Below are 57,671 nucleotides of genomic sequence, written 5' to 3'. Positions count from 1 at the left end.
TTTTTTATTTAATGTTTCGTCTTCTCCTTCTATTTGAGATATGTTCATTTCTTTACTATTCTTTAAGTATTCATATAGCCCACTCTTTAATACTTCCATTGATTTTTTTTTGAATTGTTCTATTTCCATGTTAATTTTATTCTTATCTAAATTGCTCTGTAGTAATTTTATTTCTATATCTATCTCATCAATTTTTAAGTTGTTATAAGCTTCACTTAATACTTTTTCCAATATTTCAGGTTTAATATTATAAAAACCAAAATCTAAAATATTATATTTGAATATAAACATTATTTTTCTCAAAAAGCTTATATGTCCTTGCTTTTTAATAATTGAACTATATTCTTCCTTAAAGGCTAAAAGCTTCTCTGTGCTAAAGCTTAACACAGAAGCTGGTATTTTAACTTCATTTGATTCAATAGCTTTTTCAAGTTCAGCATTGTCAAAAATTAGATAGGATTTTTGAACTTCTAAACTTTCAATTTTAGTTTGATTTTCCAATTTTTTAACTAACTCATTTTGAATACTAACCAAAGCTGCTTTTTTCTCAGATAGATTTTCATGCTCAAACTTACCGCTAGGATTTCTAAGCCACTGTTCACAATTATTTTGAAAACTGTTTGTTTCATTCTCTTTTAAATGATTCACAGTAAAATCAATATCTGATTGTTTAAGTATTTCTAGATATTTTAAGGCTGAAAAATCATCCTTAGTAACTATTACTACATTTTTCCCCTCTAAAACAGCAGTTGCAGCGACATTTAATATAACTTCAGTCCTATCTGCTATTGATGAACTCTCTATAATGTTTATTTTACTATTAAGAGCTTTTTCTACTGCCTCCCTTTGCTTTAAATTAAACCCAAAAGGATATATTGCAAAATCGAAATCATATCCTATTTCAATTGATTTTGGATTTAAATAATTTACAAGTGCACTATTCGGATTTATAACAGAAATTTTTTCAAGTATTTTACTTACACCATCATAATCATTGTATAAATCAAGCTGCTTTGAAATCTCTTTAAAATACATAAAATTATTCTCTACAATAGGTTCCTCAAGGCCATTATCTCTAATAACTAATTTATCTCTTGAGTATAACTTATTGCTTCCATCTTTGAAAATAATTCTTATTTTATCAAATTCCTCAAAAATTATAGCCTTTAAAAGGTTTGTCATTTGCACTTCATTTTCATAAATCACAACATTTCTCAGTTCAATCGGCTCAAATTTTGTACTCCACTTAACTTGACTATCACCATAAATATTACTTTCACCATTATTTAATTTTACTTCAATTTTATCATCTTCTATTTGATAACAGTTTATTACCGCTTCTGTTTTATCTTCATCATTTATAAAAATTATACTATTTTCAATATTCAAAATAATTACCCCTTATGTTCTTATTCTATACGTCTTAATTATCTTTTAATATCTCTTAAATCATAATTTTCAAGTCATTATCCTCTTGAAAATTTTAGTCTAAAGCTAAAGCTTTCTCTGTATATTCTAGCTCTAAATTACTCTTTTGTAAATTATAACAATTTATTAAAGCTATCTCATAATTGGTTTCCAAAAATTCTCTTGTTCTTACTCAGCCTTTTTCAATTTCTCTATTGCTCTTGAAATTTAATAAAACTCCAAGCTACAGATAACTTCTATCACAAAATCTTTAAACATTTGGGCATTTATTTAAAAAGTCACTTATTATTTCAGGCATAAAATGTGTTCCTATGGTAAAGTGATGAAGTTAATCTTATATTACGTCCATTTTTTCAAATAAAGGGACTTCCAGCTCTTCTTCTAATCTAGAAATAGTCTTTCTTAAGACCGGTTGTGTTACAGAAAGTAAATTTGCTGCCTCAGTAAAAGTCTCCCTTTCCGCTATTATCTTAAAATATTCTAGCTACTGCCATTTCATTATTTAATCTTACTAAGTTCATCTAAAAAAGCTGGTCTTTTTCTATATAAAGCAATTAATTCATTTATCATTTGTGTTTGATTTTGCTTTCCAGCAATTTTTTTATATCTTTTAATTATTCCACATATATTTTTATAATTACTTCTATTTGATGCATGACTAGCTTCAAATTTTATATATCTTTTATAAATCTCTATTACTTCATCCTTAAACTTATCCATTAAAATTTCTGCATAATTATCTATACTTGTTGGATTTTTTCTTACATATTCCATTGTTTCATCTAAATCCTTTTCTTCTAATATTATCTGAAGAAAAATTCTTTCAGAATGCCAATGGTCATATTTTTTAAGTTCTTGTTTTAAATTATTATAAAAATTTGTTTTATCTTCTGCCAATTCTTTTAATTCTTTATAATATTCAAAATTACCCTGAAGTAAAAGCTCTTTAGCTAAATTTCTTTGTTCCTCTCTCATAGAAAGTTCTTTATATGCTGAATATCTTATTTTTTTCCATTTTAAAATTAACCCAGCAAATCTTGCATCTTGTTTTTCTCCGTCTAATGACAATTCTAAAACTTTTTCATAATTTTCCTCTTTAAGATATTTGTTTATAAATAATTCCCTAAAAGACGAAAACTTTAAGTTGTCCTTTATAAACTCTTCTGCTTCTTCCTTAGTTCCATACTTATTTATCATATTAAATAATATATGAAGCATACATTCGTTGCTGTATTTCATATACTCATTCTTATAATTTTTATCAATTAAGTAATTTAATTTTATCTTTAGTTTGTTTCTAAGAACTTCCGTAATTGCAACATCAACACATAATCCTAAAATGTCCATTCTATAATCTGTCCAATCATCAAAAATCTTACTTTCACCTTTACTTAACAATCTCTCAAATAGCTCTTCCTTTATATTAATATCTATATCTTCATTGTAACTTATTATTTCACCTATTAAATTAATGGTTTCTGATACTAAGCCACCAACATCACCATCAGAATCATCGGCATATTGAAAAGCCTCTATTCCCTCATCTATTACTAAAAAAGCAATATCGACTGCCAATATTATATCATCTGTTTCTCGTATCTTTTCTAATAACTCTTCCATGTCGCTTACAAAATAACCAGCTTCTCTATAGGAAATAAATCTCTCTCTTCCTAAATGCTTTTTCACAATTGAATCTATTAACTTTTTGCATTTTTTAAGTTCCTGTTCACTATTTCCTTTTGAATATCTTACAATAAGGCTATCTTTTAAAGTTCTATCTTTTTTGGTTATATCCAATATAATATCTATTAGCTTTTCTTTTGAAAGGTTGCTCAAAACTTCTTTTATTTCTGGCTCTTTCATCATTACCTTTTTTGACTTTTTATTAATAACATTATTTCTATTTTCTACTTTATCATTAATAACATTGCTTATATGTTCAGCTAATTCATAATAAGCTGCAACTTCATGCTTACATATTGGTCCAAAATCGTATGGACAATCACATTCAGAATAAATTATTTCACCATTAGTATCAAGCTGTACTACAACCTGATAGTCTTCACTTCCCTGTACTTCAAATATGTAAGTATTATCTCCTTCATTACGAGTGTCAACTATATTCCCATCAATATAATAGTCATAGCCTCTCTCTAAAATTATTTTATCTATATATTCCTTAAAATTATCTATATTCATGGTAACTCCTTTGCACTTTACTTTTTATATAACTAAAAAACTGTTTCTTGTTAAATTTTACTGCCATCATTATAACATACATTCTTATGAAATAATTTAATCTGAAATTTTCTATAAATATGAAAATCTCAGATTATTATACTTTATTTTTAATTTACTTATTAAAATTTTCTCCACAAAAAAATGAGAGCTTACTCTACATAAACTCTCATAAAAATTTATTATTAATTCTTTATAGCTTTAAAAAATTCTGAGAAATGTGCGTCATCTTTAAGCTTAATATATTTCCAGATATCCTTATACTTAATTTCAAATTCTGCATGATCACCAAGTGCATGTATAACTCCTATGCTAATGCCCAATGAATCTTTAGTCATATAACTAAATTCACTCCCCATTTTATCTGATGGATCTGCAGCTAAAAGTCTTTTTTTCCACTCCTCAAGAGTAAGCATATTTATTTCAGACTTATATTCAGCTTCGTATTCACTATTTACAGCCTTAAATCCTCCATTAATAAGCATATTAATAAAATCATCGTTAATATTTACAATATCATTTAATCTTAAATTCTTTCTATTTGTAATATCCAAGTTAGTTGTATAAAAAAGATTGCTTGGATGTGCAGCTCCTGAAACGTTCCCCACTCCAGAATAAATTATGCTGAGAAGTTCTGGCTCCTGACAAACAATTTTATAATTTATATCAATAGTTACCTCACCGTCTACATCTTTATAATAATTGTTGCCCTTCAATGCTTCATTTTTAATAATCTCATTTTATCCCTTCTGTTTTTCAGCATCACTTAAATCTGATATTTGAGGATAACTTATCTTAGTTCCTTTATTATTATCATAAGTTTTACTTACTATTTTATATGATCCCTGAGATGCTGGCTCAAAATTACTTTGAGCACTGTTTTTATTTATCTTATTATTTTCTGTTATGGAACTTTCAGTGGAAATACTGTTATTTGCCATAACTACTTTTGATGAATCACTGCTCTTTCCGCTACAGGACAAAGTTATTGCCATTGTTCCTATAAGGACTAATCCAGCACATAATTTTCTAAACATAATTTCCTCCTCTATGCACTTGTATATATTAGTCATTTCCTTATTACACTAATATTACTCTTAAAATTTGCATATTTACAATATTTATTGATAATTCATCTTTTAATGTATGAAAAGCAATGATAATATAAAATTAATTTCAATAAATGGAGTGCTATTATGAATTATGCTATTAATAGAAGTCCAAGAAAAAATAAAAATACTGCTACTTTAAAAAAACTTATATTGAGTAAAAGTCTCATCTTCCCATCCCGTAGCATAATATATTAATAAAAATCTTTACATAGCCTCAGAATAAACTCATACTTATTATTCTTGTCTCTACTTATGTTACTTATTATTTAAACTCTCTATAATACAACTTCTAATTAACTTACTTCATTTAATTTGTGATTAGTATAATATCTAGTGAAGATTATTTATTAGAATATATATAATTAAGAAGTACTTTTAATTATTTTAATAATATCGTCTTGTTTCATACCATCATTTACTGAAATAGAATATGACATATTATTTACACTCCAGACTGCGACTTTGATAAGATTATTATCTCCTTTTAACTTAACATTGCTACCATTTATATTTACAATATTATTAGTCTTATAGTTATTATAGTCACCACTTATATCCTCAATTCCTTGTCCCATTCTAAATAAAACATCACTTTGTTTACTTATATAGCATATTTGAAATAAATTTCTTGATATAGTATTTATATATTTTATATTATATTTACCTAATAATTCTTTTGGTACTGTAACTTTAAATTTTAGTGCTTTTTGAGCTTCATCTATAGTGTCAAAGCCTTCAATAGGATTTATTATATCCAATACATCTTCAGTTTGAGTCGCCACTGTAGATGCAGGCTTACCATCCCATTTCCCGCTTTGATCCACTTTATAGCCATCTGGAGTTACTGTACTTGTTGCCATTTCTCCATTATTTAATAAATAGTACCAATTTCTATTGGTTTGCACCCAACCTCTTTGCATTATGCCATTGTTATTCATAAAATACCACTTATTATTTATTAATTTCCATCCTTCTATCAATTCTCCATTAAGTGAATAAATCCATTGTCCATCTTTATTTCTTACCAAAAAACTTCCCACTGCTTTTTGATCATTAAATAGAAAATTATACATATTAATTGGAACATATACAATTTTATTCTCTATTATAGGCTCTGCACCTAATTCATGCATCATAGTTAATCCTATAGCATTACTGCTTGAATAATAATAACCATCCATTCCTACATAGACGTTTGTTTTAATTTCACCATTATCTAAACTTACAATTTTATTATCCTTATCTGATTCAACTTTAAAGCCAAGACTTTCTGCTGTAGTTTTAAGGGGAACCATAACCTTTCCTTTATATATTAAAACACCATTTCTCCCAATTTCAATATTTTTTCCGCATATTATCACTTTATTGATATCTACATCCTTAGGCGCAGAGTTTGATATAGGAAGCTCCTCAATAACCTCTAACTTTGATTTTTGAATATCCAAATCTGCTGCAAATGCTTGAGCTGACATTCCCATAATTGTTACTGCTGTTAATAAACCTATCATTAATTTTTTCATAATATTATCTTCTCCTTCTAAGTTACATGTTAATTTTTCCTTTTATATTAGTAATACAATCCAACTTAGAGAAGTGTTGCAAAAATTTTTATAAAAAATATAATGTCTTAGTAATGTAATGACCTCTTCCTCTAATTTTTGATTATTGAAATAATTTCTATTTAAGTATTCAATCAAATTTTGATAAAAATTATCTATGTTTAATAAAATTATACCGTAATTTTACATATTAAAAATAACATCTAGCTTTATAAAAACTTAAGCCAGATGCTAATTGTATTATTTAATTTGATTACGATTGATTTTTTCCCCAGCTTGATAGTTCATATAGTAATGGCAATAAGCTTTTTCCCTTATCAGTAAGTTCATATTCAACTCTAAGTGGCATTTCATTATATTGATTTCTAATAATCAATTGATCTTTTGCCAATTCATTCAAAGAATTAGATAACATGGTATTCGTTATTCCTGATATTTTCTTCTTTAATTCATTAAAACGTACTACATCTTTTTTTAACAATTGAGACAATATACGTAGCTTCCACTTTCCCCCAATGACTCCCAAAGTATATTTTACTGGGCATTCTATGTTATAATTACCTTCTTCATTATTATCATCTTCTTTAAGTTCTTTTAAAAATTGATCTAACTCTGTCTTAGTTGCCATCTATCTCCCTCCCTGGTATTAAAAATAATACCTAATAATAAAATTCTGCGTACTTGTTTACGCAAATTTAAGTAAGTATAATAATTATACCAAGTTTATTAATTTGAGTAAATGTATTACTAAAAGGAGATTTTAAATATGGAATTAATGAAAGCAATTGCAATTCGTAAATCAACTAGAAGCTATAAATCTGAACAAATTAGTGATGAAACTTTAGATACTATTATAAAAGCAGGATGTGCTGCACCAATAGGAATGGGCGCTTATAATTCAATGCATCTAACAGTTATTCAAAATGTTGATTTATTAAATAAAATCACAAATATAACCAGAGAAGTGTTTGGTAATCCAAAAATGAATCCACTTTATGATGCTCCTACCTTGGTGATTGTTTCTAGTAAACCAAATGAGAAAGCACCAGCTATTGGATTGGCTAATGCATCTTGTATAATTGAAAATATGTCCCTTGCTGGAATAGAATTAGGAGTTGGAAGTGTATATTTATTAGGCTTTGTATTTGCAATTTCTAAAAATGAGGATTTAATAAAAGAGCTAAACTTACCTGAAGGTTTTGTACCAGATGCTGGTATAGCACTAGGTTACCCAACTGAACCATTAACTAATGAAGAGGAATTAAAACAAGCTATTGAAACTAACATAATTAAGTAATATTTGTAAATAAATATTTTCGGTGTTATTAAGCAAACCCTAAATAAGGATACTGCTTGTAGTTAAATCTACCAGCAGTATCCTTATTTTTAAACTTTCTATATAACTCCCCCTTTCTTACTTAGCCTAAGACTAAAATCTGTAGCAGATTACAGCTTAGCTCATAAACTATTTATGTGAAACACTATAATGTAAAGGAGCGGTTATGTATAATCGCTATTTCAGGGATAACATGACAACCCAAAGTATTGTTTCTTTTGTACGAGGAGATGTAAATGGTGATAGAATACCTGATAATGTGTATTTAACAGGTATAAAAACATCAGATAGTCCATTTACTCAAAACATTACCCTTGTAATACAGGATGGAAGCACAGGCAGATTTACCAACATACCTCTGAGTAACAATTCAGGATATAACCCAAGTCTTTTTTTAGGAGAATTTACTGGAGATGGTATCGATGATATCTTCATAAGCATTAATTCAGGTGGAAGTGGTGCTATAATGTATCACTACATTTATTCCTTTATAAATAATACACCACAATTGCTGTTTGATTTTAATTCATACAACGAGGAATACAATTATGAAGTTACTTATAAGGATAACTATAGAGTTGAGGTTATAAGTAAAAAAAATGATAGAAACTACATTATAGATATATCCACTAGTAGAGATGATGAGTATCTACATGAAATATATTACGAGAACGGTAACCTGAAAAGTCCCATTAGTGGATTTGTAAATCCTTTAAGTGGCTTATATCCAGTAGATTTTGATTCAAATAATGTATATGAGCTGCTAGCCTATCAAAAAATAGCTGGAAGATATAACGCAGATTCTTTAGGCTATGTTTTAAATACCTTAAAGTGGAAAGATAATATGTTTATTTTAGCTAATCAGTATGTAGCAATTTTTTAAATGCAAAATTTGAATTAGTGATGAATGGTATAAAGGTTTTATAGAAATGGCAATATAAAAACACTATATAATACAATAGGAATTACTCCTATCACTCTGTTTATAAAGATGAATAACATAACCTTTTTCTACAAATAATAAAAAGTAAAGAAGGTGGTGATATTAATGGGTGATTCCGAATACAACAATGATAAGAGCAATAAGAGTAAAACTGCACAGAAAAAGAATAAGAATAAAAATAGTAATAAAAATGATTTCAAATAGTATATTACAATTTTAAGTATATATATTTCATTATTAATGAAAGCTAAAAACTTCAAAAAACTTATGACTGAATAGCTTTAGAAATCTAAGGCTATTTTTTTAATAATGAATCCTTCATCTTTTCCATTATTCATCGATGCCCATTTCCTTAATAAGGGTATTAAAATATCATCTATAGTTTTCTGAAGATAAGATGCATTTATATCAAATCCATTTACTTTAAAATTGATTTCCTTAATATTATCCATTCTAAACACTCTTATACTGCTTCTTCATTAAAGTTAATACATACTTTTAGATTGATTGGCTAAAAACTAATTATATTCTTTCTTATTTCGTCTCATTTTAGGGCATCACGAATTCCATCCTCAAGAGAGCAACCAGCCTCCCACTTAATAAGCTCTTTTGCTCTACAAACATTTGCAAAAGCCCCTGATACATCCCCTAATCCGGGTTTAGCATTTTCTTTATTAACTAGTTTTCCAATTACATTTTCAAAAGAGGCAACAAGTTCTTTAACGGTGATTCCAACGCCAGTTCCAAGATTGATTACTAGATTCGTTTATAGATTTCTTGTCAATTGCCCAAGATGAATTATTATTTAAATTCTATTTTATTTTAAAATCACGCTCAAATCAAAACCATCAAAATTACCTGTTGAACTAATTTCTAAAACATTATCAAGCCATGGTACATATCCATCAGATCCATTACATCTAAATTGTGAAGTAAGTTTTAATTTTCTAGCTTTAACATCCAAGACTTTTGAATGATTTTCAATTTCTTCAATGCTGCCTATATCATCCATAGTAACCCTTTGATTATTATCAACAAAAAATATAGATACTTTTGCAGTATTTATAATCTCCTTAATTTGATTTTCTCCCATATTCTTAAACATACCTGATTTACCATTAAGTCTATGAGCTTCATCTACTACCAAAATATCAATTTCATTTTCTGCAGTCTCAGTAAAAACGCCTGACCCTTTGAATAAATTATTAATGTATTTTTGAGTATAATTCCTCTTAAGCTTTTCGCAATATACATTTCTAGGTGCTGCATTTTTAGTTACATACTGACAGTTTAAATTCATGTATCTTAACAAGAAGATTAATTGCAAGAACAGACTTGCCTGTCCCAGGTCCTTCTTCAACAATTACTGTCTTCTTAGCTCCAGTTCTAATACAATCACGAACAGTTCTCATAATACTCCCAAAAGCAACCTTTTGATCATCAATCATGATAAACTCTTCATTCTCATCAATCATAACTTTAAGTGCATCTTGAAGCGACTTTGAAGGTCTAATCTTACCACCTTCAATATAATAAATACCCTTCCCTTAATCAGGCTTTTTAACATACTTACAAATAAATTTTCTAAGTTTTATAACATCACCCTTTGTATAAACAGGAGCCTTATGTAACCAATTATTATAAACTTCATTTTCTAAAGGATCATTTTCTTCTTTCTTTATGTAATTATGTAAATAAGCACAAGGATGCAATTTTATATTATTTCTTTCAACAGACTCATTATAATCTTCAATTAAACTAGCATACAACCAAGCTTGATAAGATGGATGTGGGGTTCTCCTTTTACCTCTATTTATAGCTGTTCTAACAATAGCATCCTCATCTGTTACTTCTTCTAATTCATTCCATTGTTTAAGCTCAACAATAATTACATTTTCCTTATCATTTTCATCAAGTCCAGTTAAAATAAAATCAACTCTTCTAGAAGTTGCAGGAATCCTATATTCAATTGCAACTCCACATTCATCTGGAATATCATGAGTATTAAGTGCCTTAAACATATAAAGCATAGAATTATCCCATGCTTTAAATTCATTTTCTCTAGATTTCCCTATTTTATTTTTATCCGATAGCTAACTGCCACTAAAACACCTTCCTCTATAGGCTGGTGTTAAGTGGCACTAATCTCCTGGATAAGTTCAACTAAAATTCAGGTGAGGATACCACACCTGAATTAAGTTTCACTTAATATTCTCTATCTATTAAAATACTAATCTCGTCATTAGTAACATGATTCATAAAATCTCTTTTACTAGCCTCATATACAATCACCTTTTATGTTCTCCTTTTTACAGTTGTAAGATGTTCTTGGTTACACTTAATAAGTTTATAATTATGCTTCACACTCTTTTATAAGTAGATAAGTTCTTGGTTGTGCTTCGCACTCTTTTTATATGTGCGTGCTTTTTATAATTGTGAAAAGTTCTTATTTGCAGCATAGCTGCTTTTTATAGTTGTGTGTATTTTTTACTATTTCCCTTAGCTTTTTCTACTGGATATTTCTTTTCATTCTTATCCATTTTGGAATTAATTATTTCTTCTAAATCCACGCCTAAAGAATCAGCCATATGTATACAATAAACCATAACATCTGCAAGCTCTTCTAATACATGCTCTTTATTATAATTTTTATCATCCCATAAAAATTCTTCTAGAAGCTCTCCAGCTTCAATTGAAATTGCTTTAGATAAATTTGCTGGCGTATGAAATTGGCTCCAATCTCTATCGTTTCTAAATTTTCTAATTCTGCTTATTGTATCTTTCATTATTACCACGCTTTCTATGCTTTACCAGTATTTTATACTTATTATATCATAATTTTATTTATTGCCTTTTTAATTTTTAATAGAATTTTGAATAGTTATGTTTGTAGCCTTTTCCGTTTTCTTATCAAAATAATCCTTTAAAATATCAACCTCAGATATATCTCTATCAAATTTAAATTACTATTGTCTTATTAGCTTTATTTATAATTTTAGCTGGTATTTCTTTTTCCAGTTTCCATACAAAACTTATTGGTTTATTTCCAGTATGCTTTACATATTCACATAAGCCTAAATAAGTAAATGGTGCGGTTATTCCATCTTGAATTTTACTTTCTCTAACAAATAAAGCTACTTTACTATTTAAGTCTTTATGGTTTATATATCTTTTTCCTGTAGCACTCTCTACAGATGTTGTACTTTGACTTTGCCAATGAAATAGATTTTCATTAATTGCATAATCCTCATAAAGTGTTGATGGCGAGAAATCTTTATCGCTTTTATTTAAGGTAATAAAAAATATATCCAATGATTTATCCTCAAAATATTTTACACCTTCCCTAAAAGCTGGCTTTTTATTATTATTAAAATATCCAAGAGCTGCCATAACTTGATCTCTAGAATATTCACAATGTAAGTCTAACGGACAAGGATAGCCAAGTTCAACTTTCTCATCTATAAAATCAATATTATTATAGTTGTATGATAATATAATTGCGACTTCCTTTACCATATTTTCATTTTTTAATAAACACATAATACCTGGTTTTATTGATTTAAAACCTTGTTTCTTAGGCGAATCATTATAAAAGGTATAATACATCATATTTAACATTAATTTTTCTTCTTCATTTAAATCATCATTATAAATGCTGTTGTCATTAATAATGTTTAATATGAAATCAATGAATCTTCTAGAATTAATGCTGAATAAATTCTTTAATTTTTTCGTTATTTCTTTCTCTTGTTCTTCATAAAACTCTTCTTTTAATCCTGCTAATACAAGCATTCTACAAAAGCTTCTATCACCTGATTTTCCATAAAAATCTATTAACGATAGATGATAATAATTTAAAAAGTTTTCTAAATTCAATTCCATATCAGTTTCCAATATGAAGTTCTTTAATCTAATTATCAAATTTGCTTTGTTATTTATTGAAGATTTTATATTTCTTAAGATATATTCCTTTGATTGCTTTTCAAGTTGAATATAACAACCTTTAGGCAAAGTTAAAAATCCATTTTCAATGTACTCTTTAATTGGATGATTAGTTTTCCCTATAAGTGCTCTAAATTTTTCTTCAAAATTATAATTTCCATGAGCTTGACCTACAAAATCTAATACAGTTAAGCAATCTTTCCCTTCGCTTAACCTTAAGCCTCTTCCTAACTGTTGCAAAAATACAGTTAAGCTTTCAGTTGGTCTTAAAAATAAAATAGTGTTAATTTCAGGTATATCAATACCTTCATTATATAAATCTACTACAAAAATAAATTTTATTTCACCATTTACTAATTTTCTTTTTGCATCAGCCCTTTCACTTTCTTTGCTATCTCCATGCAAAGCTATTGAAGGTATGTTCTTTTCATTAAAGCTTTTTGCCATAAACTTAGCATGTTCAACACTAACACAAAATCCAAGTCCAATGATTTCATTTAAATCAGTAGCATAGTTATTTAAACTATTTATTATCTGTTTTACTCTAAGGTCATTTCCTGTATAAAGATTACTTAATTCTGTAATATCATAACCTCTTCTACCCCATTTAAGCTTGGATAAATCTATGATATCAGTAACAACAAAATATTGAAATGGGCTTAATAGTTTTCTGTTAATAGCTTCATTTAACCTTATTTCTCCACTAATCCTATCATCAAAATATTTAAAGATATCTGCACCATCATTTCTTTCAGGAGTTGCTGTGAGTCCAAGTAAAATCTTTGGATTGTAATACTCTAATAAATTCTGATATGATGGAGCTGCTGCATGATGAAATTCGTCTATGATTATAAAATCATAATAATCATTTGAGGTTACTTCACATAAATTCTTACTATTTAAACTTTGAATAGAAACAAATAAATGTTCTAATGAAGTAGGAATATTATTTCCAACCATTAAATCTCCAAAATTATTATCTTTAAGTATAGCTCTAAAAGTATCTCTACTTTGTTTTAATATCTCTTCCCTATGAGCCACAAATATTAATTTATTGCTGCTCATTTTATTTTCCTTGCAAAAGCGTTTATAATCAAAAGCTGAAATTACAGTCTTACCAACACCAGTAGCTGCAATTATTAAATTTTTATACTTCTTAAATATTTCTCTTTCAACTTGAAGCTTTTCAAGTATTTCCTTTTGATAAGAATAAGGCTTTATATCAAAAAGAAAATTAAACTGAGACTCATCAACATATTTTTCTTTCATTAAGGATTTAGATAATTTTTCTTTATCACTATCAGTTCCTAAATAGTTAATAAACTCTGAATCATTCCAATAACTTTCAAAAGTAGCTTCAAATTTCTTTATGATATCAAAAGAATCTCTTTCCGTAACTTTAATATTCCACTCAAGTCCAGAAGTTAAAGCAGCATTTGAAAGATTAGATGATCCTATGTATGCAGTAGTAAACCCTGTCTCTCTTTTAAACATGTAAGCTTTAGCATGAAGCCTTGTTCTCTCCGTATCATAAGATATTTTAATTTCTGTATTAGGAAGCTTACTTAATTCATAAATAGCTTTAGAATCCGTTGCACCCATGTATGAGGTGGTTATTATTCTTAGTGTTTTATCATTATTAGTTGCTTCTTTTAAACTATCAATAATACACCTAAGTCCACTCCATTTAACAAAAGATATGAGTAAATCTATTGAATCACAAGATACTATTTCTCTATTCAATTCACTAAGCATATTAGGCTCCATTATAGAACCAGTAAATAAAGAACTTTGAGAAATTGAAGTTATAGGTCTTACTGCTTTTCCTTCATTAATCGCTCTTTTATTATTAATTTTTAAGTAAAGTGAAGTTAATAGTTCTCCACTTTCATCAATTTTATATTTTTTAATATCCTCTTCATTAGATTCCTTGGCTAGAATATTAATTATCTTGTTGCAAACTTCAATTTGCTTTAATAATTTATCATTATCCTCTTTCTCTTTATCTCTAATATAATTAAGAGATTTTCTTATTACACCTTCAATATACTGGGATAAAATTACCTTAGCTTCTTCATTATCTATATTTTTCTTTGATATTAAAAGATTATTTATATCTAAAACTTCTAATTCACTTATTATTTCATTATTAATAACTTGCTCATAAATTCCTTCTTTCAAGATTCCACCACCATTTTTTACATTATAGTTTGTAAAAATTATGTTTTACAATTATTAGTATAACATAATAAAGCTGAGACTTTCTAAATATAGAAAATCTCAGCTTATAATATAATCCGAAGCTATTTAATTTTTCTTCTTTTTCCCTATAAACATAGTGTAACTGGACCATATATATTCTGATGGCTCTACCTTTTGATCTAATAGAAATATTGCTGATGAAATATTATTATTTTCAATTAGTTCCTCTCTAGTATATTGATGTTTTTTCATATTTTGATCCAACCGCTACTGAATTTTGAAGTCCTCTTTTACAAAAAGTAGTTTCTAGCATACTTTTATACTTCTTACACATAAACTTACTGCTATAATTTTAATTACATCCTATAAAGAATCCATTCATTTGTACTTAAATTTAACCTTAGGTCACAAAGCATTTTCATATTATCCTTTATAATTTCGCAGGTAAAAGTATAGATGTAATCTCCACCTATTTTTTCCTTATCCCTTCTAACTAATCTTTCAACATTAATTACTTCTCCACTTTCATCATCATCTGTAATAGAGAAACATAGCGGTTTTACAATGCCTGCTCCATCAGTCTTAGTAACTACCTGAACCGATTTATCTACTATATTCATAAGCATTCACTCCTATTTCTATTTTTATTATAATTTGCATTTAATTGCACATGTGTTCCCTATCTTGAGGATAGTTTTCTTTTTTGCTATTTTTTATAAAACATGGTATCAAAAAATATTTTATCCTTTAGAATTGTTATATTAGTTCCATACTCATTAGTGATTTTTTCAGATTTCCCTCCACTAACTGGAATTTTATAAAGATTTTCATTGTCTGAATAATTTACATAATAAACATAATCATAACTTGCATTTATAAATGTAGCTTTGTTATTAGATAATTTCACTTTTTCAGTCCCATCTCCATTTATTTTATATAACTTATTATCATCTGACTTATTACTATAGTATACAGTATCTTCGCATACAGTCATAAATAAAGTTTCATCATCGCAAATTTTTATATTCTCACTTCCATCTAATTTCATTCTGTAGATTTTATATCCATCAGATATATTGGTGTAATAAATCCATCCATTACTTACAGTCATATCTTCTGTGCTAGTTAAATTAAGCTTTATTCTACAAGTACCATCTAAAGATATCTTGTATATATTATTTAAATCAATTGAATGGGAGTTAGTTCTTTTAACATAATATATCCAATTTCCCTCTACAAACATATTGCCTGTTGGTTCATTTGCTATCCATGTATCTTCTGTTCCATCTTTTTTAACTTTATTTATACTATGATGAAAAGGATCCTTCCAATTGCTATAATAAATCCAGTCATCTACAAGATTAAGATTCCACACTCTATTTGGGATTACTTGTGTATTATAACTTAAGTCACAAAAATCCTTCCGAGGCGGATCATTTTTCTTTATTTTATATAAATAATCAGGGGCTGCTCCATAAACATCTCCAACTCTGTTTACATAATATATATAATCATCATCTTCTACAGCCATCCCATCATTTACAATATTACCTGATGAATTAGAAACCTTTGAATCCTCATTTTTAGGAGCATTTGAAATGTTATAGCAGATAAAATTAAAATTATATATTTTGTCATAAGCACCATATGAATTTTGATCTATTCCATTAGATGAAGATTTCTTTACAAAAATCATAACTTTGTAATTCCCTTCAGTTAACGGCTGACTATCTTCTATAATAAACTCATTGTATGCAATCATATCATTTGAATATCCATTAGTTAATTCTTTGTATCCTTTATCGTCACCCTTAGCTATAAACACTCTATATTGCACTGGATCATAATTACCATAGTCTGAATAATCTCCGTCATACTTGGAGGTCATATTAATTTTAACTGTATCACCACTTATAACTGGATAATGATCAACTCCCGCATATTCAACATATGGATTTTGCTTTTCAACTGCTAAGCCTGAAACAGTGCCTAAATCTGTATGCGCAAAATCTGTCCTCGATGTATCAGCTTTTGAACTGGTGTTATATGATATAAGGATTAATGCTGCAATAATAATAACTGAAAAAAATCTATTAATAATCTTTATTGACCTCATATATATCCACCCCTCATGCGGTTTATTTAAGCCTCATTAAAATATTTGTTTACAGCTCTAAGTGATGCATCTGCAACTTTCTGACTGTTAATTCTATGCATCATCATCTTTGTGTCACCATCATCAGTCAGAGCAGTAGTTTCCATAAGTACTGCTGGGCACCATGCTGATGATAAAACTGCAAGATTTGGTCTATCCTGAAGTGGATATGTATTAGTTTTTATAGTACTAGATACTTCCCTCATAAGTATAGTAGCAAATTCTCTTCCTGGTTTTGGCGCAGTTGAATTATATAGTACCGTAGTTCCTCTAAACATATGAACAGATTGCATACTTACATCTAGTGGAAGTGAATTATTATGCACACTGAAAAATAAATCTGCATTTAAAAGATTTGCTGGGTCTGTTCTATCCAATAATCCTACATTACTATCATCATCTCTGGTTATATATATACGATATCCTGCTTTTTCAAGATTTTCTTTTACTCTTTTAGATATATCCAAATTTAGCTGTTTTTCATAAGTAAAATTAGCCGTTGCTCCAAGCTCTGATCCCCCATGACCAGGATCAATAATTATTATTTTAGAATTATCTTTAGCTTTTTCTTCAAAAGTAACATCTATAAAGGTTTTGAACTCATATTTATTGTCTTCTATTTGCGAATATCTTCTTTTTACTAGACTTACTTTAACATCTATTTTTCCAGAAGTCTCAATATCAACTTTTACTGTATTATTATCAAGTTTATCTAGCTTTATGTTCTTTATATATCTATTGTCTTTCAAAATTGAACTAAAGTTATCAGCTGAACCAGTAACATTAACTTGTGAAATAGTTATTTCGACCTTATTACCATTGATTAATTCAGAATACTTAGGCTCTACTGTATATTTTCTAATATCTCCCACTTCAGACTCTGCACATGAACATGAAATTGGAATTCCTAGAGCTCCTTTATGCTTAACTTGATAATATTTAAATGCATTCTGCTGCAGCTCATAAACTTTGCTATCACCAGCTTCACTTGTAGCCGCAGTTTCTCCATTACAATAAGACTCAGGTAATATGAAAATACAGACTAGTAACATTCCAAAGATTATATATATAAATTTTTTCATAAATTTTTACCCTCACTACTTTTTTCTCCATAATTATAGATAGATCTTGATTCTATTTTTTCATAAATTGCCTCACACTATTCATTTTATGTTTTTTATTTCTGATATACCTAATTTTAATTTCTTTTTTTTGCAATTTATATTACGCTAAAATGTATTCTTTAATTTTTGCTTAACAAAAAAGCACTACACCAAATATATAAATTTAGTATAATGCTTATATGGAGTTTAATATTTTATAATTGGATACACCAATAAATGTATATGTTGCTTTTGTATTTACATCATATTCTGGACTTCCCTTATCCAATATAACTTCTACACTTGTTGCTGAATCGCTTAATGTTACATCTACTGTTGTAGGTAATTCTATATTATTTATAGATATTCCATTATCTATACATTTCTTCTGATTTTATATATGAATTTGTATATCTTCCTTTTTTAACTGTACCTTTTCCATATTGAATAGCTGTCTTTGGACAATAATTTATACAAGCTAAGCACTGTGAGCAGCTTTCTCCCCATACAGGTGTTTTATCTACTTTTATACAATTATTATTACATACTTTCTCACAAATTTTGCAGCCTATACAATCACCAGTTACATAAAATTTCTTTGTACCAATAGCAAACTTATTAAATAATGGATTTATAACAGATGTAAGAACTTTAGGCATATTTCCCTTTTCTACATTAAACTTACCCTTTTCTAAATTACTAATTATCTTATTTATATTTTTCAATACAGGTTTAGAAGCTTCAATTATTTCATTATTCTTTTCTCGCGTAAAAACATCTCCTAATATAATGTAATTAGTGGGCATTACTACTGAAAATCCACTGTCTAAATTAAGTCCATTTTTATTTAGTTTCTCATTCAACAATTCCATTGTATTACCTATATTTTTACCACAAGTTGCTACTGCACTTATATAATTTCCCTTATAGTTATTCAGCTTCAACTTACTAATAAAGTCTAATACCATCTTTGGTGGTGCCCATGCATATATAGGAAAAATAAATATTATCTTTTCATCATCTTTTAAATTATAATCATATACTTCTTTATTTAAATTCATCTCTTTAGAAATAGAAATAATTTCTTCCTTTTGAGCAGTAGCTATATCCTTTGCTACGTATAATGAATTTCCTGTTCCCGAAAAATATAATATCATAATTATCATCTCCATTTTCTACATATTTTATATAGTACTCTATACATTAGATATGCATCACTATATATACATATTACACTATATTTATATTAAATCACAACATATACATAATTTAAGAAATTAAATATAACTACAACAGGACATAGAGAAAACTACAATATTCTCCTAAGCTTATATAAAAAAAGATTTCTAATTATTGCCCTATAATTTCATTCTGCCTTTCTAACATTCTTATAATAAAAATAACACCTCATTAAGAAGTGTCATTTTAAAACTATTTTTTAATCTCAATATTAATATTATTTTTCCCGATCCGTCAATCTATTAAATTCCAATGCTACAGCCTTTAATCTATTAAAAAAGTAACTTCACTTTAAGCCTTTATATTTTAGTACAATGCTTATATATGGAAAATTATGTTTCCCCGAAGTACTCCTGTGACAGGTCGTGTTTAAGTTGCTAGAAATTTAGTGCAATACTTATATATTAAGAATTAGAACCTGATTTATTAGTAGTATTATTTTTAAATTTTTCATAATATGCATTGTTTTTTCTAATACAACTAGCAGTCATCAAACCTGCGTTTATATTAGTTAAATTAGAACACCATTTAAATGCTTCACTATTCACTTCTTTTATACCTAAGGGAATTGTTACACTTTTTAAATTACTGCAACCTTCAAACGCACAACGTCCTATAATTGTTACACTATCTGGTATGGTTACACTTACTATTTTAAGATTATTTTTAAATGCATTTTCTCCTATTTCCTTTACTGGAACACCATTAATTACACTTGGTATAATCAATATAGCATCCTTGCCGTTATATCTTATTATTATGCCAGCACTCGAATTAAAAATAAAATCTGATTGATTAGCAACCTTCGGTAAATTAGTTGTCAAAGCTCCATTACTACTTAAAGAATCCCCATCAACAGTTGTATCATACTGTACCCTATAATGCCCATCTGAATCAATATAATACCCTTTCCCTAATACTATTTTACTAGCATCTATATCTCCTACTTTATTTAGAATTTGTCTTATTCTTTCACTTTCCGCATAAAATTTAGTATTTGTATGCACATCAAATGTATCTCTTCCTATAGACAGTACAGAGCCTGGAACCGTTATGCTTCCTAAACTGTAACAACATTTAAAAGCGCTCTCCCCTAAATTAACTACACTATCTGGAATCTCATAGTTTTTAGCTATTTTTCCTTGAGGACATCTTATTAAGGTTGTTTTTATCTTATTAAAGAGCACACCATCGACACTTGAATAATTTTTATTATTTTCATCTATATTTATACTTGTCAAACTCTCGCAAGAATTAAATGCATAAGCATTAATATTTGTTATAGAATCTGGAATTGTTATACTGGATAAAGTCTTACAATTAGAAAATGCTAGAAGAGCTATACTTTTTATCTCTACACTACCAATAGTTTTTGGTACAACTACTGATGCATCATTTCCATTATATCTTACTAAGGTACCAGTTCCTTTATCAATTTCATAGTCTCCAACCTTTGTACACGCAGTTGCTACTCCATCACTATTTAGATAAAAGCCATTAATATACTGGTTTTCAAGGATATATTTCCCCAATGGACTTATGTAATACAATTTGTTTCCATCTTGTAGCCAACCTGTTTTAATTGAGCCGTTTTTATCATAATAGCGCCAATTAGTATTAAGCTTTTGCCATCCAGTTGTCATGTATCCATTGGAATCAAAATAATATTCCTTTCCATTAATTTTTTTCTCCCCAGTAGCATAACCTGAACCTTCTGAATACCACCACCCATTTGAATCTTGTATCCATTCTGCGTTAGCTGCTATTGGATTTAATGCTATTACAGAAATTGCTATTAATGAACTAGCAATTACTTTTGTTAATTTAAATTTTTTCATTCTATTTCATCCCCTATCTATTAATCATTTCTATGTTTTTGCCAAAATCCCTTTTATTTCATTTAAAATTATTAAATGCAATTCTTTTCAGCAATTTCATCTTCAATTCTTTTACTTTGCGTATGAAATATTGCCTTTCTATAACATTTTCTCAAGTGCTTCTATAATTCTTTTAAGTTTACCCTTAGCTCCTCTATTAGTTCTATATCTAATATTTATTTTTCTCATATTTTAACAGCTCAACTTTCAATTGTAATAAACCGAATTATTTTTAGACACCCCATTCAAACTCGCATGCTTCCTATAAATATTTATATATGTACCTATTTTTATAACTTTATATTTTCCTATAAAAATATATTCCTATTTTCATATTTTCCTTTTTTAATATATACCTATAAATCTTTTTAAATATATTCCTAGAAAGCTTTAAACCTATATTTGTATGAACATAGGTTTATATAAATAACTTAATAACAGCCTAGATTTTTGAAGCACTAAATCTTGGCTTAAATAACATTACATTTACAACGAATTATTTTCAATAATTAAAACTCTATTCTCATCAATTTCCTTTATCCCAATTTGACTACTAAAAGAATTTAACCGTTCTTTAAAATAATTTCTAAGAGCTTCATCTTCGCACCATACATAACATCCTTTAAGTCCCCTTGTCATAAGAATCCTATATGTATTTTTAATAAGCTCATCGCTTATTTCAAGAGCTTTTTCTTTATCCTTTTTATATAACTTTTTGACTCCATTTAAGCTCTTATCAGTTTTTGCTCTTTTAAAAAAGTCAGTTATTATCTTTCCATTTTCAAATCTTAAATCCTGTCCTATTATTACTCCAACATAATCAAATTCAAGACCCTGACAAGTATGGATACAACCACATTCCTTTATGGATTCCTTATCAATTGCCCAAGTAGTGCTATTACTTAAATTCCACTTCATCTTAAAATCATATTCTGAGAATTCTATATCATATTTATTGTAATTTTCTTTCTTTTTGGTTGCCCATTCATAACAATAACCTGCAACTAGCCTAGACTTATTGTTTACTGAATTTTTCTCTTCTATAGCTTGTCTCATTTCTTTTGGATTATCAAATACTTTAAAATCAAAATCAAACTCAAAGCCATCAAAGTTACATGTTTCACTAATTTCTAAAACATCATCAAGCCATGATACATATCCATCAGATCCATTACATCTAAATTGTGAAGTAAGTTTTAATTTTCTAGCTTTAACATCCAAGACTTTTGCATGATTTTCAATTTCTTCAATGCTGCCTATATCATCCATAGTAACCCTTTGATTATTATCAACAAAAAATATAGATACTTTTGCGGTATTTATAATTTCCTTAATTTGATTTTCTCCCATATTTTTAAACATACCAGATTTAGCGTTAAGTCTATGAGCTTCATCTACTACCAAAACATCAATTTCATTTTCTGTGGTCTCAGTAAAAATGCCTGATCCTTTGAATAAATTATTATTTGCAGCATAGCTACTTTTTTATAATTGCAACTTCTTTTCTATTCATAACTCTACTAAGATTCAAACATCATAATTTGATTAGTTTGGCCAAGTCTTTCCAACTTTTCTGAATCAGCATCTTTTAAAAAGGCTTTTTTAATTTCTCTTTCATTTGTTATAATTTGACTATTTCCTTTCTCACTGCTTCTAAGCTTACAGCTATATACAATAGGGAAATATGTTCTTATAAACTTCCCTTCTGCATGTGCTGTTAATGCTATAATTTGAAATCCTAACTGCTCTGCAATAAAAAATACCGGATCAAGTACATGATCACTTGAGGCTTTACCAAATGGATTATCAACAATAACTGTTCTGTAATGACTCTTTAATGGAATTATCTGCTTTCTTTTTTCAGCAACATAGTTGAGTATTCCTAGGAATAAAGCCATGTTTTTACTCCACTTTTCTCCTCCAGACCACGAATTAGATTCTTCCCATGAAAACGGCATACTGCTCATTTTACCATCATTAGTTACTTTCCTGCACTTTATAGTTATCTTCTTATGATTCATTACAATAGGAATTAGCTGCTTTGATTGAAGCCATTTTTCAATAGACTTTTTAACTTTTTCCTGATTTTCTACTCCATTTTCATCTCTATATTCTTCACCTTCCAGTTTTTTAAGAATCCAGTTTATATGATTATAAAGCTCCAATTTTCCATCCTTTTCGTTCCAATCAGGCACACTAAATAAATAAATTTCTTTCCAATTCTCTTCAATCTTAATCTTAGTTTTCTTAGGAATTGCTTTTAGTTCTTGAGCCATTATCACTAAATATGAATGAAGGTGATTTATAAACTGCTTCATTTCTTCATCGTGTTCACGCATATCACGCTCTAGTAATTCTATAGTTCTATTTATACGTTCACTCATTATATTCTGCCATTCAATAATGTCCTTATAGCTTTTTCTATAATTCACACCATCAACTGCCATCTTCTTTAATTTAACATCTAATATTTTATTTTCGCAGAAATTTAAAAACTTTTCCCTTTGTTCCTTAGTCTCTTCAAATTTTGCATCTGACTGCTTTTGTACTTTTGTTAAGTGATTAGAAATTTTATCTACCATTTCTTTTCTCTTATATGAAAAATTATTTTTTATTTCTTCATTTAATTCAATCTCTTTAATAGCTTCATTTAAGAATGGATATCCTGCATTACAAAATTCTAATTTTTTTGTAACCTCATCTAATTCAGTTTTTTCTTCATTTAACCTTTTCTCTTCAGCCTGAAGCTTATGACTCTTTTCTTCTAAAACTTTTTTCTCATTATTTAAAATTTCTTCTACTTCTTCTAAAGCTTTATCAAACATTATTATTTTTTCATAAATTTCATTGTAGTCGTTCATTTTGACTTTATATGTATTTTCGCCGTCTTTATAACTATCTCTTGCCTTATCATATTCGCCTTTCTTTGTTTCCAATATCTTTTTAAGTTCTCTTATTTCCTTAATAAGCCTTTTAAGCTCATCTTCGCTTATTACATCATTAAAACTATCATCTATATCAAAGTCCAATTCATTTTTGTAATTTTCCAAATCTCCATTTAATGATTTTATTCTTTTAATTCTTTCACCAAGCTCATTTTCTATGCTCTTTCTATTTTTCTGTTTGTTGTCAAGTCTATCTTTTAAATTTTTTCTAAACTGAACTAAAGCTCCTATCGATTTATTTGAACTTTTAGGAGTGTTTGCTTTAGTCTCATCATAAAATTCTCTTTCTGAAATAATCCTTTTGTTATAATCAGCTTCATTCAGGTCTATCTTTAACCCCTCTACAAAATCTTGTTTATATTTAATATCACTTTGAATTTTTTGTATTTCAATTTCTAAAATTTCAATTTCGTTTTTTAGCTTTTTAATATCAATTATAAACTTTTTATTCTTATTATTTTTAATAAAATATTCATTAGCTTTCTCAAGCTTCTTTTCTAAATCTGATTTTCCTTCTCTGCAATTTAAAAGTTCCCCATCTATTTTCTTAAGTTCTATAGTTATATCCTCTAATCTCTTTTCAAATTGCTTTATAGTACCTTCAGCTAAATTCTTATTTGAATTCACTTCCTCAAGTAGCTTTTTCATATTGCTAAATTCTTCATATGAATTTTCCAGATAAAATTTTTTCAAATCTTTTAATAAAGCATCAGTAATTATATATTCATTTTCTTTTTCTTCTCTTTGTTTTTTAATTTCTTCAGCTTTTATATCTATTTCTTTTCTATAGGTTTCAAAAAAGTTCTGTGAAATATTATCTTTCCATGGGGCTGGAACAAAAATATTATCTCTATTAAATTCCTTATTGCCAGTAATTATTTCCCTAGCTTCTTTTTCATCTAAAACTATTACTGGGTTTGTTAATTTATCTAAGCTTTTACTTAATTTTTCATTTAATTTCGCTTTTTCTTTCTCAGAAACCACTAAACTTATAGCCCAATATGGAAATTTATCTAAATAAATCTTTTCAGATAACTCATTATTTTTAGCTGCTCTTTGAATATAAATAGTTCCACTTTCAATATAATCAAATTGATTTCTCCAAGAAATAAGCCATTTTTCTATAGCAGCATCTGCAGTATAATATTCACTTTCCTTATAATCATCAAGCCATCTATATGAAATTCTCTCTTCAAGTATAGCTTTTTCTTTATTTTCTCTAGCCTTTTCAAGAAAATTCTCTAACTGGTCTATTATTACTACTTCTTTAGAATGAAGAGTTTCTATTCCATAAAAACTATTTTGGAATTCTTTCAATCTTCTTACTAAAACTTCTTCTTCCTCTCGCAGCTTATTTAATTTTGATTCTAATTCTATACTCTGCAGTTTAAGACCATCATATTCTTCACGTTTATTATATAATGAATTTTTCACTTGAATTTCTTCATTATTTAATTCACTTTTATTCTTTTGATCATTAAAGATTTTTTTCTCTAATTCTGATGAAATATTCTTCCATTCAATAATTTTATCTTCAATATTTTCTTGTCTTTTATCAGATAAAATTTCTTTTTTTATCTTCTCAATATCTTCTTCTATGATTTTACTTTGACCTTCTAAACTACTTTTATTCTTTTCTAAAGTTTTTTCATTCTTTAATTTTTCTTGTAGCAATACTTCTTTTTCAGTTATTTCAAGGTTTGCATTATTTATTTGACCCTCTATAAACTGGATTTGTTTGCTTAGTTTATCTTCTTCTTCTAAGTAATAACCTCTTATTTCACATGCATTTACTCTTAATTCATCTTTAATATCAACTACTTCTTCGTCTTTATCTAAACTGTCTATTTGAACCTTATTAAGCTCAGCTAGTTCTTCCTCCTGCTTTATCTCATTCTTAAACTTTAAAATCTTCAAATTTGAATATCGTTTATCTTTTTCCAATTTCCTATTCAATAATTTATTATATTCATCTTCCTTTATTTTAAAAATCCCACTCTTAAGCTGCATATCCTTCTCTAAAAATGCCAAATTATAAGAAGCTTCTTTTTGTTTTAAATTTTTTCCATTCTCACTTACATCACGTATTTCTCTATTTATTTTAGAAAGCTTTTCATAATTTAAGTTCTGATCTTTTTTAGCTAATCCATATAAGGCTTTTAGCTCTTCCTTTGTCTCTATTACTTTATTATTTATCTCATCATATTCTTTATAGTGGTCCATATACATTCCAACTTGATTTTCAACTTGCCTGCTTTCATCAATTCTAGCCTTCAATTGATTATACTCTTTAAAATGCTCTCTTTGTTTTTCAAAGGTTTCAGCAAATTCCTTTGTGCCTCCTCCCGCTAAAGCTTCTTCAACCGTTGGAATCAAAAGATTATCTATTAATTGTCCCATTGTCTTACAAGCATCAAAAAAACTTTCTACTCCACCTTCTGCACCATTTATTGTTGCAATTCTTTCCCATTCCTTTGGAATAATCTTAAACTTATCCTCTATGTATCTATTATATTCACGCTTTATCTTAAAGACTTTGGCATTAATTCTATTTTTACTCATGTTAGAATAATAGTCTTCCATTTCATCTTTATTAGCCGGCCTATAATTTCCATTGGCATTTTTCACTTTGAAAGGAAGTTTTTCAATTGTTTCATCATCCTTTTCCTCATATTCATAAACATATTTTAAAGCATCTACTGAACCTTTATTCATAAACAAAGTTACTGCAGTTAATGCATATCTTCTAGGTCTTTCGCTTATAATCCATTCTATTGCAATATGTGCAGAATTATTTTCAAGCATTAAGGTATTTTTTATTTTTCTATCAGCAAGCTCTTGATTTGGAAGTATTGCTTGAATTGCTGCTTGAATGAATACTGTTTTACCTCCACCATTTTCTATAAGAATAGCTCCATTTTCTCCATCGAATTGAAAAATATCATCATTATACCTTTTTTGCCCATTTTCATATACTACATTAGTAAATCTTATCTTTGATATAGCTGGCATTTTATTTAACCTCCTTCTTGTCTGATGTCTAGCCACTGTAACACTCTACTATATGTGAAACTCTTATTAAAAATAAGACAAGTTTCACATATAGTAGAGATAACAGTGGCACGACCCTAGACATTGTGCCCCTTGTGGGTATAAGTTCAACTAAGATTCAATTGGGGATTAAACCCCACTTGAATCAAGTTTCACTTTATCCAAATTGTACATAAAATCAAGAATTCCTCTGTTATAGTCATACTCCATATAGTACCTTTGAATTATTGTTTTAGCTTTTTCCGTAAGCTCCAATTCTTCATTTCCAATATCCAAAAGAAGCTCTTGATCTTCTAAAAAGTTCTTGACACTATTCAAAAAACTCTTTCTGCTAATTGTCCTAGCATTTTGTACTTTAGCTGTTTCTTTAATTTCATCCATATCAAGCCACTTTTCTATAATTAAAGACCAATTATAATCATATTCTTTATCTAACTCCTTTAATTTATCGCTATTGTGTTCCTTCAAACTTGCAATTCTATCATTTAAACTTTCTAACCAATCTGAAATATTAATGAAATCTCTTGTAGGCTCAATTGTCTGATAACTATCATAAAATTCTCCAAACAACACTATTATTGAAACATACATAAGATAAATGTCTAAATTCACTGACTTTGAAGGCAGATAATCTTTCTTAATAGCTTCATTAGATACATGGAATATGGAATCCTTAGAAATGGGAACAAGATATATAAACTCCCCTGCAAGAAAAATTGTGCAATCCACTTCTTTAGAAAACTGATCTACCAATCCCCTAATCATATCATCTGATATGTATTGACGTAATTCATCCTTTTCTCCATATCCATTTTTAGCTAATATAGAATATATTTTAAATGCTTGAAGCACTTGTTCATTTCTATAAGTTATCATCTCTATCCTCCAATTTCAAAACCATATTTTTTATCGTAAACCTCTTTGTAACTTTCAATACATTACTTAATTCTTCAACACATAACTTGTATCCTTTTGCTGAAAATATATCATAAGCTTTTCCCATAAGTTCTTCTTCTTCATTATCTTCTATTTTAATAGTTATTGGTGATTTTTGATGAAGAATAATCCAAAAATCATAAAAAGGACGCTGATTAATTATTTCTTCCTCATTACTTTCTTTTATGAACTCAACTACGTCTTCTATTGTGATACTATTTATTTTTTTATATTCTAAAGCCTTTAATATTATCTCTGCTACTTGTTTATATTTATTACTTTGTAATTCTATTTCCTCTTTCAGCTTTTCCTTGCTTAAAATATTTAAAAATTCATCACTTTTTTCTTCCTTTTCAGTATTCTCAATCCGCTGCTTTGAAAACACTGATATTGGTGACCAGGTGACTTCCTTTCCTAAATATAAAAATGGTTCTATTAATCTTCTAGTACTGGTTAATGGAAGTGGTGATGAAAAAATTCTACTTACGATTTCCTGATTAAAGTTAAAAGAATTTATTCCTATGTAATATAAAGATTCTTGTGCTGCTTGAAGTGCTGAAGTTTTAAGTAAAATACTCTCCTTTAATAGCTTTCTATGCTCATAGTGCACCTCATCTAGTTCTTTATCTATTTTTATTATTAGCTCAAAAGCTTTTTTGTCTTCATCCTTATTCATTTCATTAGCAATTTTTTCTTTAGTGTCTTTTACAAAGGTTCTTAACTCTTCAAATTCCTCATTCTCATGCGTTAATCTATCATTAATGTCACCTATGATATTTTTATATCTTTCAAAAGTTTCACTTGAGACTATGTTTCTATTAACTTCATGCTTTATTCTGAAAATCCTGTCATAAAGGTTTTTTACATCTAGATTCATCTCATCAATTTGCCTTAATGCTCCTATAAATTCTCCTTTTTCAAGCTGTTTGCGTAATATAAGCTGATTAATTGATAATTGAAATTCATTAAAATACTCTTTAGTTGCAAATATTAACTCCAAACCCTGCTCGTCCAAAGTATAATATTGTGTATTTGTTTCTAAATCCGCTTTATCAGCTTTCAAAATAGAATATTGGACAATATCTTCTTTTCTTGTCTCATAGTTATAAAAAGTCTTAAAATTCCTTTTTCCATTTGGTGGTCTAAAGGTTTCTATAATAGTTCTAGCTATTTTTAAAAAATCCCCATCTTCCAAATCAAATTGCCCTTCATTTACTATCTGTAAATACTCTGCCAAATTTTTAACACCGACTTTTCTATTTCTTATAAGCATATTTTCAAAGAAAAATAACAGAGTTAATAATCCAAAACTAAGGTAGTCAACTTTATTATCACTTCTATCTTTTAGCTTTTTTTCATTAAGTGCATATAATGGGTCAAATAGTGCTAATCTTTGAATTCTCTCATGATAATTTTCAACTACATTACTTATATTAATCTTCACACATTTCACTCCATATCCTTTTTAATTCTTCTTTATTTAATCCCTCTTGTGGTAAATAACCACCATTATTTATCATGTTTAATAAAACCTCTTTTTCTGAATCTGTAAAAAACTTCGAAAAATTATTTATAGCTTCATCGTTTCTCTTTTGATTTTTCTTTCCTATGCTATAATCTTTTTTTAGCAGCTCCCTATAAAAATCAACCGCTATATTTACGTTCATTTTTTCATTTAAAGAATTCCATATGGAAATACCTTCTTTATCTATATCTCCAAAATACATAAATTCATTTTTATCTTTTAAATTAAGCTGTTTATGTATCATATAATAGTTAGAAACTATCTTCCATCCACAGCCATAAATGAGGGTAGTATAGTCAGTTTCTCTCAAAATATCCATAAGTGCTAAAAAGGTTGCCTTATTTTCAACAATAAGATGGTAATGCACAGGCTTTCCAAAAACCTTTTGATTTATAGCCAGCATTAATGGATCTGAATCATTTACGATTTTGAGTTTATCCCATACTTTTATTCTTTCTAATAACCTTTTCCCATTCTTTTCACCTATCCACTTTTCATCACCTAAAATATTAAAAGACCTTTCCTGAGCTGTAACATAGCTCTCAGGAAAACCATTCCTCAATATATACTCCTCCACTGCTTGTATAAATGGAAGATCCTTATAAAATGTTTCTTCTGATAATTTAAAATAATCTCCTAAATCAATTTCTTTAGAAAACTTCAAAATATAATTATTTATTTCATATATTTTATCTTTCTGTAGTTTATAATGATTTACACCATAACTTAATGATAAAGCATTGATTTTACCACCTTTTTCTACCAATATATTATCTTCAACCAACTTCTTTACACTTGACTCAAAATTCTCATAATTCATACTTCCATCTGGCAGTTTTTCCAATTCACTTAATTTTATTGTTTTCTTTTTATAGGCTTTTAAATATTCGACTAATTTATCATACATGTTTTTTACCCTTCTACTACTATTTATTTCTTTGCTATAACTAGGTATAATAAAAATAATAATGAATTAGTATTCTTGATACTATCTTTCTTATATTTTAGCACATTTACTTATATTTAAGGTGTAAAAAGGGGCTGTTGTAAAACTAACATAGTTAGTTTTGAACTGCCCCTTCCTATTCTTCAATACCCTACTTAATTTCAACCGACCTTATAAGTTCATCTACATTATTAACTTCTATATAACTCCAATTCTTTTAAATTAATGGTTATACCTAATTTTAATAATACATCAAGTCCAAGTAGCCCATTTATATATCCTTCTTCATCAATTAGACCAAAATCTATATTTATATCTTCTAAGCAATCTTTTCCAATACTAACTGAATTAATATTTTTTCTATACGAATAGTGTTCGCCTCCAACACCATACATTGTTATAAATTCATCATCTGCCTCTGCTTTAATTCCCAATTCATATACACTGTCTGGATTAATGATAGTATGTGCAGCCCCAGTATCTACCACTACATTCTTAAGCAATACATTATTGCCTTTATATCCAATGTTCATATCAACAAATAACAACCCGCTTTTATACTCTAACTTCATTTAAATACTCCTCTTAATATTGGCATTTGTATTATATTCATTGATAATTCATCTTTTGATGTATGAAACACAAAAGTATCTCCTTTACATTTAATTAATAAATCACTTGCTTCTTCATCGTCCAAAGCTCTTACTACAGCCACATCATCTATACACTTTTTATTATCTTCAATATGAGCCTCTAAGCTTCTTAAAAGCACAAATTTATTAGGATATATATTTCTTACTTCTTCCCATTTCATCTTCTCACATCCTCATATTTAAAATAAGTTTATAATTTAATTTTTTCTATTTCGATTTCTAAAATCTTTTCTAATAATTCCTTGCATATTTCTTTATCACTCATAACCTTAATTTAACAAATTAACTAGAACCTTCTTTGATGTTGAAAATAGAAATTTTAAGACCTCATCTAGCTTTACTTTTTCATTGCTGATTGACAATTATCCACCTACTTTTCTATATATTAATTATAATCGAAATTTAATCTTATTAAAATATTAATATCATAATTAATTCTCATACTCACTTCTTTATGCTCTAATTATTCCCATTTCTGCAAATAATGCACGCATATTAGTTCTTATCATCAACAAAAAATAACCCAGAACATTCCATCTTACTAGGAATATACCAAGTCAATTTATTTCTATTTTCTAAGTAGTTCTTTAATACTTTTTATAGGCTTATTTATAAAATCATCTTTAGAAACCTTTATTAAAGTTTCATCTGCAATAATCATTATACTATCATCATTAACAACAATATTTATCCAATCTAAATTAAAAGCCTTAATCCCACTTTGAACATTGATATTTCTATCAACCTCAATTGAAAGATAATTATAAAACCTTATAAGTTCTAGAAACAGCCTAAACTCTTCTTTACTTTTAATACATAATTCAGTTATACTACCAGCATTATTAAGAAGCTAATTTATTTTTATTTAATTTTACTTAGTTCATCTAAAAATGCTGGTTTCTTTCTATACAAAGCTATTAATTCATTTATTATTGGAGTTTGACTTTGCTTTCCTGCAATCCTTTTATATTTTTTAATTATTGCACATACATTTTTATAATGACTTCTATTGGATGCACGACTTGCTTCAAGCTTTATATATTTTTTATAAATTTCTATAACTTCATCTTTAAATTTATCCATTAAAATTTCTGCATAACTATCGATACTTGTTAGATTCTCTCTTACATAGGCCATTATTTCATTTAAATCCTTTTCCTCCAATATTATCTGAAGAAACATACTTTTAGAATGCCAGTCTTCCTTCACTTTAAGTTCTTGTTTTAAATTATTATAAAAACTTATTTTATCCTCTTCCAATTCTTTAAGCTCTTTATAATATTCAAATTTTCCTTGAAACAAAAGTTCCTTAGCCAAATTTCTTTGATCATCTTTTAGGGCTGATTCTTTATATGCTGAATATCTTATTTGTTTCCATTTTAAAATTAATCCAGCAAATCTCTTATCCTGTTTTTCTCCTTCTAGGGCTAATTCTATAACTTTTTCATAATTTTTATCTTTAAAATACTTGTTTATAAATAATTCTCTAAAAGAAGAAAACTTTAAGTTATCTTTTATAAACTGTTCTGCTTCTTCCTTAGTACCATACTTATTTACCATATTAAATAATATCTGAAGCATGCTTTCATTGCTGTATTTCATATACTCATTATTAGAATTTTTCTCAATCAAGTAATTTAATTTTATTTTTAGTTTGTCTCTAAGAGCTTCTGTAGTCGCAACCTCAGCACATACCCCTAACATGTCAATTCTATAATCTGTCCACTCATCAAAAATCTTACTTTCACTTTTACTCAATAGTTTCTCAAATAACTCTTCCTTTAAATTAATATCTATATCTTCATTATAACTTATTACTTCACCTATTAAATCAATGGTTTTTGATAATAAGTATCCAATATCACCATCAGAATCATCAGCATATTGAAAAGCCTCTATTCCTTCATCTATTACTAGAAATGCAATATCAAGTGCTAATATTATATTATCTGTTTCTCTAATCTTTTCTAATAGCACCTCCATATCACTTACAAAATAACCTGCTTCTCTATATGAGATAAAGCCTTCTCTTCCTAAATGCTTTCTCACAATAGAGTCTATTAGCTTCTTACATTTTTTGATTTCCTGTTCACTATTTCCTTTTGAATACCTGACAATAAGACTATTATTCAAGGTTCTGTCCTTTTGAGTTATATCCAATATTATATCTATTAATTTTTCCTTTGAAAGATTACTTAAGACTTCTTTTATTTCTGGCTCCTTAGCCTTTTTCTTTTTTACTTTTTCATTATTTATAGCAATATTGCCATTTTCATCTTTATTATTTATAACCTTGCTCATATGTTCAGCCAATTCAAAATAAGCTGCAACTTCATGCTTACATATTGGTCCAAAATCATAAGGGCAATTACATTCAGAATAAATTATTTCTCCATTATCATCAAGCTGAACTACAACCTGGTAGTCTTCACTTCCCTGTACTTCAAAGATGTAAGTATTATCTCCTTCATTACAAGTATCAAGTATATTTCCATCAGTATAATAGTCATAACCTCTTTTTAAAATTGTTTTATCTATATATTCCTTAAAATTATTAATATTCATGATAACTCCTTTGGTATTTTACTTTTTGTGCTGTTGCAAAAAATCTGAACTATTCTATTCACTTTTATTTCCATTATTATAGCATAAATTTGTATAATATAATTTGAAAAAGGCAATCTATCATTTCTAGCGATAGACTGCCTACTGGTAATGCAATACTCATTATTAACAACATTTTTATATTTTGATTTTTAATATTTCTTCCCTGCTAAGTTTTGAATATTTAATTATTTTTTCTATCGGTTCATTATCTTTTAACATCTCTAATGCCTTTCTTTTTTCGCCTTCTTCAATTTTCTCTCTATCTCTTTCTAACAATTTATAAGTTCCGAATTGCGCTTCGCACTCTTTTAATAGGTGCATAAACTCAACCTCCATTAAAACATCATTTTTAACTTCTTGAACTCTTTTATGTATAGTTTTCACAAGATTTCCTTTAGCATACTTTACTTTATTATCCGTTGAATCTTCTACATAACCTAGAAATTCTAATAATTCTTCACTTAAATCATTCATAATTCCTTTAGTATTTAATATTATTTTTTGTGCTTCATCATTTAATATTATACTATTATCTTCTAAGCATACATTTTCAAAAGTATACTTATGACAGCCTTTATTAAATAAATCAAATGTACAAATAAATATTATATAACTTTTAGCGAGTTTTCTATAATCTTCACCTTTGCTTATTAAATCTAAATCTATGCTTCCTTGATAGTACCTTAGCCTTTTAGGTAAATTCTTATGCTTGCCTCGTTACATCTCTACATTATAAATTGTGTTACTCTCATCTTTAATATAAACATCCAGTCTGATACCTTTACTTTCAAGTAATAAATTTATAGTTTTCTGTTCATAAACTTATCTATTTTACCAATTATCTTTAATAACATAAACTTAAAAATCCATCTTATTTTGTATTTATAGTCACATTTTTCTTTGCTCAAGATGCATTTTTGCTCTTTGTATAGCTTTATGTAGCTTTTCTTCAAATAATTCTTTTGGTGGCATTTGTGTAAGGTATTGTGCCACATGTATACCACTATTATCTAATTCTAACAATTCTATAGTCTCATTTGATTTCTCAGCGCATAATATTAATGCAAGTGGGCTTTCTTCACCTTCCATCTTCTCGTACTTATTTAACCACCTTAAGTAAAGCTCAACTTGCCCTTTGTGCTCAGGCTTAAATTCTTCTAGTTTTAGCTCTATAACTACAAGACGTTTCATTCTTCTATGATAAAATAATAGATCTATGTAATAGTCTCTATTATCAATTGTGATTCTTTTTTGTCTCCCTAAAAGCGCAAAATCAATTCCCATCTCCAGAATAAATTTTTCAAGTTCTGCTAATATAGCATTCTCTAAATCTTTCTCGCTATATGTATCTTCAAGTCCCAAGAAATCAAGTACATAAGGATCTTTAAAAAATAAATCAGGAGTCATCTTATTCTCTTCTCTAAGTAACTTTAAATCATTAATGATAGTAAGATCAGGTTTCTTAGAAATAGCAGTTCTTTCATACATCATTGAACTCTTTCTTTCTCTTAAAGTTCTAACACTCCATCTCTCATTGCTGGACATAGTAGCATAAAATTCTCTCTTTAGACTATCTTCAATTGAAATAAGTTCAACCAGATGTGACCAAGTTAATTGTGCCGACATTGTCGTCACAATTTTATAATCTCCAAATGCTTCATAAAACTTAATCATTCTAAACAGATTTCTTTTACCATAACCCTTACCATATTGTTCAGATAATTCTTTTGCTAAAGCTTCAACAACATTTTCCCCATATACAGCTCTTTCAGATTTAATAATATCTTGTTTTATAGTCTTGCCTATATTCCAATATAATAATACAAGTTCTGAATTTACAGAGTGATATATTTTTTCTTTAGTCTTTTCAATTAATGTAGAAACATTCTGATAAAGTACTGTTAATTCATTATAGTTATTTTTAATTTCTTTAGACATGATAGCACCTTCTTGATTTTCAAATTATATCTCCATCCATTATAGCATAAATTAGATTTAAGAATTCATATGTCTATACTTATAATTATTTCCACTTCCACAAATAACATACGTACATAAGTTCTTATCATCAACAAAAAATAACCGAGTACATTCTATCTCAATAGGAATATACTTGGTCAATTTATTTCTATTTTCCAAGAAGTTCTTTTATATTTTTTATAGGCTTCTTTATAAAATCCTCTTTAGAAACCTTTATTACAGTTTCATCTGCAATACTCATTATTCTATCATCATTAACAACTATATTAATACCATCTAAATTAAAAGCCTTAATTCCACTTTCAGCACCAATTATATTATGGCCATCTATTGAAATTTCATTATATAATCGTTTTAATTCTAAGAAAAGTCTAAATTCTTCTTTATTTTTAATGCACAGCTCCGTTATGCTACTTGCATTCATAAGAAGATAAAAAGTAGTATATATAAAGCTTCGAACTTGATACTTATCTATCTTTATTTTGCTTTCAAGATTGCACCACTTTTCAATCTCCAACTTATAATATAAACTCTCATCATCCTTCGGTAGCTCAAGTATCTCATTTCTTTTCACCAAATGAATATCCTTAATCTTGCCATACCACACTATACCACCATCACTACCAAATAAGTTTTGAGATTGTGAAAGAGCAACATATTTAATATTATTTTTAGCTAAGTTAATTTTCTTAGCAGGTATATGATAAAAGTTATGCTTAAGATTTACTTCTAACTGCTCCTTACTTTTTAATGCTCCAACTAGCACTTCTCTCCTGCTGAAGTATTCATCTTTCAAATACTCCTCTTTTCCTACTGGCTCAATCGCTCTTTCAAAACTTGAATAAGAAGATTCCTCAATAATTTCATCTAAAAAATCTTCCATGAGTTTAGTAGTTGATGGCAAAAAGGGTATTGCTCCTATATTAACTTCTTCTATACTCTTATAGAATCTATTGTTTTTAAATTCTTCTTCATTATCATATGGAAACAATACAAATGCTCCAAAAATGCAATTATTTATAGGTTCACTAGGATTTTTTATTTTATCTTTACGCTCTAATAATTTATCTTTATTATAATCGTAAATGATTGCATCCCTATATCTATGCATAGTATTAATATCCTCTTCCTTAGGACCAATACTTCCATAACTTTGAATATATTCTTCAGATGTATCTATCTTATACTTTGCATCAAATATGAATTCATAGGACTTTACACTACCTTCTTTATGCATGGATAATATATTATCTGGCTTTTGTGATACTGTTTTTGAGCTTCTTCTGGAATTATAGTAAATTTTGAATTTTTCATTTGTTTGTGGATTACAATAAGTAAGAGAGGATTCCACACCTTTTTTAAGGGAAACTGTAATTCCATCTTTATTTATTTTTAACAGATCAGAGCTTACTAATTTGTACTTCCTTTTTAGCAATGAATTTATCTTTATAAAGCACCAATATTCATATAATAAGGAAAGCTCCTTCATTGAAAGGCTGAATACATTTGAATTAACACTTAATCCCTTTTGAAGCATAAGATAATATTTATAAACGTCTTTATACCCATTCCCCATAGAAAATACTAAAGAAAGATTTGCTTCATTATATTCACCTGGGATATTTCTTAAGATTGAAGTATTAATTCTCTTATTTATTTCCTTTTTAAAGCTCAATAATCTTTCTAATATTTCAGCATCATTGTTATTAAGCTTTTTTAACTTTAAAATAAACTTATCTATTTTGACAATTATCTTTAATAACATAAACTTTAAGAATCTATTTTCTTTTGTATTAGTGGTCACAGTTTTCTTTGTGATTAATGCTTCTTTAGGCAAATATGTATCATTTAGCTTTTCCATTAAATATGGTCTTTTTTCTAAATACTTAATGGTTTCATTAGATGCATTTCTTATTTTATGATATTTAACTACCTTAGAATCCTTTTGAAGCTCATGATATGGATTATATAATATTATGTCTATGGATTTCTTAAGTTTATTAAATACATAATTTAAAATGCTATAAAATTCACTATCATTATTATTGCTCTTATTATTTATTTCAGAGGATAAATAAGTTCTTGCTAAAAATCCATAAGCCAGATTATATATTTCTTCATTTACATCTCTTAATATAGCTTTATAATCTTCTTTATAGCTTATCTTAGTTGGATATACTTCTAAGGTAATTTCAAGTTCTGGCTTATTATTAACATTAATTATAAAATCAGTAGCACCAATATCTCCTTTGAAGTTTATTACACCACTTAGGTTATTTGATTTTGAAGTTATTGGCGTTACTTTATTTCTTATATTAATGTTTTCATGATAAAACTCTACATTAGCATTATTTTTGCTTTGAATTATGATTTCATAATTAGAATATTCTTTAAGATATAATCCTTTTATATGTTCAATATCTGCTTCATGGGACTCCATATTTAATGGATTTATCTTTAAAATTGCTTCATGACTTATACCATATCTTTCACCTTTAAGTACAAAGATAACATTAGCTGTCTCTATGGATATAAGTTCATTATTGCCAGAAGGTTGTGAATCCATCTCTTATGAACCTCCTGATCATATAGATAAGTTTTTCATTGGTTAATTTAAATTTGTAATTTATTTTATCAGAACCTTCATTTGAAGCTGTAATTTTTTCTTTTAATTCTTTCAATTCTTTTTCTTCTAAATATTCTCTATTAGAAAATCTATAAGCATTAAATAATTCAAATATATCAAAAAGCATGTCCAAAACTTCGCTGCTGCTGCCACTTATTTTAGGAAGAATCTTTTGAACTACGCATAAGTCAAAGGCTTCATCAAAGGTCATTACATTGTCTTTAGCAGCATAAATCATATAAAAAGTTATTTCATCTCTTACTCTATATCCAAAATGATAATTATATTTTTCAAGGATATCATTAATTTTAATAAGTTCATTTATAACCTTTTGAGCTGTATTTTTAAATTCTTTGCAATCCTTAATTTTTAATAATTCTGATTTTAAGAAGTCATTATGATAAATTTTAATTTCTTCATTAATATTAGAATTATAAGAACTTGAAACATCATCTTCAAAAGAATAACTTAAATCAACTTTATTAAACTCAATTGTATTTGCCCTGTCTAGAACTTTTTTACTAAATGGAAAGGTTGTTTCATCCATATTTACTGTGCCTATAATATATAAATTTTGAGGGATATAAACATCTCCATAAGTGCTAATAGATACAGAATCTCTTCCTATCTGCTCTTCACTAAGAATGGTATTAGTTATTATCTCATTATCTTCATTTAATCTTCTTGTTTCCATTAGAGATAAAATGTCACTAAAATAATATTCAACTCTAGCCAAATTCATTTCATCTAAACAAATGAAATATGGAAGCTCAGGATTCATCATAGCTTCATAACAAACCTTAGTTATAATTCCAGGCGTAAATTTGCCTTCAATATTTCTAAAGCCTAAAAGATCAGTACTATCTGACCAATCAGGTTTTACTGGAACTAAATTAAATCTTTTATTTTCAGCTGTAGCTCCAAGAGATTTTGCAAATAATTCTACTATTTTACTTTTACCTGTCCCTGAAATTCCTGAGAGAATTACAAAAGGTTTTGTTTTTAGAGATATGTAGAGATTTTTAATTAATGATTTTTCATAGGTATAACCTTGGCTTACTATGTAATTGTAGATATAATCTATAGTTGGCTCAACTTCAAAACTGGAGATTATTTCAGTTTCATTTGAAGGCTCTTCAATATCTTCTATATCATTGTCCTCTAAGTCTTCATTGTCCCCATCATCAATTGCTTCTTCAGCTCTTTTAATTAATTTTACTATGAAGGTGTCTTTTTCTTCACCTTTGTAAAAATCCATGTATTCTTGATATTCAGCTGGTAATTTCACTTGTGTCTTACTATTTTCATCTTTATGTTTCATTATGTAATTATAACTAACTGATAACTGTTTAGATAAGTATTCTATCAGCTTTTTCTTAAATGTAATTTGAATTACAATACTATCTCTTTCTTTAAAATTAGGTTGTCTTATTGCTCCATCAAATTTTATATTGTTAACTACTATAACAACTTTTATCTGTTTCCCTTTCACTATTTCACTTGAAAGATTACTAAGAAATCCTTCATGATATCTGGTTGATATGGTTGTCCCCTTTGTGAAAGTACTATAATCAACTGTTTTTCTTGCTATTGCATTAAAATCTTTTGTTTCAATTTTACTCCATGAATCTGCTCTCTCTTTTTCCATTTCATCAATCTTCCTATCAAACTATTTTACAATTTCATTATTTCCTGAAAAAGATTCAATTTTATCTATTATATTAAACACATTAAGAATTCCTTCTCCATATTTCTCAACTTTAATTTCACCAAAACCCTTTACTTCTAAAAGCTGACCTTTCGTTTTAGGCTTTACCTTAATTAATTCCTCAATTTGCTCATCTTTAAAAACCATAAATGGTTTTATTTTCTCTTTTTTAGCTGTTTCTGTTCTGAATTTCTTTAATTGATCTTTTATTTCTTTCTCACCGTGAATATTAAGTTCATCATGATTTTTCTCATTCGTATCCTTTCCATTTGCAACATACTCTTGGATAATCTTTAAAATATCATTACCATACTTATTAATCTTTACTTCACCTAGTCCTTTTATATCATGTAATTGTTCAACTGTTTGAGGTTTCTTTTCTACGAGATTATTAATTGTGCTACTAGGAAAAACATAATGATATTTTAACCCACTATAACCTTCTTCTTTAGCTTTTTCATTTCTATAAAGTTTTAATTTTTCTGCAAGGTCTATATCACTTTCACTTAGCTCAATTGCTAGATTTATTCCATCTTCACTCAGTTTTTCTGTAGCGTTTAAATCATTAGAATCTATTTTCTGTTCTTCACTAATATCTTTTTCTACAATGCTGCTTTCCTCACAAAAATCTTGTTCTGTTATTCCAAACTTTGCTCTATAATCTATGTTTATAGGTGTATGCTTTTCTTTAAAGTATTCTGCTATTTTAAATGCTGTTTCTTCTTTAAAAACTACTTTTTTGAATTCGTTATCCAAATTTTCAATATAATTTCCTAAGTTTTCGGCTCTTATTATTTGATTTTGTATTTCTTCCGATGCATATTTTTTTCTTATTATTGCTTTTGGATTAGCCATTATAACAAGAGATTTCACTGGTACATTTTCACATTCAAAAACTTCTTTAAGAATTCTCTTTATTAAATTTACATGTTTCCTATTCTGTTCAATTGGACTAAGCATTCCTTCTTTATTTTCATATCCATTTTTATTTTTATAAACCCTTACAAATTCTCCTTCACTATTAATATTTACATCTCCTAAAAGCTGCTTTGTTTCAATAACACAAATATATTTCTTTGTTATAACCAAATAATCAATTTGAGAAGTTCGCTCATCATATTCTATTCTTACATCATGCAAATATATGAATGGTGAAACACAATTTCTAAACTCAAAGTCAACTGTTTTTTCGCCTTGCAGTCCTCTTTTCATTGCTTTTATTTCTTTATTAACTAATTCCTTTTTCTCATCATTCTTTAACTTTGATAATAATTCATCTAAGACTTGTAAATTATCATTTTCTGTTCCAAATTCCTTAATTGCTGTTGGTTTTGAGATAGTTTTAAATTGTGAATTTTCTATATTCAATAAATTCGAAATAAATCCCATATTATAATTAACCCTACTTTCAATAATTTTATTTAATCATTTATGTCATTTTATTCTTCCTAATTTTTATATTATTATAGAAAATTATAACATAATCATTATTCATTTCCCATGTTTTGTAATTATCTATTTACAATTTTTGTCATAAATTAAAATCAAGCACATGAATTAATTTATCCTTAAGCTTCGCTTCTTCCAACTTCCATTAGTAGACAACGTCAATATTTGTATATTATATTTCTTCAAAATTCCATCCTCCATTCTGTCTCTCTGTAGCTGCTTAGGATTATTTGCATGGAAAGCCTATCCATAAACTTCTACTACTAAAACAGGATCTTTATCTATTTTCCTAAAAATCAATATGGGTTAATGAAATAGTTATATACTTTAATTCTTAAAATTCTTCATTATTTAGTACTTTTTCTATTGAAGTATTGATTAAGTTTTATGAATTATATTTTAGAAACTTTTTTATGCTTGAATATAGATATATCATGATACGTAATCTGTATCTATAACTCAAAAATAGTTAAAACTAATCACCAAATGTTATATTAGAAATATCATTACACTCCTCAATATATTGTTTCAGATATTCGCATCCATCTTGAAATTTTATTAGATGATATTTATTATTTTCACATATTAAATTATTACATTCTTTTATATCCTTAAATTCTACACTATTCAATCTACAACTTTTATAAGATGCATTATTAAAATTAACACCAAACATCTTGCATTCACTAAATTTAGATCTAATATTCTTACTTCCATCAAATCTCGAACCATTAAAATCTACTCTCTCAAAAATGTTTCTATTGTCAATCTCTGCATTCATAAAATTAGCCTCATAAAATTTCGTATCTTTGATTTTAGCTTCTGTAAGATTTATTCCCTCCATTCTTGATAATTTATACACACAGTTGATAAATCTGCATTTTCTTAATACAGCTCCTTTGAACAATACTCCTAAAGTCTCTATATTACTAAATTCAACATTTTCAAGTTTGCACTTGCTAAAATCACAATTATCATAAATATTTCCACAAAATTTGTTGTTTTCAAAAATTCCTTCCCTAAATGATGTATTTTTTAATATTGCATTTTCAAACTTTGTATTAATAAATATACATTTTTTTAAATTTGCATTTGATAAATCAGCCTTATATAAATTCCACTCTGATAAATTCAACTCATATAAACTAATTTTAGGTAAATAAGCTCCCTCTATACTGAATTTCTTTTCTAACTGAGATAACTTTTTTATTATTCCTGATGTTATTTTTACTAATTCTTTTAATAAATTATCTACTAATTCTACATTTGTAATTATTTTTTTCTTCTCAATTGAGATGATTTCTGCTCTTGATGACTCTCCGTTCTTACATTGCAATTCAATATTATAAGTAATTCTATCTTTAGAATCTTTAAATAGTTCACTTTCTTTCCACTCTTTAAACACCTCAATATCAATATCTAGTAACTTAATTATTTCATCTTCCTTTTCATCTAAAGCTGTAAGTTCACCTGCTAATTTTATTTTTTCAAGTTTTGCTGACTTACTCTCATCTATCAGAAGCTTAAGACTTTTCTCAGCATTATTTATAAGCGTAACCATTACAGTGTCAGCTACAAAATAGGATGTTTTAAATTTTAATAAATTAACTAAGTAAGGCAATGCTTCTTCATATTTTCCTAAAGCTTGTATTGCACCAACTTTTGTTGGTTCATCACTGCTTGCAAGTTGAGATAAAAAACTAGTCATTTGCTGTTTTTTATTTTGCTCTGTTTGCATTCTAAATGTATTAATTTGATTACTCATAGTTCTCAACGAAATTATCACAGTAACTGCAGTACAAGCAAGTGTAATATATTGAAATACTATAGAATTATTAGAATTTTTTATATCAGTACTTAATTTTTCAATTTCTAATCTTGTTTTTATCTCTTGCAAATTTAAGTTTCCTTGTTCTGTACTAATAGTATTTTCGGTGTTTGCTAGAACAACACTCCTTGTAAAAAGGCTAAAACAAATAATAGTGAATAATAGCAATAGAAATATATTTTTCTTCGACATTTGTCCACATCCCACTCATTATATATTTTTTATAACCAAATTAATAACTATTGATATTTTTATACGCAAATAAGAGCCTATAAATATATAAGCTCCTATTTATGCTAAATCATTACATTCTCCCCCTTTTCTATTCTTGAATTTTAAGAATAACTTCCTGAATCCTATCAATTAATCTTTTCACTTTATTATATGTTAGCTCTTCATTTTCTCTTGGCAACCAATTAATCAAAAATGATCTATATCCGCATAAATAATTAATAAGTTTTCCTCTGCTTGAAAAGTAGCAATCTGCTTTATATTTAATATATTTAAAATTATTATCCTTATCGTTGAGCATATTTAGGTATGTACTTGTACTAAATGGCTTAAGTGTATCAAAAATATATAATATTTTAGAAATATCATGTTTTCTTCCCCTAGATAATGAAATACAATTTGATATTACAAATCCATTTAATGAAATCTCATCAAGCCCTTTTTTAGTTTTTGAATAATTAATCTTAAAACCATTTTCATCAAGTATCTTTGTAATCATATTTATAAAGTAAGTTTTAAACACCTTATTATGCTTTGATGAAAATAGCATATCATCTGCATATCTAGAATATTTAATATTTAATTTATTACAATAATTGTAAATTCTAATATCTTCTCTAATAAAAATTATGTTGGATATTGTAGGAGAAGTTACTGCTCCTTGCGGTAATAGATTATCTAATGTAACAATCTGTGAAAAAATCTCAAGAAGTTCGTCTTTTAAAAAAGAATCCTTAGGTGTAAAGTAATTACTAAAAATTTTTTTTATTAGATCTAAATTAATAGAATCAAAAAAACTTTTTATATCAATTCTAATATAACATGTTTTTTTACCAATATAGTTTCTTAAATGTGGCTGTAAGCAATCTTTGCTAACATCTTTTCTTGAATTTGATTCTAAATAATTATTATCAACCTCTTCCCTTAAATGTACTTCTAAGTACTTCTTGTAAGAAACCCCTTTTCTAAATCCATATACATATAACGGTAAAGGAATATTGTTTAAGAAATAATTTACCAAGTTCTTTTGCAAAAAGTAAAGTGGACTATCTTCTATTATACACTTTAAATTTCTGACTCCATTCTTTTTATTAATAGTTTTATTGTAATAATATTCTTTCTTTTTATTTATAATTTCAATTACATTTTCTTTTTCTTCTCTTAAAATATTTTTATAAAAAAATTCTTCATCGTATATCGTTCTAATTGCCATAATTATAATCCATTTCATATAAATACTACAGATAGAATAAGTACAATCTTACTGCCTCGCATATTCTAGAATCGAATAAGAATATACAATAGATAATAATAATAATAATAAAGTTATGTCCTGTAATTGTGACAAATTTTCCTTGGATTCTAACAATTTAATATGTACTATAGTATTAGTTTAACATATAAGTTATTTCAACAAGGCCAGACAATTTAAGATGCTCTAAACGTCTAGTTTACTACTCACTCTATCTCTAATATTTAGATTTATTTTCTATAGTTTTTATTATATCATATAATTCTTTAAAATGCTCCTTAAATGTTTCAATTTCTTCCTCCTTTGTCATTTTTTTATTATTTATATAGTTATTAAAGAAATAATTCATAAATTCACTTACCCATCCACTAGTCTTTTTAACTTGATACCAATTCATATCATTATAAGCTTTTTTGAATTTACTATTCGCATCTAATTTACTTTTTGCTTGACTTTCTCCAGTAATCTTCTCTTTATTACTATTTGCATATTTTAATAAGTTATCACTCTTGCCCTTATGTAATAATCTTAATGCCGCTACCTTATATTTTAAACTTTCTTCCAAATTGAAAAAGCATTCTAATTTCTTTATATAATCAGCTTTCTGATTTATATTAACTATCTTATTATCTATTCTCCTACACATCCACTCAAATACAATATCTATGTTACCTTCATTTATTAATACCCCTTCAATAGTGGTACTTACTGGATAAATGTCATATTGTTTGCAATAGTTTTTTATTAACCCTCTTAATTCATAAAAATAATTATCATATGGTAAACCATAGTCATTGAATCTAAATCGAACATCATTGCAATATCCAATGATTTGCTGTCTAACATTCAATGTTTGTATACGTTTCTTTCCATAAAGTAGTTTTTCCTTCTTCTCAATCTCTTTTACAGATAATGGATTTAAAAATTTATCTCTTTTTATACTAAATATATTTTCTTTTTTATCAAATGCAATTATTTTATCCATATCTAATAATACTAAAAAAGGAATTTCGAGATTCTTGTTACTTGGATGAATAGTTTTCACTCCAACATTATTACCATTAAAACTATACAATTCTATTTCTTTTAATAAAGGAAATATTGACTTCAAATTTTTATTGTTAAAAAGCTCATTTTCAGTATATCCCTCATAAAATAATATACATTTTGCAAAATAGCAACATGCTTCCGTCTCTGTTATTATATTAGCTTGTCTGTTATCTTTTGACTCATTTAATTTAGTAATTATTGTATGTCTATTTTTCAATATTGTATGATACATAACAGAATTTGCTCCACTACTAATCATATCCTTTACCATCCTACTAGAATGTGTTGTAAAAATTATTCTAGTTGGTTCTGTAATTGATGTGAAACTTTCAATTAAACTATCAATAAATTTAGGATGTAAACCTATTTCTGGTTCGTCAACAATTAATAATGAATTCTTAAATTTTAATGGAGTTATTGTCTTAATTAAGTTTATTAGTAACCTTAAATAATTATATGAATTTGTCCCATCCGAAAAATAATCCAAATCATTTTCATGATGTCTAAATTCTCTTCCTTTAAGCTGAAATTGAAACATATGTACTAACTTCTGCCTATTAGTAAATGTTTGTAGATTAATATCATTATTATTAAATTCATCTTGGATATATGACAACGCTTCTACCACTTTATTTTGTAAATTTTCTTCCATTGAACTTTCAAATTCTTCTTGTTCCTCAACTTTAACTTTGCATATATCCCCAATAATATCCCATAAGTTATTCCAATCTGTTAGATTAATATGTCTTGAATCTATATGATATATTGGGAATATTGATTTTAATAAGCTTCTTGTTTCATCTGTTAAATTCCATACTCTATTATTGTTTTTTTTATATTGTGTTAATGTTGCAGTAATTATATGTTCTTTCGTTTCTACATATTCATGGGAATTTTTATAATTAAACAAAGACAGAATTTTTTCAAAATAAGGGTTTAGCTTTTCATCTATCATCTCTCTATCTCTTATAATTTTAAGTATTGAGGAAAAATCATAATCTACTGTGATTTCAGTATACTCTGCATATTGATTTTCCTTATCAAAAATATTTTTACTAGAATTATCTCTTGTTAAATTATCATAGAAATATTTTAATGCCTTTAGTATATTTGATTTTCCTGATCCGTTTTTCCCAATTATACAATTTAACGTATTAAGTTCAATTTCTATAAATTTAATCGATTTAAAATTCTTTATTTTAATCTTCTTAATTGACATACAACACCTCATTACGATTTCTTTAATTACTGATTTTTTATAAGCTGAAAATTTATTAAAATATAGATAACTTTTAAATTTTCAAAAAATCCGATAGTCAAAATAATTAAGCAAATTATCTAATATAAATTAATTTTAAAATTGAATATCATTTCTCATAAAAAAAGTGTATATTTTACTAAACTTTGAAACCAAATTATTTACATGTGAATTATTTTGAATTGCATCATTAAACATTTGACGTGATTCAAATCTGTGAAATTTTCTATTTAGGATATATGAAATTTACTTATTTATAAAAAACTAATATAACTTTTCCGTTTATTTTAATTCTGCTCTAAGACTAATCATAACGTTTTAGCCATTTTAGGGCATTTCATAATAAAATCAAGAAACATATATTAAAATTCACTTCTATCTAGATAATATCTATTTTCTCTAAACACAATAGAATCTCTCATATGTTCGACAAATATTTGATTCTGTATAATATTAATCAACTGTTCATTTAATCCAATTAAAAATTCTACCTTTGTTCTAAAATAACAAAACTCAGTTTTAAGCAAAAATTTAATCGGATTCTCCCTAGCCAACCTCACATACTTACCCTTATCCCACTTTTCAAAATCCTCCGTCCCCTTATCCCTAAGCATATCCACCTTATTACTACCCTTCCTATAAAACTCATAAAAGCTCCTATAAACATCCTCTTCATCAATTTCCATCTTAACCTTCCCCCCATTATAAAATGCGAGGAAAACAGGAATCTTATAACTCTTACTCATCTTTGTTGTTTCAATCATTTTAATAAAGTCATGTCCTATGCTATTATATAAAGCTTCTTCACTTTCAAATAATTCTCCATTTTCTTTTAAGAAGGTTAAATAATCATTAAAAGGATTTAGTTCACTTTTGTTTCTTTTTATTGCTGAATATATTTCATCATCTATATTATTGAAAAATTCAACTCTACTTGGTCTATGTCCTACTAACTCTTTTACTCTTAAAAATTCTTCTAAAATCCTCTCTTTGATATTCATTTCTTTAGCAGCCAATCTCTTAAATACATCTATAATTCTAAAATCAAAATCCACTCTGCAATCTTCTGGATATTCATCTTCATTCAGAATTCCTTTTTTTGCTTCAATTCTAGAGTAAGCTTTTCCACTTAATAAGAATGGTAAAAGGTCTGCTTTTTTATAATTTCCTATGAAATCTAGGACATTTAAATATTTTTTATCCTTATGCTTTCTAAGTCCTCTTCCTAACTGCTGCAAAAATACTGTTGGAGACTGAGTTGGTCTTAGGAACATTACCATATCAATTGCAGGTATATCTAAACCTTCATTAAACATATCTACAGAAAATATAACCTTTATTTCTCCCTTGGTTAATTTATTTACTGCTTCTGTTCTATTTTCTGCGTATTCTCCATTTTCTCCACTATATACTGCAACTGCGGTTACTCCATTTTCACAAAAATATTTTGCCATATATTCTGCATGTTTTTTAGAACTACAAAACCCTAAAGCTCTACCAGAATTATATTTTTCATAATGCTTTAAAATTAATTCTCCTCTTTTATCCAGCATTAAAGCTTCTTCTAATTCTCTATCATTGTATTTTCCGTTTTTAAATTCTATATTTTCGTAATCTACCATTTGATCATAAATTCCATAATATCTAAAAGGTAAAAGATACCCTTTATTAATTGCATCACTAAGCCTTATTTCATAAACTATATTATAATCACAAAGAGAAAATACATCCTTTGAATCAAGTCTTTCAGGTGTTGCTGTTAAGCCAAGTAAAAATCTAGGTGTAAAATAATCTATGATTTTTCTATAATTGTTTGATACTGCATGATGGAATTCATCTATTACTATGTAATCAAAATAATCTCTTTTAAAATATTCTTCCTTTAAATATTCCTCTTTCCCCAAGGTTTGCACCAATGCAAAAATCATTGCTTTATCATTATCCTTAGTACTGTTATAAAAGAATCCAACATCCTCAGATTTCCTAACATTTTTAAAGCTTCTAGCTGCCTGTTTAATTATTTCTTCTCTATGAGCAACAAACAAAACTCTTTCAGCCTTCATTGAATCAAAAGCCGCAAGGTATGTCTTTCCTACGCCAGTCGCAGCTACTACTAACCCTTTATCAAAGCCTTCTTCCCTTGAATTCTCCAATTCATATAAAGCTTCTATCTGTGCTCCCTTTGGCTCAAAAAGTTCTACAACCTTATTACCTTCAATTTCTTTTGGTTCAAGTGCAAATTCATCCTCATTAGTTTCATTTTCTTTAGCCTTTTCAAGATCCTTATAAACCTCCGGTCTTTTCCAGTTTTTTGAGTAATCCTTCATAACCTCATCATTTATAATTTCAGAATAATTATTAAACAAATTCTCAAATTCACCATAAAAATCATTAAAATCTTCAGGATTTTGTGAACGCAGAAATCTGTAATTCCATTCAATAGAATCCGTTAAAGCTCCCCTTGAAAGATTTGATGAGCCTATATAAATTTCACTATCCTTTTCAGTATGAAATATGTAAGACTTGGGATGAAAAGACTTATTATGTACATTGTAAAATCTTAAATCTACTTTATCCTTAAGTTCACCCTTAAGCATATAAAGAGCTGTTGGAGATGTGATATTTAAATAACTTCCTGTTAAAATTCTTATACTTACATTTCTATCTATGGCTTCTTTTAAATCCTCTAAAATCATTTTTACTCCAGAATCCATAAGAAAAGAAACTATTATATCAATAGCCTTTGCCTTTTTAATGCTTTCCCTTAGTTTAAGGTATAACTGATTTTCATTTCCTGTACTTGCATTTTTAAACTCACATACCTTTGCATTTTCATTAGCAAAAACAACTTCTTTTTCCCTTATATCCAATTTTTCATCTTCAAGTTTCTTAAGGCCACTCATAAAATTCCCCTCATTTTTCAATTTCTAACACTATATATGAATATTTTACCACATCAGTCATATTACTTCCATTGAAATTATGCTGCTTGCATATTTTTATTAATACAAATAAGCACACTGCTTGTAATTACTACAAATAATGTGCATATTATAAATTAGAATTATATTATTTATTAATATCTCCTCTTAAACCCATAAATTTTCTTCAATCTTTCCAGCATTTCAAAAACTATAGGACATACACTTGAACACTCAACTATACTAAGTAAACTAAATAATCTTTCTGGCTTATTTGTAAATGGGTAGTCTTTACAGCCATCTGGTTTACATTTTTCAATCTCACAAACACCATTTTTAGCTAAAAAACAGCATGGCTTTGCTTTCAAATCATATCCCTCAACAGTCTCCTCTATATACTTATCCATAAATTCTTCTTTTGTAATGCCAAGTAACTTATAAACTTGTTCTATTTCATTTTCTTCAAAGGTTACTGTATACTCTTTGCAACAATTTCTACATTTACTACAATCATATTCTTTAAATAATTCATTATGTAATTCCAAAAATTGTTCATCTAGCTCATCTACATCTGCATGATTTTTTAAATATATCCTAAATTTATAATTTTCCCTTTCCACCTTTGCAAATGCTTCTTTTATTTTCCATGGTTCTATCACAATATCTTCTCCTCTGCTATTCCTTTTTATGAACTATTTATAATACACTTTTAAGCACAATCCCATCCTTAAATCCCCCACGTTCCTCTCTCTTCTTATCTCTAGTCTTCAAAAGCTCCTCTTCACTATAACCTAAGCTATCCGCAAGCCCAAATAAAACCTCCATTACATCAGCTAATTCCTCTAAATTTTTATCCTCTAAAAATTCATTAACTTCTTCCTGTAATTTTTCTTCTAAAAGCTTGTACTTTTCTTCACCAGCTACAATTAAAGTCTCACATTCTCTTCCGTCTGCTTTTATTATTTTGGGAATTTTATCTCTTACTAATTTATTATATCTCTTCATTAGCTTTCAGTATTCCCTTTAAATACTATATCAACTTTTTATTTTTATTATACCTATAAAATATTTTTTTGTTAATATGCACTATTGATTAAATTCTTAATTGTGCTATGCACTTTTTTTATATGGGAATAAGTTCTTAATTGTGCTATGCACTTTTTTTATATGGGCATAAGTTCTTAATTGCGCTACGCACTTTTTTTATATGAGTATATTTTAATTATCCATTTTGATCAATCCCGCATTTTGGGCGCATCTTCTTCACCATATATATGCACCTTTATAAAGAGTGCGATAGCACAATTAGGAACTTAAAGAATATATATGGTTATATTCTGGAGAATGTTTGTTTGTATAAAATTCTTTTCATTGGAAAAACTTAAAATAACATCTACTTGGAAGGAGTTTTAATATGGATTATAATAAAATTGAAGATGCAGTATTCAAAAAGGCAATGGAAATCTTCAAAGATAGTGCATCAGAATTTTTTGACTTAGATTTAAAAATAATCGCACCAGCAGAAACTGAAATTAAAAACATTGACATAAAAACTAATGCTATGGATTAGTTATTTTATACAACCAATGGTTAATATTTACATTTAGAGTTCCAAACCACCAAGAAAAAAGATGATATCTCAAGGTTTTTATATTATGATGCATCCCTATATTTCAAAAGTAAAATGAATATAAATACAATAGTAGTATATTCTTCTGAAATTACTGATGCAGTAAATCATCTAAATTGTGGATCAATTACATACGACATTAAATCTTTTTATATGAAAAACTTTAATGGAGACGAAAAATTGCAAACCATAGAATATAAAGTAAATAATAATACAGAATTAACTCAACAAGATATTATGACACTAAGTTTTATACCATTAATGAGGAGTAAAAAGTCAAAAAGCGAAATTACCTTAGAAAGTATTGAAATAGCAAAGAATATTCAAGATAATGATGATAAAAATAATTGCTTAATGTTGCTTTATGCTTTATTTGACAAGTTTGGTGATGATGTTTCAAAAAAACAATTTAAGGAAGTTGTTAGCATAACAGAAGTAGGCAAAATGATTTATGAAGAAGGTTTAGAGAAAGGTATTGAAAAAGGAACAGCTGAAATACTAATAAAACAATTAATTAAAAAATTTAAAATAGTTCCAGAGGAATATAAAGAAAGCATAAGAGCTTTACCTCAAGATGTATTAGAAGTTATAGGAACCGAAATATTTGACATAAATTCAATTGATGAACTGAAGAAATATTTTTAGAGAATACAAAAATTAACTGCCTTCTGTTAAATATACAGCGGCAGTTAAGATACCTTAATTTAATTAAAAAATCTCTTATACCCCTCAGCTATCAAGTAGAATTTTTCTACTTCATCGTCATTTCCTATTCCATAATTTAAATACAGCTACCAGATATATTTGTTATTTTTTTGATTGCACCTTATTTTAAGACTTCAAACTCTGCCTTAAATGCTCTCTTTGTAGAATGCACTTTTTTATACTTCTCTATAATGATTTTCTTTGCACCTATATTACCATGTGATTCCATTGTTTCTCCTAATGCAGATATTAGTTCTGCAACTTTATAATAACTTTTTCTAAATCCGTTGCCAACAACTGCCTCAGTTCTTTTATCAACCTCTTCTTGTAACCAGGTAATGTACTTTTCATATTGCTGACTTGTTATTTCAAATTTACTCCTCCATATTAAAAATCTATCAATAAAACTTTGTTCATCCTCATCTGAATAATTCAATCTATGTTTAATCTCCTCTATTAACTTTAGCCCAACATTAGATAATCTTTTGTTTTGGTCTAAATATAAAATGAATAGAGGCACAATGATACCTTTTAAATTCTCACTCCAGCCTAAGTAATTTTTATCTTTCTTATTACATTTTTCATAAATATAATCAATTTCTCCATTAAAGAAGTGGAGAATATTATTATGCTCCTTTGAAATAATATTAATTGCCATTTCATTATTAATGCTTCCAAATCCCAAAAATGAATTTTTAGGAAGTGTTTTCACCTTTACAAGTTCAATGTTTAATATATCGTTACCGTTTTTAATTTCATAAAGTCTTAAAAAGTGATTTAAAGTTGATTCTGATTGAAAAGCTATTCTATAACATTCTAAGACAATTTCTTTATGCTCTAATTCTTTTGCAGTCTTTGCAGTTAAATCAGCCACCTTACCTCTAATAATCAGATCTTTATTGAGTTGCTCCATTGCCTCTAGCCCTAGCTTTTCACATTCATCTAATCTTCTTTCACTGATTAAATACTCACATGCTTTTAAATATAAAATAGGATGCTTTTGAACCATTTCTCTAGCAATATTATCTAACTTTTCTACTCCACCCAAAAGAATACAAGCTTCATATAACAAATTTGCTGCAAAATCTCCATTTTCACTCTTTAAACATGTAATCAAATCATCCAAAAATACATCTATGTCTACTAGTTCTTCTGGACCTACAGAAAAAAACTCTTCCAACCTTATATTATTTGAAATATTCAATTTTAAATATGTAAAAACAGCTGATGCCCTCTCTTTTCCTTCAGAAGTATGATATTTTGCATATATTAAGTTAAGTACTATTAGCTTAATATTCAAAGAAACTAATCTTTCAAGAGCTAATTCTTGAAGTTCTAATTCATGTGTCTCTTCTGCATCACTATCATATGCTCTAAACCTCATGTTCATAAGCAAATTGTATAAATCGAAAGATTCCTTATACCTTTTTTGATACAATAAACTTTCAGCTACTTGAAAAGCAAAAGTTAGCTTTTTTCCTATTTCATAAGTATCATAATACTCATAGGAATCATCTATCCAATAGTTTTCACCATATACTTCACAATAACTACATTCAAAATAAATGTCTCCATTTTGTATTTTTTTGCTCCAATCTTGTATTTCTTCAATATCATGAATAATCTCATCATAATTGTTTTCACTATTTAAAGAATTCAAAAATTTAGCTCTTTCATCTTCTTGAATTGTACGTGCTAAGTTGTGAATCCACTTGTCTTTCTCATTATCAGACATGGTAGCTAGTTTTTCATCTACCACTTTAATAAAATTATTATAATTCATTATTTTTATCATCCTTTATACATAGTGTATCTTCTCTTTTATTATTACTCTTCCACATTTCTAAAATGGCAGTTCATCACAAGAATCCTCAACCTTCTCCGATTCATATACCATATCTATTTCTAAATCCTCTTCAAATATTCCATATGGAACTCCACCTTCTGTAAACCCAGCTATAAACTCCATACCATATATTCCTTTTAAATATTCTTCAGCTTGTTCTTCTGTCCATATTTCAATCTTATTATTTGTATGTTTTTTAAATTTTTTCTTTTTTCCCATGCTTTATTATTAGCTCCCCTATTTCTAATTTCTTATATATTCAGTTCCACACACTTTACATATAACTCTATCTGCAAAATCTTCATTAATCACCTCTTTAAGATATAACTCACTACTACCACATTTGTTGCATTTACCTCTATCATATGTCCAATAATCATTTTTCATCTCATAACAATATCTCTGCCACAAAATAAATTGTACAGGTTCAAAAGAGTAGCCTGTTCTTTCCAATATAAAATCATACTCCTCATCATTGCTAAAATCATAACCTTGTGACTCCATTTTTGAAAGAAATATTTCATCTGAATCTATAACATCGCTTATTACTTCATCAATATTATTTTCATTATTTAAACCAGGAATACCTTTTCTTTCTCTTAATCTATTTGATATATACTCTTTAATAACCTTGATTTCACTTAGATAAATATCAAAGTCCTCTAGATTAAGCCACTTAATTCCAGAATATATCTCCTTAAGCTCCTCATGAAATCCCCATCCGATTCCTTTTGTACAATCAATAACAGCTTTTATTCTATCTTTATAGATATTAAAAATTTCTGAATCTTTACATTTGTTAATATCACTTACTGCGGCTTCATACATTCCTTCAACGCTCTCATAAAAACCTTCATTTATATCACCATATGCACAAGTAAATTCAATGCCCATCTCCACAAAATAAAGCATTACGTCTAATATAAGTTTTTCATCTGAACATAACTTTTTAAACTCGCTTATTGCCTTTTTTGCATTACTTATTTTAAATGGTGCATTAATGTTTTTAGGAAAAAACACATTAAAAATTTTATTCTTATAAGCTTCTGCTATCTGCTCAATTTCATCTTGCCCTGCATATTTAATAGTTATATATTCTTTTAGTTGAGGAATAGCTTTATAACTATCTATAACTAATTTAATTAACTCTTCTTTACTTTCATTTTTAGTATATTTTTAATTTCACTAACACTTAATATATATTTCTTCTTTTTCAACTACTTTACCACCCATACAAAAAATTTAACTATCATTCTAAATACCTATTTATGTATTTCATTATTATAGCTTACTCTAATATCTTCTTCTTTAAACTTTGTAATTTTTCATATTGTTCAGATTCACTATACAACTCAAGCAATCTATCTTCCACATCTTTCTTATCTTTCAATCCGGGTACCTCAAGAGCTTTCAATAATAATACTTCTCCACTTACAAAATCCGCCTCGTCACCTTTACATATCCAATACTGATCAGACCATCCTATCCATCCCCACCCCCATTCAGGTGTTTCTTCTAAATAACTTTTAAAAAGTGCCTCACCTTTTTCAATATCTCCCATAATAAAATAAGTTTCTGCTATAGCTCTTTTTGCATTTTCAATGCCAATTTCATCTTTTATTTCAATGAAATTTTGAATTTGTTCATTTAATAGAATTCGTATATTTCCATAAGATTTAATAATCTCAATATTTCTTGAATTTTCAATTACACAATATAAGTTGCTACCAAAATCATTAATCCAATTCATAATATATATTCTTCCATTAAAAATCTCATTAAAACTTTCAAATGATTTCAAATTATTTTTCTGCATATAATCCATCATTTCATTCCAAGCTTCACACCATATCTTTATAGCTTTATCCTCTTCATGATTTTCTAAATATTCATATCCTTTTTGAAGCTCAAAATCTAATTGTATCAATTGCTCTAAAAACAACTCCTTTTTCATATTTCTAAATATTTTGTTTATTATATCCATAATTTCCACCATTACTCCCAAGCGATATGTTTTAACCTTCTATTTACAATATCTATATCAAATTTTCTGTACCTTTGACTATCCGCCCAGCGTTTCATACTTTCATGTTCTAGATGTGTAGCATTTCCCATGATTTCAAGATATTCTTCATATTCTGTTATTCCACCAACATCCTCTGGTGCTCCATATTATTTCTTTTTTTATCTTTAACTGTTGAAGAGATTTTCTTATGCCTTGTAAAATTAATTCTTCTATTTTTATAAAGTCCTTTTTTTTAAGCCCAAAAAGAACAAACCCAAATCTATTTTTGTCATTTACTACTACGACTGCTTTTCTTCGCTTAAGCTTAATCAAATTAGCACTCCAAGAAAATAATTCACTTTCTTCCACTCTATTCTTTTGAGTTACTAATCCTATCTCATCTTGTAATTTTTTTGTGCACCCTATAATCACCTTCATCATCTCCTTTGAAACCTCAAATTTCTTATTAATTAAATTTAATTTTACTATATTCTATATTAATATCCCATAATTTTATCATATTATTAAACACTTTCCTTCTAGATTCTAAAACACTATTTTATCACTTAAAACTCCAAAACAAACATTCTTTTCATAAAATAATCTAATAAAAATGAAGTTGCTACTAATAATGAAGGTTATAAATTTAATGTTAAAGAATATTGGATTATAAACCCAATGAAAAATAACATATTGGTTTATGTGCCAACTGAAAATGGATATGATGCTCCTACATCCTATACCCTTAATGATAAAATTAAAGTAAGCATTTATGATAATCTAGAAATAGACTTTAATTCTATTAATCTATAATCATTATTTTTTAATTCCAATAAAAATGAGAGTTTACTTTGCATAAACTCTCATTATCCCAGCTCTTATCAGAGATTAATCATTTAACATACTTAAGTACAATCTCAACATTAAATTGTGGTATTTTTATTCTCATTCTCAAGTCCTTCTAAATACTCTCCTGCCTTCTTTGAAAAATAATTTTCATACTGACTCTTACTTGCTTTACTAAAATATTCTTTTGCCAATTGTGACTCATTTAATTTTAGATAGGTCATTCCAAGAAAATAATTATTTTCTATATCATAATTAAATTTGTCATAAACAAGAGTCGATTTTTTCAAACTAAAAATTACTTTTCTCTTTTTTTCTTTATTAACATAATCTTCTATATACCTTAAAGCTTCTTCTTTATTTCCTTTCACTGCTTCAAAATAAGCTCTAATTATAAATGTTAATATGAAAGTGGTTCTTTCCAATGTTAGTTGAATTTTAGGTATTCGAGATTTAGAATTTTGCTTCTTAACAAAGCAAAACTACATCTGCCATACATAATGCGCTTAATTACCTTTAATTTATTTACACTACCTTCC

47 protein-coding genes and 4 pseudogenes (1 of these 51 running past the window's edge) are annotated in these 57,671 nt (G+C 27.4%); 5 read left to right on the top strand and 46 right to left on the bottom strand.

Translation table 11 applies throughout. The features are described 5' to 3' along the window. From CLPUN_RS09875 to CLPUN_RS09845, 7 genes and pseudogenes are all read right to left on the bottom strand, one after another. On the bottom strand, positions 1-1,389 hold the 5' portion of the coding sequence (locus CLPUN_RS09875) for a hypothetical protein (protein ID WP_077847119.1). It extends 351 nt beyond the left edge of the window; 1,389 of the gene's 1,740 nt are visible here — the first part of the coding sequence; the start codon lies at positions 1,387-1,389; its stop codon lies beyond the left edge, outside the window. 295 nt (positions 1,390-1,684) lie between these two features. Further along, positions 1,685-1,897, bottom strand: a pseudogene (locus CLPUN_RS29595) (LysR family transcriptional regulator); the annotation flags it as partial. A gap of 29 nt (positions 1,898-1,926) precedes the next feature. Beyond that, positions 1,927-3,627 carry an SWIM zinc finger family protein gene (locus CLPUN_RS09865; protein WP_077847118.1) on the bottom strand — a complete coding sequence of 567 codons (1,701 nt, stop codon included), beginning with the start codon at positions 3,625-3,627 and terminating at the stop codon, positions 1,927-1,929. 224 nt (positions 3,628-3,851) lie between these two features. Next, a complete protein-coding gene (locus CLPUN_RS09860; protein WP_077847117.1) occupies positions 3,852-4,382 on the bottom strand; it encodes a hypothetical protein in 531 nt (176 codons plus the stop codon). Between the two features lie 24 nt (positions 4,383-4,406). Further along, complete coding sequence (locus CLPUN_RS09855) at positions 4,407-4,703, bottom strand: hypothetical protein (RefSeq protein ID WP_077847116.1); 297 nt, start codon at positions 4,701-4,703, stop codon at positions 4,407-4,409. A 437-nt stretch (positions 4,704-5,140) separates the two neighbouring features. Then, complete coding sequence (locus tag CLPUN_RS09850) at positions 5,141-6,298, bottom strand: stalk domain-containing protein (RefSeq protein ID WP_077847115.1); 1,158 nt, start codon at positions 6,296-6,298, stop codon at positions 5,141-5,143. 292 nt (positions 6,299-6,590) lie between these two features. Then, on the bottom strand, positions 6,591-6,965 hold the full coding sequence (locus tag CLPUN_RS09845) for a winged helix-turn-helix transcriptional regulator (protein ID WP_077847114.1): 375 nt from the start codon (positions 6,963-6,965) through the stop codon (positions 6,591-6,593). Between the two features lie 138 nt (positions 6,966-7,103). Here CLPUN_RS09845 and CLPUN_RS09840 point away from each other — a divergent pair, with 138 nt between their 5' ends. Continuing rightward, a complete protein-coding gene (locus CLPUN_RS09840; protein WP_077847113.1) occupies positions 7,104-7,634 on the top strand; it encodes a nitroreductase family protein in 531 nt (176 codons plus the stop codon). Positions 7,635-7,839: 205 nt separating this feature from the next. Then, positions 7,840-8,556 (top strand): spore coat protein, encoded by a 717-nt coding sequence (locus CLPUN_RS09835; RefSeq protein WP_077847112.1) that lies wholly within the window; start codon positions 7,840-7,842, stop codon positions 8,554-8,556. Between the two features lie 341 nt (positions 8,557-8,897). On the opposite strand, the gene CLPUN_RS27620 is transcribed toward CLPUN_RS09835, so the two are convergent. The 32 genes and pseudogenes from CLPUN_RS27620 to CLPUN_RS09690 all read right to left on the bottom strand — a co-directional run bounded on the left by CLPUN_RS27620 (position 8,898) and on the right by CLPUN_RS09690 (position 51,105). Next, entirely contained in the window at positions 8,898-9,068 is a 171-nt protein-coding gene (locus tag CLPUN_RS27620) for a hypothetical protein (protein WP_158078742.1), read from the bottom strand. Positions 9,069-9,433: 365 nt separating this feature from the next. Then, positions 9,434-9,916, bottom strand: coding sequence for a DNA/RNA helicase domain-containing protein (locus tag CLPUN_RS28645; RefSeq protein ID WP_242954095.1), 483 nt, complete (start codon positions 9,914-9,916; stop codon positions 9,434-9,436). Next, positions 9,888-10,091, bottom strand: coding sequence for a DUF2075 domain-containing protein (locus CLPUN_RS28640; protein ID WP_242954094.1), 204 nt, complete (start codon positions 10,089-10,091; stop codon positions 9,888-9,890). Before CLPUN_RS28640 ends, CLPUN_RS28645 begins: the two co-directional genes overlap by 29 nt. A gap of 72 nt (positions 10,092-10,163) precedes the next feature. Next, a complete protein-coding gene (locus tag CLPUN_RS28635) occupies positions 10,164-10,637 on the bottom strand; it encodes a hypothetical protein (protein ID WP_242954093.1) in 474 nt (157 codons plus the stop codon). Positions 10,638-11,084: 447 nt separating this feature from the next. Further along, positions 11,085-11,402 carry a nucleotide pyrophosphohydrolase gene (locus tag CLPUN_RS09820; RefSeq protein ID WP_077847111.1) on the bottom strand — a complete coding sequence of 106 codons (318 nt, stop codon included), beginning with the start codon at positions 11,400-11,402 and terminating at the stop codon, positions 11,085-11,087. A gap of 172 nt (positions 11,403-11,574) precedes the next feature. Beyond that, positions 11,575-14,739 carry a DUF3427 domain-containing protein gene (locus CLPUN_RS09815; RefSeq protein ID WP_077847110.1) on the bottom strand — a complete coding sequence of 1,055 codons (3,165 nt, stop codon included), beginning with the start codon at positions 14,737-14,739 and terminating at the stop codon, positions 11,575-11,577. Between the two features lie 126 nt (positions 14,740-14,865). After that, complete coding sequence (locus CLPUN_RS27615) at positions 14,866-15,012, bottom strand: hypothetical protein (protein ID WP_158078741.1); 147 nt, start codon at positions 15,010-15,012, stop codon at positions 14,866-14,868. Positions 15,013-15,116: 104 nt separating this feature from the next. After that, the gene (locus CLPUN_RS09810) at positions 15,117-15,380 is read right to left on the bottom strand and encodes a hypothetical protein (RefSeq protein ID WP_077847109.1); all 264 of its coding nucleotides are present in this window, start codon (positions 15,378-15,380) and stop codon (positions 15,117-15,119) included. 86 nt (positions 15,381-15,466) lie between these two features. Continuing rightward, positions 15,467-16,876: a DUF5050 domain-containing protein gene (locus tag CLPUN_RS09805; protein WP_077847108.1), complete on the bottom strand. Its 1,410-nt coding sequence runs from the start codon at positions 16,874-16,876 to the stop codon at positions 15,467-15,469. 26 nt (positions 16,877-16,902) lie between these two features. Beyond that, entirely contained in the window at positions 16,903-17,997 is a 1,095-nt protein-coding gene (locus tag CLPUN_RS09800; RefSeq protein WP_077847107.1) for an N-acetylmuramoyl-L-alanine amidase family protein, read from the bottom strand. Positions 17,998-18,214: 217 nt separating this feature from the next. Beyond that, positions 18,215-18,370 (bottom strand): Ig-like domain-containing protein, encoded by a 156-nt coding sequence (locus CLPUN_RS29590; RefSeq protein WP_423237289.1) that lies wholly within the window; start codon positions 18,368-18,370, stop codon positions 18,215-18,217. 19 nt (positions 18,371-18,389) lie between these two features. Further along, positions 18,390-19,175, bottom strand: coding sequence for an EFR1 family ferrodoxin (locus tag CLPUN_RS09790; protein WP_077847105.1), 786 nt, complete (start codon positions 19,173-19,175; stop codon positions 18,390-18,392). 486 nt (positions 19,176-19,661) lie between these two features. Next, positions 19,662-21,095: a leucine-rich repeat protein gene (locus CLPUN_RS09785; protein ID WP_077847104.1), complete on the bottom strand. Its 1,434-nt coding sequence runs from the start codon at positions 21,093-21,095 to the stop codon at positions 19,662-19,664. 525 nt (positions 21,096-21,620) lie between these two features. Further along, a pseudogene (locus CLPUN_RS09780) lies at positions 21,621-22,589 on the bottom strand (DUF2075 domain-containing protein); the annotation flags it as partial. 65 nt (positions 22,590-22,654) lie between these two features. After that, complete coding sequence (locus CLPUN_RS09775) at positions 22,655-27,091, bottom strand: coiled-coil domain-containing protein (protein ID WP_077847103.1); 4,437 nt, start codon at positions 27,089-27,091, stop codon at positions 22,655-22,657. Between the two features lie 168 nt (positions 27,092-27,259). Next, complete coding sequence (locus tag CLPUN_RS09770) at positions 27,260-28,006, bottom strand: DUF6063 family protein (protein ID WP_077847102.1); 747 nt, start codon at positions 28,004-28,006, stop codon at positions 27,260-27,262. Next, positions 27,993-29,510 (bottom strand): replicative DNA helicase, encoded by a 1,518-nt coding sequence (locus CLPUN_RS09765; RefSeq protein ID WP_077847101.1) that lies wholly within the window; start codon positions 29,508-29,510, stop codon positions 27,993-27,995. The genes CLPUN_RS09770 and CLPUN_RS09765 overlap by 14 nt, the downstream gene beginning before the upstream one ends. Further along, positions 29,500-30,498: a Wadjet anti-phage system protein JetD domain-containing protein gene (locus tag CLPUN_RS09760; protein ID WP_077847100.1), complete on the bottom strand. Its 999-nt coding sequence runs from the start codon at positions 30,496-30,498 to the stop codon at positions 29,500-29,502. Before CLPUN_RS09760 ends, CLPUN_RS09765 begins: the two co-directional genes overlap by 11 nt. A gap of 230 nt (positions 30,499-30,728) precedes the next feature. After that, positions 30,729-31,109 (bottom strand): retropepsin-like aspartic protease, encoded by a 381-nt coding sequence (locus CLPUN_RS09755; RefSeq protein ID WP_077847099.1) that lies wholly within the window; start codon positions 31,107-31,109, stop codon positions 30,729-30,731. Then, the gene (locus CLPUN_RS09750; protein ID WP_077847098.1) at positions 31,106-31,351 is read right to left on the bottom strand and encodes a hypothetical protein; all 246 of its coding nucleotides are present in this window, start codon (positions 31,349-31,351) and stop codon (positions 31,106-31,108) included. The genes CLPUN_RS09755 and CLPUN_RS09750 overlap by 4 nt, the downstream gene beginning before the upstream one ends. 700 nt (positions 31,352-32,051) lie before the next feature. Next, the gene (locus CLPUN_RS09745) at positions 32,052-33,755 is read right to left on the bottom strand and encodes an SWIM zinc finger family protein (protein ID WP_077847097.1); all 1,704 of its coding nucleotides are present in this window, start codon (positions 33,753-33,755) and stop codon (positions 32,052-32,054) included. 177 nt (positions 33,756-33,932) lie between these two features. Then, a pseudogene (locus CLPUN_RS09740) lies at positions 33,933-34,619 on the bottom strand (Rpn family recombination-promoting nuclease/putative transposase); the annotation flags it as partial. A gap of 66 nt (positions 34,620-34,685) precedes the next feature. Continuing rightward, complete coding sequence (locus CLPUN_RS09735) at positions 34,686-35,735, bottom strand: PDDEXK nuclease domain-containing protein (protein WP_077847096.1); 1,050 nt, start codon at positions 35,733-35,735, stop codon at positions 34,686-34,688. A 190-nt stretch (positions 35,736-35,925) separates the two neighbouring features. Next, on the bottom strand, positions 35,926-38,343 hold the full coding sequence (locus tag CLPUN_RS09730; RefSeq protein ID WP_077847095.1) for a DUF2357 domain-containing protein: 2,418 nt from the start codon (positions 38,341-38,343) through the stop codon (positions 35,926-35,928). Continuing rightward, positions 38,318-40,051, bottom strand: coding sequence for an McrB family protein (locus tag CLPUN_RS09725; RefSeq protein ID WP_077847094.1), 1,734 nt, complete (start codon positions 40,049-40,051; stop codon positions 38,318-38,320). The genes CLPUN_RS09730 and CLPUN_RS09725 overlap by 26 nt, the downstream gene beginning before the upstream one ends. 21 nt (positions 40,052-40,072) lie before the next feature. Continuing rightward, a complete protein-coding gene (locus CLPUN_RS09720; protein WP_077847093.1) occupies positions 40,073-41,500 on the bottom strand; it encodes an HRDC domain-containing protein in 1,428 nt (475 codons plus the stop codon). 535 nt (positions 41,501-42,035) lie between these two features. Beyond that, the gene (locus tag CLPUN_RS09715; protein WP_077847092.1) at positions 42,036-43,580 is read right to left on the bottom strand and encodes a pentapeptide repeat-containing protein; all 1,545 of its coding nucleotides are present in this window, start codon (positions 43,578-43,580) and stop codon (positions 42,036-42,038) included. 130 nt (positions 43,581-43,710) lie between these two features. Further along, positions 43,711-44,850 (bottom strand): reverse transcriptase family protein, encoded by a 1,140-nt coding sequence (locus CLPUN_RS09710; protein ID WP_077847091.1) that lies wholly within the window; start codon positions 44,848-44,850, stop codon positions 43,711-43,713. Between the two features lie 238 nt (positions 44,851-45,088). Beyond that, complete coding sequence (locus CLPUN_RS09705; protein ID WP_158078740.1) at positions 45,089-47,140, bottom strand: retron Eco8 family effector endonuclease; 2,052 nt, start codon at positions 47,138-47,140, stop codon at positions 45,089-45,091. Between the two features lie 401 nt (positions 47,141-47,541). Further along, positions 47,542-50,082, bottom strand: a complete 2,541-nt coding sequence (locus CLPUN_RS09700; RefSeq protein ID WP_077847089.1) for a DEAD/DEAH box helicase family protein — start codon at positions 50,080-50,082, stop codon at positions 47,542-47,544. 173 nt (positions 50,083-50,255) lie between these two features. Next, positions 50,256-50,759, bottom strand: a complete 504-nt coding sequence (locus CLPUN_RS09695; protein WP_077847088.1) for a YkgJ family cysteine cluster protein — start codon at positions 50,757-50,759, stop codon at positions 50,256-50,258. A gap of 37 nt (positions 50,760-50,796) precedes the next feature. After that, the gene (locus tag CLPUN_RS09690) at positions 50,797-51,105 is read right to left on the bottom strand and encodes a nucleoside triphosphate pyrophosphohydrolase (RefSeq protein WP_077847087.1); all 309 of its coding nucleotides are present in this window, start codon (positions 51,103-51,105) and stop codon (positions 50,797-50,799) included. A 409-nt stretch (positions 51,106-51,514) separates the two neighbouring features. Here CLPUN_RS09690 and CLPUN_RS28620 point away from each other — a divergent pair, with 409 nt between their 5' ends. After that, positions 51,515-51,670 (top strand): hypothetical protein, encoded by a 156-nt coding sequence (locus tag CLPUN_RS28620; RefSeq protein WP_242954090.1) that lies wholly within the window; start codon positions 51,515-51,517, stop codon positions 51,668-51,670. A 114-nt stretch (positions 51,671-51,784) separates the two neighbouring features. Continuing rightward, entirely contained in the window at positions 51,785-52,375 is a 591-nt protein-coding gene (locus CLPUN_RS09685) for a DUF4351 domain-containing protein (RefSeq protein WP_242954089.1), read from the top strand. A 181-nt stretch (positions 52,376-52,556) separates the two neighbouring features. Here CLPUN_RS09685 and CLPUN_RS09680 read toward each other — a convergent pair whose 3' ends face one another. The 6 genes and pseudogenes from CLPUN_RS09680 to CLPUN_RS09655 form a co-directional block, all read right to left on the bottom strand. Beyond that, positions 52,557-54,218 (bottom strand): hypothetical protein, encoded by a 1,662-nt coding sequence (locus CLPUN_RS09680; RefSeq protein WP_077847086.1) that lies wholly within the window; start codon positions 54,216-54,218, stop codon positions 52,557-52,559. 60 nt (positions 54,219-54,278) lie between these two features. Beyond that, positions 54,279-54,500 carry a hypothetical protein gene (locus tag CLPUN_RS09675; RefSeq protein WP_077847085.1) on the bottom strand — a complete coding sequence of 74 codons (222 nt, stop codon included), beginning with the start codon at positions 54,498-54,500 and terminating at the stop codon, positions 54,279-54,281. 24 nt (positions 54,501-54,524) lie between these two features. After that, a pseudogene (locus tag CLPUN_RS09670) lies at positions 54,525-55,445 on the bottom strand (DUF6155 family protein); the annotation flags it as partial. 124 nt (positions 55,446-55,569) lie between these two features. After that, on the bottom strand, positions 55,570-56,265 hold the full coding sequence (locus CLPUN_RS09665; RefSeq protein WP_143329021.1) for a hypothetical protein: 696 nt from the start codon (positions 56,263-56,265) through the stop codon (positions 55,570-55,572). A gap of 11 nt (positions 56,266-56,276) precedes the next feature. Beyond that, positions 56,277-56,396, bottom strand: a complete 120-nt coding sequence (locus tag CLPUN_RS09660; RefSeq protein WP_242954088.1) for a hypothetical protein — start codon at positions 56,394-56,396, stop codon at positions 56,277-56,279. 16 nt (positions 56,397-56,412) lie between these two features. Continuing rightward, positions 56,413-56,718, bottom strand: a complete 306-nt coding sequence (locus CLPUN_RS09655) for a DUF6933 domain-containing protein (RefSeq protein WP_242954087.1) — start codon at positions 56,716-56,718, stop codon at positions 56,413-56,415. Positions 56,719-56,964: 246 nt separating this feature from the next. On the opposite strand from CLPUN_RS09655, the gene CLPUN_RS29165 reads away from it, so the two are divergent. Next, positions 56,965-57,099 carry a hypothetical protein gene (locus tag CLPUN_RS29165; protein ID WP_278281616.1) on the top strand — a complete coding sequence of 45 codons (135 nt, stop codon included), beginning with the start codon at positions 56,965-56,967 and terminating at the stop codon, positions 57,097-57,099. 110 nt (positions 57,100-57,209) lie between these two features. Here the strand turns inward: CLPUN_RS29165 and CLPUN_RS09650 are convergent, their stop codons facing one another. Then, complete coding sequence (locus tag CLPUN_RS09650; protein WP_077847081.1) at positions 57,210-57,557, bottom strand: hypothetical protein; 348 nt, start codon at positions 57,555-57,557, stop codon at positions 57,210-57,212. Between the last annotated feature and the right edge of the window lie 114 nt (positions 57,558-57,671).

It is taken from the genome of Clostridium puniceum (assembly GCF_002006345.1).
In the GTDB taxonomy this organism is placed as follows: Bacteria; Bacillota; Clostridia; order Clostridiales; family Clostridiaceae; genus Clostridium; species Clostridium puniceum.
Note: the sequence above shows the minus strand (reverse complement) of the source record. Positions and strands in the feature narration are given on the sequence as shown.

Coding starts and splice junctions, on each gene's coding strand:
- CLPUN_RS09865 (WP_077847118.1), bottom strand. CDS start 3,627: ATGAATATAGATAATTTTAAGGAATATATAGATAAAATAATTTTAGAG.
- CLPUN_RS09855 (WP_077847116.1), bottom strand. CDS start 4,703: ATGTTTAGAAAATTATGTGCTGGATTAGTCCTTATAGGAACAATGGCA.
- CLPUN_RS09850 (WP_077847115.1), bottom strand. CDS start 6,298: ATGAAAAAATTAATGATAGGTTTATTAACAGCAGTAACAATTATGGGA.
- CLPUN_RS09845 (WP_077847114.1), bottom strand. CDS start 6,965: ATGGCAACTAAGACAGAGTTAGATCAATTTTTAAAAGAACTTAAAGAA.
- CLPUN_RS09840 (WP_077847113.1), top strand. CDS start 7,104: ATGGAATTAATGAAAGCAATTGCAATTCGTAAATCAACTAGAAGCTAT.
- CLPUN_RS09835 (WP_077847112.1), top strand. CDS start 7,840: ATGTATAATCGCTATTTCAGGGATAACATGACAACCCAAAGTATTGTT.
- CLPUN_RS27620 (WP_158078742.1), bottom strand. CDS start 9,068: ATGGATAATATTAAGGAAATCAATTTTAAAGTAAATGGATTTGATATA.
- CLPUN_RS28645 (WP_242954095.1), bottom strand. CDS start 9,916: ATGAATTTAAACTGTCAGTATGTAACTAAAAATGCAGCACCTAGAAAT.
- CLPUN_RS28640 (WP_242954094.1), bottom strand. CDS start 10,091: ATGATTGATGAGAATGAAGAGTTTATCATGATTGATGATCAAAAGGTT.
- CLPUN_RS28635 (WP_242954093.1), bottom strand. CDS start 10,637: ATGTTTAAGGCACTTAATACTCATGATATTCCAGATGAATGTGGAGTT.
- CLPUN_RS09820 (WP_077847111.1), bottom strand. CDS start 11,402: ATGAAAGATACAATAAGCAGAATTAGAAAATTTAGAAACGATAGAGAT.
- CLPUN_RS27615 (WP_158078741.1), bottom strand. CDS start 15,012: ATGAAAAAACATCAATATACTAGAGAGGAACTAATTGAAAATAATAAT.
- CLPUN_RS09810 (WP_077847109.1), bottom strand. CDS start 15,380: ATGAATATAGTAGATAAATCGGTTCAGGTAGTTACTAAGACTGATGGA.
- CLPUN_RS09805 (WP_077847108.1), bottom strand. CDS start 16,876: ATGAGGTCAATAAAGATTATTAATAGATTTTTTTCAGTTATTATTATT.
- CLPUN_RS09800 (WP_077847107.1), bottom strand. CDS start 17,997: ATGAAAAAATTTATATATATAATCTTTGGAATGTTACTAGTCTGTATT.
- CLPUN_RS09790 (WP_077847105.1), bottom strand. CDS start 19,175: ATGATATTATATTTTTCGGGAACAGGAAATTCATTATACGTAGCAAAG.
- CLPUN_RS09785 (WP_077847104.1), bottom strand. CDS start 21,095: ATGAAAAAATTTAAATTAACAAAAGTAATTGCTAGTTCATTAATAGCA.
- CLPUN_RS09775 (WP_077847103.1), bottom strand. CDS start 27,091: ATGCCAGCTATATCAAAGATAAGATTTACTAATGTAGTATATGAAAAT.
- CLPUN_RS09770 (WP_077847102.1), bottom strand. CDS start 28,006: ATGATAACTTATAGAAATGAACAAGTGCTTCAAGCATTTAAAATATAT.
- CLPUN_RS09760 (WP_077847100.1), bottom strand. CDS start 30,498: ATGTATGATAAATTAGTCGAATATTTAAAAGCCTATAAAAAGAAAACA.
- CLPUN_RS09755 (WP_077847099.1), bottom strand. CDS start 31,109: ATGAAGTTAGAGTATAAAAGCGGGTTGTTATTTGTTGATATGAACATT.
- CLPUN_RS09750 (WP_077847098.1), bottom strand. CDS start 31,351: ATGAAATGGGAAGAAGTAAGAAATATATATCCTAATAAATTTGTGCTT.
- CLPUN_RS09745 (WP_077847097.1), bottom strand. CDS start 33,755: ATGAATATTAATAATTTTAAGGAATATATAGATAAAACAATTTTAAAA.
- CLPUN_RS09735 (WP_077847096.1), bottom strand. CDS start 35,735: ATGTCTAAAGAAATTAAAAATAACTATAATGAATTAACAGTACTTTAT.
- CLPUN_RS09730 (WP_077847095.1), bottom strand. CDS start 38,343: ATGGATTCACAACCTTCTGGCAATAATGAACTTATATCCATAGAGACA.
- CLPUN_RS09725 (WP_077847094.1), bottom strand. CDS start 40,051: ATGGAAAAAGAGAGAGCAGATTCATGGAGTAAAATTGAAACAAAAGAT.
- CLPUN_RS09720 (WP_077847093.1), bottom strand. CDS start 41,500: ATGGGATTTATTTCGAATTTATTGAATATAGAAAATTCACAATTTAAA.
- CLPUN_RS09715 (WP_077847092.1), bottom strand. CDS start 43,580: ATGTCGAAGAAAAATATATTTCTATTGCTATTATTCACTATTATTTGT.
- CLPUN_RS09710 (WP_077847091.1), bottom strand. CDS start 44,850: ATGAAATGGATTATAATTATGGCAATTAGAACGATATACGATGAAGAA.
- CLPUN_RS09705 (WP_158078740.1), bottom strand. CDS start 47,140: ATGTCAATTAAGAAGATTAAAATAAAGAATTTTAAATCGATTAAATTT.
- CLPUN_RS09700 (WP_077847089.1), bottom strand. CDS start 50,082: ATGAGTGGCCTTAAGAAACTTGAAGATGAAAAATTGGATATAAGGGAA.
- CLPUN_RS09690 (WP_077847087.1), bottom strand. CDS start 51,105: ATGAAGAGATATAATAAATTAGTAAGAGATAAAATTCCCAAAATAATA.
- CLPUN_RS28620 (WP_242954090.1), top strand. CDS start 51,515: ATGGATTATAATAAAATTGAAGATGCAGTATTCAAAAAGGCAATGGAA.
- CLPUN_RS09685 (WP_242954089.1), top strand. CDS start 51,785: ATGAATATAAATACAATAGTAGTATATTCTTCTGAAATTACTGATGCA.
- CLPUN_RS09680 (WP_077847086.1), bottom strand. CDS start 54,218: ATGAATTATAATAATTTTATTAAAGTGGTAGATGAAAAACTAGCTACC.
- CLPUN_RS09675 (WP_077847085.1), bottom strand. CDS start 54,500: ATGGGAAAAAAGAAAAAATTTAAAAAACATACAAATAATAAGATTGAA.
- CLPUN_RS09665 (WP_143329021.1), bottom strand. CDS start 56,265: ATGGATATAATAAACAAAATATTTAGAAATATGAAAAAGGAGTTGTTT.
- CLPUN_RS09660 (WP_242954088.1), bottom strand. CDS start 56,396: ATGGGAAATGCTACACATCTAGAACATGAAAGTATGAAACGCTGGGCG.
- CLPUN_RS29165 (WP_278281616.1), top strand. CDS start 56,965: ATGAAAAATAACATATTGGTTTATGTGCCAACTGAAAATGGATATGAT.